Annotated in this window: 41 protein-coding genes and 2 pseudogenes (2 of these 43 only partly in view); 19 read left to right on the top strand and 24 right to left on the bottom strand. The window is 59.2% G+C overall.

Annotation, left to right across the window (positions count from 1 at the left end; genetic code table 11):
* The 3 genes in view from AD669_RS02035 to AD669_RS02025 are tightly spaced (each overlapping or abutting the next) and all read right to left on the bottom strand, a layout consistent with a single transcriptional unit that may run on beyond the window.
* Positions 1–799, bottom strand: partial view of an antimicrobial resistance protein Mig-14 gene (locus tag AD669_RS02035; RefSeq protein WP_053116723.1) — the 5' portion only. 98 nt of this gene lie to the left of the window's left edge; 799 of the gene's 897 nt are visible here — the first part of the coding sequence; the start codon lies at positions 797–799; the stop codon falls past the left edge of the window.
* Positions 799–1,929 (bottom strand): glycosyltransferase, encoded by a 1,131-nt coding sequence (locus AD669_RS02030; protein WP_053116722.1) that lies wholly within the window; start codon positions 1,927–1,929, stop codon positions 799–801. The genes AD669_RS02035 and AD669_RS02030 overlap by 1 nt, the downstream gene beginning before the upstream one ends.
* Entirely contained in the window at positions 1,913–3,670 is a 1,758-nt protein-coding gene (locus AD669_RS02025) for a carbamoyltransferase (RefSeq protein ID WP_008079282.1), read from the bottom strand. The genes AD669_RS02030 and AD669_RS02025 overlap by 17 nt, the downstream gene beginning before the upstream one ends.
* 448 nt (positions 3,671–4,118) lie before the next feature.
* Here AD669_RS02025 and AD669_RS02020 point away from each other — a divergent pair, with 448 nt between their 5' ends.
* On the top strand, positions 4,119–5,114 hold the full coding sequence (locus tag AD669_RS02020; RefSeq protein ID WP_053116721.1) for an IS110 family transposase: 996 nt from the start codon (positions 4,119–4,121) through the stop codon (positions 5,112–5,114).
* A 73-nt stretch (positions 5,115–5,187) separates the two neighbouring features.
* Here AD669_RS02020 and AD669_RS02015 read toward each other — a convergent pair whose 3' ends face one another.
* The 8 genes from AD669_RS02015 to glnE form a co-directional block, all read right to left on the bottom strand.
* On the bottom strand, positions 5,188–6,636 hold the full coding sequence (locus AD669_RS02015; protein ID WP_053116720.1) for a lipopolysaccharide kinase InaA family protein: 1,449 nt from the start codon (positions 6,634–6,636) through the stop codon (positions 5,188–5,190).
* Positions 6,636–7,388 carry a lipopolysaccharide kinase InaA family protein gene (locus tag AD669_RS02010; RefSeq protein ID WP_053116719.1) on the bottom strand — a complete coding sequence of 251 codons (753 nt, stop codon included), beginning with the start codon at positions 7,386–7,388 and terminating at the stop codon, positions 6,636–6,638. Before AD669_RS02010 ends, AD669_RS02015 begins: the two co-directional genes overlap by 1 nt.
* Positions 7,385–8,119 carry a lipopolysaccharide kinase InaA family protein gene (locus AD669_RS02005; RefSeq protein WP_053116718.1) on the bottom strand — a complete coding sequence of 245 codons (735 nt, stop codon included), beginning with the start codon at positions 8,117–8,119 and terminating at the stop codon, positions 7,385–7,387. The genes AD669_RS02010 and AD669_RS02005 overlap by 4 nt, the downstream gene beginning before the upstream one ends.
* Positions 8,119–8,925, bottom strand: a complete 807-nt coding sequence (gene rfaP, locus AD669_RS02000; RefSeq protein WP_053116717.1) for a lipopolysaccharide core heptose(I) kinase RfaP — start codon at positions 8,923–8,925, stop codon at positions 8,119–8,121. The genes AD669_RS02005 and rfaP overlap by 1 nt, the downstream gene beginning before the upstream one ends.
* On the bottom strand, positions 8,925–10,046 hold the full coding sequence (locus tag AD669_RS01995) for a glycosyltransferase family 4 protein (protein WP_053116716.1): 1,122 nt from the start codon (positions 10,044–10,046) through the stop codon (positions 8,925–8,927). Before AD669_RS01995 ends, rfaP begins: the two co-directional genes overlap by 1 nt.
* Positions 10,046–11,107, bottom strand: a complete 1,062-nt coding sequence (gene waaC / locus AD669_RS01990) for a lipopolysaccharide heptosyltransferase I (RefSeq protein WP_053116715.1) — start codon at positions 11,105–11,107, stop codon at positions 10,046–10,048. Before waaC ends, AD669_RS01995 begins: the two co-directional genes overlap by 1 nt.
* Before the next feature lies 1 nt (position 11,108).
* Positions 11,109–12,143, bottom strand: coding sequence for a lipopolysaccharide heptosyltransferase II (gene waaF / locus AD669_RS01985; protein ID WP_053116714.1), 1,035 nt, complete (start codon positions 12,141–12,143; stop codon positions 11,109–11,111).
* A gap of 600 nt (positions 12,144–12,743) precedes the next feature.
* Positions 12,744–15,683 (bottom strand): bifunctional [glutamate--ammonia ligase]-adenylyl-L-tyrosine phosphorylase/[glutamate--ammonia-ligase] adenylyltransferase, encoded by a 2,940-nt coding sequence (glnE, locus tag AD669_RS01980; RefSeq protein WP_053116713.1) that lies wholly within the window; start codon positions 15,681–15,683, stop codon positions 12,744–12,746.
* A gap of 384 nt (positions 15,684–16,067) precedes the next feature.
* Here glnE and aceE point away from each other — a divergent pair, with 384 nt between their 5' ends.
* The 5 genes from aceE (at position 16,068) to msrA (ending at position 26,153) form a co-directional block, all read left to right on the top strand.
* Entirely contained in the window at positions 16,068–18,713 is a 2,646-nt protein-coding gene (gene aceE / locus AD669_RS01975; RefSeq protein WP_008081364.1) for a pyruvate dehydrogenase (acetyl-transferring), homodimeric type, read from the top strand.
* Positions 18,714–18,724: 11 nt separating this feature from the next.
* Positions 18,725–20,689 carry a dihydrolipoyllysine-residue acetyltransferase gene (gene aceF / locus AD669_RS01970; protein ID WP_053116712.1) on the top strand — a complete coding sequence of 655 codons (1,965 nt, stop codon included), beginning with the start codon at positions 18,725–18,727 and terminating at the stop codon, positions 20,687–20,689.
* Between the two features lie 266 nt (positions 20,690–20,955).
* Entirely contained in the window at positions 20,956–22,353 is a 1,398-nt protein-coding gene (locus tag AD669_RS01965; RefSeq protein WP_053116711.1) for an alkaline phosphatase D family protein, read from the top strand.
* Between the two features lie 253 nt (positions 22,354–22,606).
* The gene (locus AD669_RS01960) at positions 22,607–25,303 is read left to right on the top strand and encodes a bifunctional diguanylate cyclase/phosphodiesterase (protein ID WP_053116710.1); all 2,697 of its coding nucleotides are present in this window, start codon (positions 22,607–22,609) and stop codon (positions 25,301–25,303) included.
* A gap of 184 nt (positions 25,304–25,487) precedes the next feature.
* Positions 25,488–26,153, top strand: coding sequence for a peptide-methionine (S)-S-oxide reductase MsrA (gene msrA, locus AD669_RS01955; RefSeq protein ID WP_053116709.1), 666 nt, complete (start codon positions 25,488–25,490; stop codon positions 26,151–26,153).
* 129 nt (positions 26,154–26,282) lie between these two features.
* Here the strand turns inward: msrA and AD669_RS01950 are convergent, their stop codons facing one another.
* The 7 genes and pseudogenes from AD669_RS01950 to putP form a co-directional block, all read right to left on the bottom strand.
* Positions 26,283–27,122 carry a 23S rRNA (adenine(2030)-N(6))-methyltransferase RlmJ gene (locus AD669_RS01950; protein ID WP_053116708.1) on the bottom strand — a complete coding sequence of 280 codons (840 nt, stop codon included), beginning with the start codon at positions 27,120–27,122 and terminating at the stop codon, positions 26,283–26,285.
* Between the two features lie 167 nt (positions 27,123–27,289).
* Complete coding sequence (locus AD669_RS01945) at positions 27,290–27,610, bottom strand: hypothetical protein (RefSeq protein ID WP_053116707.1); 321 nt, start codon at positions 27,608–27,610, stop codon at positions 27,290–27,292.
* A gap of 319 nt (positions 27,611–27,929) precedes the next feature.
* On the bottom strand, positions 27,930–28,652 hold the full coding sequence (locus tag AD669_RS01940; protein WP_053116706.1) for a DUF4123 domain-containing protein: 723 nt from the start codon (positions 28,650–28,652) through the stop codon (positions 27,930–27,932).
* A 126-nt stretch (positions 28,653–28,778) separates the two neighbouring features.
* Positions 28,779–29,168 (bottom strand): hypothetical protein, encoded by a 390-nt coding sequence (locus AD669_RS01935; RefSeq protein WP_053116705.1) that lies wholly within the window; start codon positions 29,166–29,168, stop codon positions 28,779–28,781.
* Between the two features lie 105 nt (positions 29,169–29,273).
* On the bottom strand, positions 29,274–29,657 hold the full coding sequence (locus AD669_RS01930; protein ID WP_053116704.1) for a hypothetical protein: 384 nt from the start codon (positions 29,655–29,657) through the stop codon (positions 29,274–29,276).
* 1,036 nt (positions 29,658–30,693) lie between these two features.
* Positions 30,694–32,700 (bottom strand): annotated as a pseudogene (locus AD669_RS01925) (type VI secretion system tip protein VgrG); the annotation flags it as partial.
* Positions 32,701–33,054: 354 nt separating this feature from the next.
* Positions 33,055–34,539, bottom strand: a complete 1,485-nt coding sequence (gene putP, locus AD669_RS01920; RefSeq protein WP_053116703.1) for a sodium/proline symporter PutP — start codon at positions 34,537–34,539, stop codon at positions 33,055–33,057.
* A 460-nt stretch (positions 34,540–34,999) separates the two neighbouring features.
* Between putP and putA the strand changes: the two genes are divergently transcribed.
* Both putA and AD669_RS01910 read left to right on the top strand, forming a co-directional pair.
* Positions 35,000–38,953: a trifunctional transcriptional regulator/proline dehydrogenase/L-glutamate gamma-semialdehyde dehydrogenase gene (putA, locus tag AD669_RS01915; RefSeq protein ID WP_053116702.1), complete on the top strand. Its 3,954-nt coding sequence runs from the start codon at positions 35,000–35,002 to the stop codon at positions 38,951–38,953.
* Positions 38,954–39,211: 258 nt separating this feature from the next.
* The gene (locus tag AD669_RS01910; RefSeq protein ID WP_053116701.1) at positions 39,212–41,014 is read left to right on the top strand and encodes an acyl-CoA dehydrogenase; all 1,803 of its coding nucleotides are present in this window, start codon (positions 39,212–39,214) and stop codon (positions 41,012–41,014) included.
* Positions 41,015–41,214: 200 nt separating this feature from the next.
* On the opposite strand, the gene AD669_RS01905 is transcribed toward AD669_RS01910, so the two are convergent.
* The 3 genes from AD669_RS01905 to AD669_RS01895 form a co-directional block, all read right to left on the bottom strand.
* Entirely contained in the window at positions 41,215–43,152 is a 1,938-nt protein-coding gene (locus tag AD669_RS01905) for a methyl-accepting chemotaxis protein (protein WP_053116700.1), read from the bottom strand.
* Positions 43,153–43,251: 99 nt separating this feature from the next.
* Positions 43,252–43,554 (bottom strand): cell division protein ZapA, encoded by a 303-nt coding sequence (locus AD669_RS01900; protein ID WP_053116699.1) that lies wholly within the window; start codon positions 43,552–43,554, stop codon positions 43,252–43,254.
* A complete protein-coding gene (locus AD669_RS01895) occupies positions 43,551–43,781 on the bottom strand; it encodes a hypothetical protein (RefSeq protein WP_053116698.1) in 231 nt (76 codons plus the stop codon). The genes AD669_RS01900 and AD669_RS01895 overlap by 4 nt, the downstream gene beginning before the upstream one ends.
* 251 nt (positions 43,782–44,032) lie before the next feature.
* Between AD669_RS01895 and AD669_RS28955 the strand changes: the two are divergent.
* From AD669_RS28955 to selO, 5 genes and pseudogenes are all read left to right on the top strand, one after another.
* Positions 44,033–44,779, top strand: a pseudogene (locus AD669_RS28955) (MCP four helix bundle domain-containing protein); the annotation flags it as partial.
* 30 nt (positions 44,780–44,809) lie between these two features.
* Positions 44,810–45,682, top strand: coding sequence for a methyl-accepting chemotaxis protein (locus AD669_RS28950; RefSeq protein ID WP_371262353.1), 873 nt, complete (start codon positions 44,810–44,812; stop codon positions 45,680–45,682).
* A 290-nt stretch (positions 45,683–45,972) separates the two neighbouring features.
* Positions 45,973–47,715, top strand: a complete 1,743-nt coding sequence (locus AD669_RS01885; protein ID WP_053116696.1) for a potassium/proton antiporter — start codon at positions 45,973–45,975, stop codon at positions 47,713–47,715.
* Positions 47,716–47,749: 34 nt separating this feature from the next.
* Positions 47,750–51,103, top strand: coding sequence for a mechanosensitive channel MscK (mscK, locus tag AD669_RS01880; RefSeq protein ID WP_053116695.1), 3,354 nt, complete (start codon positions 47,750–47,752; stop codon positions 51,101–51,103).
* A 48-nt stretch (positions 51,104–51,151) separates the two neighbouring features.
* Complete coding sequence (selO, locus tag AD669_RS01875) at positions 51,152–52,615, top strand: protein adenylyltransferase SelO (protein WP_053116694.1); 1,464 nt, start codon at positions 51,152–51,154, stop codon at positions 52,613–52,615.
* A 6-nt stretch (positions 52,616–52,621) separates the two neighbouring features.
* On the opposite strand, the gene AD669_RS01870 is transcribed toward selO, so the two are convergent.
* Positions 52,622–53,023, bottom strand: coding sequence for a type II toxin-antitoxin system HigA family antitoxin (locus AD669_RS01870; protein WP_053116693.1), 402 nt, complete (start codon positions 53,021–53,023; stop codon positions 52,622–52,624).
* Positions 53,020–53,316 carry a type II toxin-antitoxin system HigB family toxin gene (locus AD669_RS01865; RefSeq protein ID WP_053116692.1) on the bottom strand — a complete coding sequence of 99 codons (297 nt, stop codon included), beginning with the start codon at positions 53,314–53,316 and terminating at the stop codon, positions 53,020–53,022. The genes AD669_RS01870 and AD669_RS01865 overlap by 4 nt, the downstream gene beginning before the upstream one ends.
* 194 nt (positions 53,317–53,510) lie before the next feature.
* Between AD669_RS01865 and trxC the strand changes: the two genes are divergently transcribed.
* Entirely contained in the window at positions 53,511–53,945 is a 435-nt protein-coding gene (gene trxC / locus AD669_RS01860) for a thioredoxin TrxC (RefSeq protein ID WP_053116691.1), read from the top strand.
* 129 nt (positions 53,946–54,074) lie between these two features.
* Here trxC and AD669_RS01855 read toward each other — a convergent pair whose 3' ends face one another.
* Positions 54,075–54,845 carry a ParA family protein gene (locus AD669_RS01855; protein ID WP_053116690.1) on the bottom strand — a complete coding sequence of 257 codons (771 nt, stop codon included), beginning with the start codon at positions 54,843–54,845 and terminating at the stop codon, positions 54,075–54,077.
* A gap of 356 nt (positions 54,846–55,201) precedes the next feature.
* Here AD669_RS01855 and AD669_RS01850 point away from each other — a divergent pair, with 356 nt between their 5' ends.
* The 5 genes in view from AD669_RS01850 to AD669_RS01830 are tightly spaced (at most 9 nt apart) and all read left to right on the top strand, a layout consistent with a single transcriptional unit that may run on beyond the window.
* On the top strand, positions 55,202–55,927 hold the full coding sequence (locus AD669_RS01850) for a beta-ketoacyl synthase chain length factor (protein ID WP_053116689.1): 726 nt from the start codon (positions 55,202–55,204) through the stop codon (positions 55,925–55,927).
* Positions 55,903–56,715 carry a 1-acyl-sn-glycerol-3-phosphate acyltransferase gene (locus tag AD669_RS01845; protein WP_053116688.1) on the top strand — a complete coding sequence of 271 codons (813 nt, stop codon included), beginning with the start codon at positions 55,903–55,905 and terminating at the stop codon, positions 56,713–56,715. Before AD669_RS01850 ends, AD669_RS01845 begins: the two co-directional genes overlap by 25 nt.
* Positions 56,693–56,968, top strand: a complete 276-nt coding sequence (locus tag AD669_RS01840) for a phosphopantetheine-binding protein (protein WP_053116687.1) — start codon at positions 56,693–56,695, stop codon at positions 56,966–56,968. Before AD669_RS01845 ends, AD669_RS01840 begins: the two co-directional genes overlap by 23 nt.
* Before the next feature lie 9 nt (positions 56,969–56,977).
* Complete coding sequence (locus AD669_RS01835; RefSeq protein WP_053116686.1) at positions 56,978–57,232, top strand: acyl carrier protein; 255 nt, start codon at positions 56,978–56,980, stop codon at positions 57,230–57,232.
* Positions 57,229–57,671, top strand: the 5' portion of a protein-coding gene (locus tag AD669_RS01830; protein WP_053116685.1) for a hypothetical protein. The gene runs 103 nt beyond the window's last position; the window shows 443 of its 546 coding nt (coding positions 1–443); it begins with the start codon at positions 57,229–57,231; the stop codon falls past the right edge of the window. The genes AD669_RS01835 and AD669_RS01830 overlap by 4 nt, the downstream gene beginning before the upstream one ends.

The raw sequence follows: 57,671 nt of genomic DNA, 5'->3' as shown, positions 1-57,671 counted from the left end.
CATGTTCCCAGGCACTTTGCGTATTGAGGAAACTCAACACGCTGCCGGGACTGAATTCACGGGTTTCGGGGTCGACGCCGCCGTTGATGTATTCAACGCTAATCCACTCCGGCGCTTCGACGCGGTACACCAATTGAATGGCAATCGGCGCCTCGTTGAGGAAGATCACCGAACCGATCAGCAACTCACGCAACAGCTCGATCACATCGGCCATGCGCGCCGCGCCGGTAGCGGGGAAACCCCAGCGGCGCTGAAACAGATCGCAGTAGATCGCCGCCAGCTCAACGCTGGAAAAGTCGCTGACCGGACGCACCACGCCGCCCGCCTCTTCCAGCAGACGCAATTCGCGGCGCTGGTTGTAGCGAAACTTCTTCGACAGTTCTTCCGGGGTGCGGGCCATGGCCAGTTGCTCGGTCTGCAACTTCATGCCGCTGAAGCGACTTTCGTTGAGCGCCGACAGGTAGCGCGCGCGATGGCGCAGGGGGGCTTGGACATCGACGGCGGCCGGCAGGATCAACTCGGCGTTACCGAGGTCGAACAGGCCTTTTTTGCCGTTGCGCTTGAGCACGTCCTTGGACAGCGCGAGATCACGGCCCCAGGTCGGGATCGCCGCTTTGATTTCGCCTTGCTGCTCCCAGGCCAGATAGCGCACCGGGATGCCAGCCAGATCGGCCAGACGCTCAACCACCAGCGGATGCGTGGCGACACTGCCGCCGAAACGCTGCCAAGTGGTTGCATAGGTCGAGGCGTCAACGGGCGACCAGCCACGTTCGCGCCAGCCTTGGAATCGGTTGAGCATCAGCCCCTCGGTGCCAGATCGATAACTTGCGGCAGACGCCAGAAGGTGTCGCGCACCGCACGGTCGGAGAATTGCTCACGCAGACGTTCGAGCATCATCTCGGCGCACTGATGGCGCTGTTGATCATCCATACCAGCCAAATGTTGCAAGCCTTGGGCAAGGCGCTCGGCATCACCCAGCGGGAACAGAATACCCACGCCTTCGACCACTTCCTTCGCCCCGCCACATGCGGTGGCCAGCAACGGTACGCCGGCGGCCATGGCCTCCAGCAGCACCATGCCGAACGGTTCGTGATCGGAGCTCAGCGCGAAAACATTGAAGGCGCGGAAGTAATTGCGTGCGTCCGGCACCTGACCGAGGAACAGCACGCGATCGCCGATACCCAGCTCTAGCGCCAGCTCTTTGAGATCCTGTTCCAGACGGCCCTTGCCGAGAATCACCAGTTGGCTGTTCTCGGGCAACCCCGGCAACGCGGCGGCGAAACCTCGCAGCAATGTCGCCTGATCCTTGTCCGGGTGCAGTCGACCAACGTTGCCGACAATCCACGCATCCGCCGCCAGCCCCAGGGTCTCGCGGGCTTCGCGGGCGGACACCTGGGCAAATTGCAGCGCAGGCAGATCGATACGGTTGTACAGCGTCTGAATCCGCGTTTGCGGCCACTTCGGCAGGCAACGACGCATGTCGTCACGTACCGCGTCGGACACACCGAGCAGGCTCAGACGTTTACGGAAAATGTGCGCGAACAGTTTGCGCGTACGACGTTGGTAATCACCAAACGCGTGGTGCACGCCAATCACCGGCAGCGACGTGCCGAGCAAGGCGATGTAGATCGGCTTGAAACGATGGGCGATGCAGAAACTGAAATTGCGTGAAGCGGCGATCTTGCGCAGATCGCCGATGGCGCCCAGCTTCAGGCCACGAATGGCCTTGGAGCTGTATTCCATGAACAACACTTCATCGGAGGCACACGCTGCGGCCACCTCGCTATCGGCGGCCCCGGTCAGAAAGACCGTGGTCACCCGATAACCGGTGCCCGCGAACAGGCTGGCGTACTGCCGTGCGCAGTCGAGGAACGGCCCGTCATAGCCGTGACAGAACTGCAACACATGGCGTTCAGCCGAGCGAGTCATAAGCGTTTGCGCCCTCTTTGACCACCAGAATGTCTTCCATGATCAGGTACTGCAGATCGGAGCCGAAGAACATGTTCAGCGCGTCGGTCGGCGAGCAGATCATCGGTTCGCCACGACGGTTGAGCGAGGTGTTCAGCGACACACCGTTGCCGGTGAGGACTTCGAGCGCTTTCATCATGTCGTAGTAGCGCGGGTTGTATTCGCGCTTGAGCACCTGGGCACGGGACGTACCGTCTTCATGGACGACTTCCGGCACACGGGTTTTCCACTCATCCGCGACTTCGAAAGTGAAGGTCATGAACGGCGCCGGGTGATCGATCTTGATCATCTGTGGCGCGACGGTGTCGAGCATCGACGGGCAGAAAGGCCTCCAGCGCTCGCGGAACTTGATCTGGTGGTTGATGCGGTCTGCCACGCCGGGAATGCTCGGGCAACCGATGATCGAACGACCACCGAGTGCGCGCGGACCGAACTCCATGCGGCCCTGGAACCAGGCCACCGGGTTGCCATCGACCATGATCTTGGCGATCTGCTCAGGCATGTTGTCGAGCTTGCGCCAGGTCGGCTTGTTCTCGTGACGGGCGCACGCGGCGATCACGTCTTCGTTGCTGTACGACGGCCCGAGGTAGACGTGTTCCATCTTCTCGACCGGTACGCCACGGGCGTGCGACACGTAAGCGGCGGCGCCAACAGCGGTGCCGGCATCGCCGGACGCAGGTTGTACGAACAACTCTTTAACGTCATCGCGGGCGATGATTTTCTGGTTGAGCTTGACGTTCAACGCACAGCCACCGGCGAACGCGAGTTTGCCGGTTTCCTTGAGGATGTCGCCCAGGTAGTGGTCGATCATCTGCAGCGAGATCTTTTCGAACAGCGCTTGCATGCTCGCGGCGTAGTGAATGTACGGCTCGTCAGCGATGTCGCCTTCGCGTTTCGGGCCCAGCCATTCGATCAGCTTCGGCGAGAAGTAGAAGCCTTTGCCCTTCTCTTTGTAGCGACGCAGGCCGATCACGTTGGCGTAGTCGGTGTTGATCACCAGCTCGCCGTTCTCGAACGAGGCCAGACGCGAGAAATCATATTTGCTGGCGTCGCCGTACGGCGCCATGCCCATGACCTTGAACTCACCGTCGAGCATCTCGAAACCGAGGAACTCGGTGATCGCGCCGTACAGGCCGCCGAGGGAGTCCGGATCGAAGAATTCCTTGATCTTGTGGATCTTGCCGTTTTCGCCGTAACCGAAGAAGGTCGTGGCGTACTCACCCTTGCCGTCGATGCCGAGGATCGCGGTTTTCTCTTGGAAACCCGAGCAGTGGTAGGCGCTGGAGGCGTGAGCCAGGTGGTGCTCGACCGGCTCGATCTTGATCTTTTTCGGATCAAAACCCAGTTGCTCCAGGCACCAGACGATCTTGTTGCGATAGCGCTTGTAGCGGCGGTTGCCCATCAGAATCGCGTCAAGAGCGCGATCCGGTGCGTACCAGTAGCGCTTGGCGTAGTGCCAGCGCGCCTCGCCGAACAGGCTGATCGGTGCGAACGGAATCGCTACCACGTCAACGTCGGACGGCTTGATGCCAGCCTGCTCAAGGCAGAACTTCGCCGATTCGTAGGGCATGCGGTTCTTTGCATGCTTATCGCGTACGAAGCGCTCTTCCTCAGCCGCCGCCACCAACTTGCCGTCGATGTACAAGGCTGCTGAAGGATCATGGCTAAGGGCGCCGGACAGGCCAAGAATCGTCAATGCCACAGGGGTCTAGCCTCTTTAGTCTGCATGCAGGCGCAAGGCGCCTTGAAAATTGAAGTGCCCTCGCACCGGGCGAGTGACAGCTAAAGGGCGGGATTATAGCGTAAACGTGGCGGGAATGACCCAGAGCTATTTGCCGAACAGCGGTGAGGATCAAAAGATCGCAGCCTTCGGCAGCTCCTTGTATGTTGCCCTCACACCAGTCAATTGAGATCTAGGCTCACTGGTGCGGACATACGAAGATGTTTTTCTGGGGGAGACCGATCGCTCCTAAAGGCAGGACTTGCTCCTGACCTTGTCTGTAGAGAGGTCCCCCCGCCTCATTGCCCACCACGAAGAGTATCGAGAAGCCGACGAGTCGGACTTCGCATTACAAGGTTGCAGTGGCATGAAGTTCGAGGTCAGGGGAACCAGGAAGCATTTTTAACCCAGTTCACTCGGAGTTGAAAGCATGAGCATGCATGTCGGTTTGGATGTGGGGTCTCGCACGACCGCCATGGGTTGGCGTAACGACGGTCGTTTTGCAGGCGCCTGCAACATCGACCAAACACCCGCAGGGCGTAAGGCGGCGGTCAACAAGTTGCTCGAACTCAAGCCTTTATCCGTGGTGATGGAAGCCACCGGCATCTATTACCTGGATTTGGCCATGGAGCTCGCTGCGGCGGGTTTGCCCGTTTCGGTTATCAATCCGAAGAGCTTTCATAACTTCGCCAAGCTGATGCTGAAAAACAGCAAAACCGATGCAATCGATGCCCAATTGCTAGCTGAATACGGCGAGCGCATGAGCCCAAGATTGTGGACTCCACCTACAGCCATACAGCTGGAGTTGCGGGCTATCGGAAGGCATATCAATCGTCTGACATGTCATCGCACCCGAGCCAAGAACGAGCTGCATGCGCTGAAGGCTACTCAAACAACCCTGACGATGTTGATTGAAGACGAAGAAGAAGCCATTGAGGCCTTCGACAAGCGAATCGAGCGTTTCAGGCTCGCAGGCCGGGCACTGATCGACAATTGCCCGACGTTAAGCGCCCAGTTCGGGCACATGATCGCAGCGCCGGGGATGGGCGAAATTTCAGTATTTGCGGCACTGGCTGAATTGACGACTTTGCCGGTGACGCTTAAATCCGCGCAGGTCAGCCGACATGCAGGACTCGATGTGCGGCTTACGCAATCAGGTACCAGCATCGATAAACCTGGACGGATAAGTAAGGGCGGAAACGCCTACCTACGCTCAGCGATGTACATGCCAGCGCTGACCGCCATTCGTTGCGACAGCAACGTGAAAGCCTATTACGAAGCGCTGATCGGGCGAGGAAAGAGAAAGATGCAGGCCATCGTCGCCGTGATGCGCAAATACCTGACCGGCCTGTGGGCTTGCATGCAAGCCGGAGAAGATTTCGATACGGCCAAGCTTTTTAGCGCAAAAGACCTCGCAAAAGCTTGACCGTAAACAGAGTATCTACAGGAAATCGCATTCCAAATGTAGGAGCTGCCGAAGGCTGCGATCTTTTAAGTCTTCAGACTCGATCAATACTTTTCGGCAAGCGCTGATCAATCACTTGATACAGCGCGCTGCTCTCGGGCCAGTTGCGCATGAAGCGTGCGCGGTCGCGGGCGTAGGCCGGGGCGAAGCTGCCGAGGGAGCGGTGTTGGCACATTGAGTCGAGATCGATCAGCGCCCAGCGATCGTCCTGCCAGAACAGGTTGTGGCCCTTGAAGTCGCCATGGCTGATGCGTTCGGCGATCAGGCGCGCGAACAACTGATCCAGCGCCTGCAGCTCGGATTCCGGCGCGTTGCCGTTTTCAACATACGGCGCAAAGCGCTCGATGATGTCCGGGCCCGGCAGGTATTCGGTGATCAGATACGCGCGGCTGCGCAGCCACAGGAAACGTTTTTCCAGCACGGCCAGCGGCTTCGGCGTGGCGATGCCGAGGAACGCCAGACGATTGCCTTCACGCCATGAATGCCAGGCGCGGCTCGGACGCCAAAAGCGTTTGAGCCAATGAGCAAAATTCTTGATGTTGTAGCGTTTGATCACCAGTGTGCGCCCGGCCACGTCGACCTTGCCGACACTCGCGGCGCCACCGGTTTTGTACAAATGGCCCTGATCGAGCAACGCATCGGCCTGTTCCAGCACCGGCGCCATCGCCGCTTCTTCCTCACGACGAATAGCACGTAGCGCGAATGCTCCGCGCTGCACGGCAAACAGCGTGCACTCGCGACCGACCTTGATCAGGTAATCGCGCAAACGCCAGGCGCGCACTTTGTCGATCTGCTTCTGCAACGCTTCCAGCGGCAACGCGTGTTCGCCGTTACTTAGCAGGTAATACACCAGCAATTCTTCAGTGAACGGCTCCAGCGCCTTGGGCAACTGGGCGAAAAACACCCCGAGATTTTCCAGCACTTTCTGCCGCGACAACGGCTGACCTGCGGTTTCCGCGCAGATGCCAGCACCGTCGATCAAGTACAACTGGCCGCCATGGCGCAGCAGATTGTCGAGGTGCAGGTCTTCCTGCCACAGGCCTTTGCTGTGCAACTGCGCAATCGCGCCGAGTGCGTCGCCCAGCACCGCCGATTGTTCATCCGCCAGCACCGGCAACGACTCAACCTGTTGCCAGGCATCACCAAGGCTTTCCGCATCTTCAAGGAATTCGAACAGCAGCCAGCCGCCCTCGCCTTCCTTCAAGCCATCGGCCAACAGCAGCGGCGTGGTCAAGCCTTGCGCCGCCAGCAGCTTCACGCCATTGAGTTCACGCTGAAAATGCCGCGCCGCTTTGCTGCCGACCAGCAATTTCGCCAGCACTGGCCGACCGCGCCACACACCGGCACCGACATAACGCTGCCCCGGCAGCACCCGCAGCAGACTTAGCAGCTGCAAATCGGCAGGCCCGGCGGCATCAGCCAGGGAAATCGTCAACGGCAGACTTGGCGTGCGCCCGGCGTTTTTCAGGTCGGACAACTGCATCAGCGAGTCTCCTTGCGACTGCGCCGCGCGGTCAGACGCGTCACCCAGGCGTCGACCAACGAACTGTCGGTCGCCTGATCGACATAAGCCGCAAGCAGCTCGCGCAGTTGCGCCTCGTTCCATTGCGGCGCGCGGCGCACCAGCGGTTCCAGATCCTTGACCCGATCGCGCATGCCCCACAGCAGTGGCCGGGTTTTCTCCAGGTCGATCAACTGCGCGCGATACTCAGCGCCGTCGGCCTGCAAAAAAATATGTTTCGGGTAAAAACAGCCGTGCACCTGACGCAGACCGTGCAGCAGCCGCGCCAGTTGCCCGCAGGCCTTGAGGATCGCCGATTGCTGCGTGGCGGTCAGTTCCGGCCAGCGCTGCAACAACGAATCAAGATCATCCCAGCCATCGAGGGCGCGGGTCAGCAGGATCGCGCGGACTTCGCCATCGACCTTGCGCTGGCCGAAAAAAGCCGCTTGCAGCGCCGGAATCCCCAGCGTGTTGTAACGGCTGATATTGCGAAACTCACGGGCAAAACTCGGCTCGCCGAATGGCGCGTGCAAGGTGCGCGTCAGGTAGTTGCTCTGGCGCTTGAGGTAGTAGGCGTGCCCTTCCAGCTCCAGACGAAACACGCTGCTCCAGCCGCCACCGTCGGTGTTCGGCTCGTCCACCGCTTCGAGCTGTTTGGCCCAGAGCGCGTCGAAGGTGCCGAGGCCATGGCGCTCAAGCAGCGCACGGTCTTCAGCGGCCAGAAAATCAGTCATTCGCGTCCCTCGAAAAATCTCACCACGTGGCGAATGCGCTTCTTGTCAGCGGCATTCAGGCGATCACGCCCACGGTATTGCAGATAAAAGCGCAGGCGCTGGGTGTTCGACAGGTGATATTTGGCGACCTTGTCGAGGCAGGCCAGATCCTTGGTGATGCGGTACTTGAGCCAGAAACCGCGCCAGAAATCGCCGTTCGGGCAGTCGATCAGGAACAGTCGATCCTGATCGTCGATCAGCAGGTTGCGCCACTTCAGATCGTTATGGGTGAAGCGGTGATCGTGCATCGTCCGCGTGTAAGCGGCCAACTGCCGGCTGACGCCATCGACCCAGGCGCGATCCTTGAGCTTGGGATCGTTGCGCTCGGCCAGCGCCGAGAGATCCTCGGTGCGCGGCAATTCGCGAGTGATCATCGCGCCACGGTCGTACGCCGCGCCGCGTCGCTCCAGACCCCAGGCCACCACTTCGGCGGTGGGAATGCCCCACTTGGCGAAGCGCTTGAGGTTCTGCCACTCCATCTTCACCCGCGGCTTGCCGAGGTAACGGCGCAAGCCTTTACCGGCGCCGACATAGCGTTTGACGTAATAGTTGACGCCGTTGCGCTCGACCCGGACGACTTCCGACAGCGGATCGCGAGTCAGCCGTTCGCCTTGCAGGGCGAACACCGCTTCGAGGCTGCCAAAATCTTCGGCGAGTTCACTGTATTGCGGCTCCAGAATCCAACCCGCCATCAGAGCGCATCCCCGTAGCGCTGTTTACGCGCATAGAGCTTGTTGGCCTTGCCTTCGAGCCAGCTCAGCAACGGCGCTTCTTCGGCGAGAATCTGCCGCAGCGGTTGCTGGAAATAACCCTTGAGGAAACGCAGCTTGTCGCGTCGGGTCAGGCCGATATCCAGCGCGGAAAAGTACAGCGCGGCCAGATCCTTGTTGCGCCAGCGCTGGGTAATTTTCGCGCGGGTCTGGGCACGGTGCAGATCAATCACCGAGAGCTTGAAATCGTCTGCAGTCACCGGTTTATCGGTGTGCAGCAGGAAGTGACAGATGTAGCAGTCGCGATGATTGACGCCGGCGCGGTGCATCATGCCGGTCATGCGCGCGACTTCGGCGATCAGCGCGCGCTTGAGTTTCGGCTCGGGCGGCTGCTTGATCCAGTCGATGCTGAAGTCTTCGAGGCTGACGGTCGGCGCCAGCTCTTCGGTGACGATGAACGAATGCTGATCCGCCGGGTTGCTGCCCTTCTCGCCGTACGCAACGGCGGTCATGGTCGGCACGCCGACTTCCTGCAAACGCTGGATAGCCTTCCACTCCTGACCCGCGCCGAGTACCGGCAGCTTGGCGGTCAGCAGGTTCTTGAAGATTTCGCCCCAGCCGATGCCACGGTGGATCTTCACAAAAAATCCGTTGCCGTCGACTTCCGTGCGCAGTGTCCGGCGTGCTTCCAGCTCGCGGTATACCTCGCCCTGCAAGCCTTCGACTTCGGCGAACGGGTCGCGTCCGGCCCAAAGGCTTTTGAACGGTTCAGCCAGCATCAACTTCATTAAGCGTGCTCCGCCAGAATCACATCGGCCGCGTGCTGCGGCATGCTGTAGAGGTCGGCCGTCTCGGCGAAGGCCAGACCATTGCGGCTCCAGGCCGCGCGTGCAGCGTCGTCTTTCAACATGTCAGTCAGGTATTGCGTCAACTGCGCCTGATCGAACGGCTCGTCCAGCACTCGCCCGGCGTCGGCCTCGGCGATGTAATGGGCGTAACCGCAGACCGCGCTGACCAGCACCGGCAAGCCGGCGACCAGCGCTTCAAGCAACACTGTACCGGTGTTTTCGTTGTACGCCGGGTGGATCAACAGGTCGGCGCCGAGCAGGAAACGCGGGATATCGCTGCGCCCTTTGAGGAACGTCACGTTATCGCCCAGACCCAACGTCGCGCTCTGCATCTGGAATAATTTGGGGTCATCCTGGCCGATTACAAACAGCCGCGTGCGCTTCTTCAGTTCGGCGGGCAATGCGGCCAGTGCTTTCAGGCTGCGATCAACGCCCTTGGTCTTGAAGCCGGAACCGATTTGCACCAGCAGCAGTTCGTCATCCTTCAGATTGAATTCGGCGCGGAAACCGGCACGGATTTCGTCAGCGTCTGCCGGACGGCGACGATCCTGAGCGATGCCCGGCGGCAGCAAATGGAAGCGCTCAAGCGGCGTGTCGTAATGCTTGATGAACAACGGCTGCTGCACTTCGGAAATCATCAGCACTTCAGTCTTCGCATCTTTGGCGAACACCGCGCGCTCGTATTCGGCGAAGTGGCGATAGCGGCCCCAGCGGCGGTACAGCGAGTTGCGCAGATTCTGCGCCTTGTCTTCGAAGCAACCGTCGGCGGCGTAATAGACGTCCAGCCCCGGCATCTTGTTGAAGCCGATCAGGCGATCAACCGGGCGCTTGGCCAGATCCGCTTCCATCCATGCGCTGAGTTTTTCGTTGCGACGATGATTGAAGAACGCTTTCACCGGTGCCACCAGCACCTCGAAACCGGGCGGCACGTCGCCTTCCCAGATCAGCGTGTAGACGCGGATCTGATGCCCGCGTTTCTGGCATTCGAGGGCGATGCGCATGAAGTCGCGCTGCAAGCCACCGAACGGGAAATATTTGTACAGGACGAATGCCAATTGCATCAGCGCAGCTCCTCAGCCATTAACAACGTGCTCAGTCGGCTGGCGACACGCTCGGGGTTCAGACGCGTGAAGCACAGCGGCTGTTCACGCTTCAGGTCAAACTGACGGGCATCCTGCGCGGTCGGTTGATAGGTACATTTCTTTTGCAGGCACGGCGCGCACGGGAAGTCGCTGGCCAGGTGAATCTGCAGTTTGCCGTAAGCGCCGGTCAGGCCCGGGTTGGTCGGGCCGAACAGCGAGATGGTCGGCACGTCCAGTGCCGCCGCCAAATGGCCGAGGCCGGTGTCCACCGCCACGCAGGCTTGCGCCCCGGCGAGGACTTTGCCGACGCCGGCCAGATTGAGTTTCGGCAGCACTTCGGCGTGTTTGAAACCGGCGGCGATGCGTTCGGCGCGAGCTTTTTCCTGCGGATTGCCCCACGGCAGCTTGACGCCGACGCCGAGGTAACCGACGCGTTCGGTCAGTTCACGCCAGTAGGCTTCCGGCCAGTGTTTGGTGTCCCACGTGGTGCCGTGCAGGAACACCACAAAGGCGTTTTTCCGTGGCAGTTCGACCAGACGCTCGACGTTGAGGCCGTAGTCGCCCAATCCTTTTGGCAGGTCGTAACCGAGGGCGATGGCGAACAGTTGGCGCACGCGTTCGACGGCGTGTTGCCCACGGGCCACGGCCAGTTTGCGATCGTAAAAACGCGCGGCCATCGGCTCACGCGCCGAACCTTTATCGAGTCCGGCCACCGGCGCTTTGACGTAACGGGTCAGCCAGGCACTTTTCAGCAGGCCTTGGGCGTCGATCACCAAGTCGTATTTGTTGGCGCGCACGCTTTGTTTGAAGCGTTTCCACTCGCCGCTGGTGATGGTTTTCCAGATATTTTTGCGCCAGCGGCGGATCGCCACCGGAATCACTTTGTCGACGGCCGGGTGCCAGGTCGGGATCTCGGCGAAGCCTTCTTCCACGACCCAGTCGAATTTGATCCCGGGGATCGCCCTGGCGGCGTCGGTCAGCGCCGGCAACGCATGAATCACGTCGCCCAGCGATGAAGTCTTGATCAACAGTACCCGCAACTTAATGAACCTCGACCACGGAGCCCTGCAATTTCTGCAAGGCATCGTTGACCGCGTCCGGCATCAACTGGCGCAGGCAGTTGTAATGGCCGAAGCGGCAGGTACGGTCGAAGCATGGGCTGCAATCGAGCCCCAGACGCACCACTTCGACGTGCTCGGCCAACGGCGGGGTGAAGCCCGGCGAGGTCGAGCCGTAGACCGCGACCAGTGGACGATTCAGGGCGGCGGCGACGTGCATCAGGCCGGAGTCATTGGAGACCACCGAGTCGGCGCAGGACATCAGGTCGATGGCCTCGGCCAGCGAGGTGCCGCCGCTGAGGTTGACCGATTCTTCGCGCAAGCCCGGGATCAATCGGGCGCGAATGTCTTCGCCGACCGCGTGATCGTTTTTCGAGCCGAACAGCCACACCTGCCAGCCTTCGCGGATTCGCGCTTCGGCGACTTTCGCGTAGTGCTCGGACGGCCAGCGCTTGGATTCGCCGAATTCGGCGCCGGGGCACAGGGCCAATACCGGGCGATCGAGGCTCAGGCCGAACTTGGCCAGCGCGGCTTCGCGGGTGACCGGGTCGATTTGCAGGCTTGGGCGTGGATAGGGTTTCGGCAGCTCGGCGTTCGGCTCATAGGCCAACGCCATGAAGCGCTCGATCATCAGCGGATAGCGTTCTTTATCGAGGGTGCGCACGTCGTTGAGCAAGCCGTAACGGAATTCGCCACGCCAGCCGGTGCGTTTCGGGATGCCGGCGAAGAACGGCACCAGCGCCGATTTCAGCGAGTTGGGCAGCAGGATCGCCTGATCGTACTGACCGCGCAGGGATTTGCCGATGCGCCGACGCGTCGCCAATTCCAGCGCGCCATGGCCGAGCGGGAAGCTCAAGGCTTGGCGCACTTCGGGCATGCGCTCAAGGATCGGCCGGCTCCACTCGGGGGCCAGCACGTCGATTTCGCATTGCGGGTGGCGCTGTTTGAGACACTGAAACAGTGTCTGCGCCATCACCATGTCACCGACCCAACTGGGCCCAACGATCAGAATATTCATGTGGTTTCCAAAAACGAACCGGGGAGGCAATTACGCCTCCCCGCCTCGAGAATTCTACAAACACTGTAGATCTACTGTGGGAGCGAGCCTGCTCGCAATGGGGTCTTCACATTCAACATTATTGTCGTCTGATACTCCGCTATCGCTGGCAAGCCAGCTCCCACAGGGTTTTGCATCCGTTCCAACATCTGCATTTCAGCGCAGATCTATTGTAGGAGTGAGCCTGCTCGCGAAGGGGCCAGCACATCCAACATCGATGTTGCCTGATACTCCGCTTTCGCGAGCAGGCTCACTCCTACAGGGTTTTGCATCCGTTCCAACATCTGCGATTCACCGCAGATCTATTGTAGGAGTGAGCCTGCTCGCGAAGAGGCCGGCACATCCAACATCGATGCTGCCTGACACTCCGCCTTCGCGAGCAGGCTCGCTCCCACAGGGTTTTGCATTCGTTCCAACATCTGCGATTCACCGCAGATCTATTGTGGGAGTGAGCCTGCTCGCGAAGGGGCCGGCACATTCAACATCGATGTTGCCTGACACTCCGCTTTCGCGAGCAGGCTCGCTCCCACCTTTTGAATTTCGTTGCCTTCATTGGCGTGTTCAGCTTAGCCCCATCTCTTTCCAGATCCGCAACACCTGTCGCCGTTCTTCAACAAACTGGTCGCCTGCAATCACCCCCGGGTCCTTCTGCAAGGCCTGCCGGTGGGCGGCGGAGCGGTAGGCTTTGTAGGCCTCGCGCAACAGGCTGGCGTCTTCGGCAGGCATCAGCCCTTCGTGTTCCAGCTCTTCCGTGATGCGGATGTTATCGGTCCAGCGCAGCAATGGCGGGTGGTTGTGCGACCACGCCAGGGCCGCGTATTGCACCATAAATTCAATATCGACGATACCTCCGGCGTCCTGCTTGAGGTCAAAGGGCGCCGTGGCGTCGAAGGCATTTGCCGCCGTACCGGCCGAGGTGCTCTTGGTGCCGAGGTTGTCGCGCATCTTCGCGCGCATCTCGCTTACTTCCTGTTGCAACTTCGCCAGATCACGGGATTTGCCCAACACCTGCGCGCGAACTTTCTCGAACGCCTGACCGACATCCTGACTGCCGACCAGCACCCGCGCCCGCACCAACGCCTGATGCTCCCACGTCCACGCTTCATTTTCTTGATAACGAGCAAACGCGCCGAGCGAACTCACCAACAGCCCGGACGCACCGGACGGCCGCAGACGCATATCCACTTCATAGAGCTGCCCCGAGTTGGTCTGCGCCGTCAGCAAGTGAATGATCCGCTGCCCCAGCCGGGTAAAGAACTGCGCGCCATCAATCGGTTTCGCCCCGTCGGTTTCCGCCTGCGGATCACCGTCATGGATAAACACCAGATCCAGATCGGAACCATGCCCCAGTTCCAGCCCGCCGACTTTCCCGTAACCGACAATGATGAAGCCGGGATCGCACAAGGTGCCGTCGGTGCGCAGCGGCGTGCCGTGTTTGGCCACGGTCTGGCGCCAGGCCAGGGCCAGCACTTGCTCAAGAATCGCCTCAGCGAGCCAGGTCAGGTAATCGCTGACTTTCATCAACGGCAGGCTGCCGGCGATTTCCGAAGCGGCGACGCGCAAACGGTGCGCCAATTTGAAATGACGCAGCGCTTCCATTTGTTGTTCGAGGTCGTCTTCGGGGATTCGCGTCAGCCGCTCGCGCAATTCGGCGGCCAATTCCGGCGCCAGGGGCGGCTTGAACAAACGCCCTTCGTTGAGCAATTCATCCATCAGCAGCGGGAAGCGAGTGATCTGCTCAGCAATCCACGGGCTCGCCGCGCACAACGTCAGCAAGCGGCGCAGCGCACCGGGGTTTTCCGTGAGCAAGACTAAATAAGCCGAACGCCGAGCGACCGCTTCCACCAGCGGCAACACCCGCTCAAGCACCAGATCCGGATTGGCATGCTCAACCGCTTGCGCCAACAGGCGCGGAATAAACGCATCAAGACGCTCGCGCCCTAGCCGCTGCATCGCGCGCAATTGCGGGCTTCCACGCAAACCGGCCAGTGCCTTCAGGGCTTTGCTGGCATCAGCGAAACCGCCCTCTTCCAACTGTCGGCAAGCCGCCTCTTCGTCCTGCTCTTCTTCCCACAATGGCAACCATTCACCGCCGACCACCACTTCGCTTTCGGTGCCTTCTTCCTCGTCGGGATCGGCAATCACCTGCGCAAAGTGCCAAGCGACGCGGCCGCGCCAGAACATCAGCTTCTCGTGGAAAGCGTCCCAATCGGCAAACCCGAGCATGAAAGCAATGCGCGCCTGATCCTGCGCGCCGTCCGGCAGCATCTGCGTCTGACGGTCGGCAATCGCCTGAATCGCATGCTCGGTGTAACGCAGAAATTCGTAACCCTCGCGCAACTCGCTGATCACTGCCGGCGGCAGATAACCCTGCCCTTCCAGCGTGCTCAACACCTTTAATAGAGGACGCTGTTGCAGGCTCAGGTCGCGGCCACCGTGGATCAACTGAAAGGCCTGAGCAATAAACTCGACCTCACGAATTCCGCCCGAGCCGAGCTTGATGTTGTCGGCCATGCCTTTGCGCCGCACTTCCTGCTGGATGAGCTGCTTCATGGTGCGCAGCGCTTCGATCGCCGAAAAATCCAGATAACGCCGATAAACAAATGGCCGCAGCATGTCGAGCAACTGCGCGCCCGCGACCTGATCGCCGGCCACCACCCGCGCCTTGATCATCGCGTAGCGTTCCCAGTCGCGGCCCTGGTCCTGGTAATACTGTTCCAGCGCATTGAAGCTCAGCACCAGCGCGCCGGACGAACCGTACGGGCGCAGGCGCATGTCGACGCGGAACACAAAGCCGTCGACGGTCATCGGATCCAGCGCCTTGATCAGGCGCTGGCCGAGACGAATGAAAAATTCCTGATTATCCAGCGAGCGCTTCACGCCCACCGTTTCGCCGCCCTCGGGGTAGGCGAAAATCAAATCGATGTCGGAAGACAAATTCAGCTCGACCGCGCCGAGCTTGCCCATGCCAAGGATGACCATGGGCTGCGGCTCACCGCTGCGGCGACCGGTCGGCGTGCCGAATTGTTCGCAATGGCGGCTGTACAACCATTGATAAGCCTGGTCGATGGTGGCGTCGGCCATGTCCGAGAGGTCGCGGCAGGTCTGCACCAGATCGGCCTGTCGGGTGAGGTCACGCCAGATGATCCGTACTTGATGGCGCGCCCGTTGGCGACGCAGGGCGCGACCGAGTTCGTCTTCGGTCTGTGCCGCGTTCACCGCAGCGGAAATCTGCGCACACAATTCACCCGGTGCGAACGGCCGGTCGAGTTCGCCGGACTGCACCAGCGCGAGCAACATCAAAGGGTCACGAACGCTCTGTTCAATGACGAACTCGCTGGCAGCGGTGACGCGGGCGAACTGCGCCCAGCGTTCTGGCGTCCAGGTCGAGAAGCCGTGATCGTCTTCCAGTTCGGCGACGGCCGTACGGAACGACTGTTCGGATCGAGTGACCAACGGCAGGAGGATGGCAGGCAGTTCGGCAAGCACGGGCAGGGTCATGGTCTATCCTTGATCGGCGTGTAATCAGCCGCTTGTAGTGAATGGTGAAAACCCGCTACCTGAAGGACTGTCGAACAAAAGTTAGAAATAGCTGAAATTTCTTCTTCTTTAGCATCCAGCATCAAAGTTTCACCTTTTACGGATGGTAATCGACCAACCTTAACGATTATTCTCACAACGCAGTCAGAGGCCACAAGCCTTTCATCTGTAGTTTTACTACTCGTCTATACATCCGAAAGGCTGAAATGCTCAAAGATTTGTAGTAAAACTACACGCCGCCGGAACAACCTGTCGGCAATCCAAGAATTTTAAATCGTCTGCCCACAAGGCCAGTCGCAAACTCAGGCAACCGATTCTGGAAGCCTTTCCGCCCTGGAGCAAGCCATGCAAGACCTCGATCCCGTCGAAACCCAGGAATGGCTGGACGCCCTGGAATCGGTTCTCGACAAAGAAGGCGAAGACCGTGCTCACTATCTGATGACCCGTATGGGTGAACTGGCAACCCGCAGCGGTTCGCAGCTCCCTTACGCCATCACCACGCCTTACCGCAACACCATCCCGGTAACCCACGAAGCACGCATGCCTGGCGACCTGTTCATGGAACGCCGCATTCGCTCGTTGGTACGCTGGAACGCGATGGCCATGGTAATGCGTACGAACCTGAAAGATTCCGACCTCGGTGGTCACATCTCCAGCTTCGCTTCCAGTGCGACCCTGTATGACATCGGCTTCAACTACTTCTTCCAGGCCCCGACCGACGAACACGGCGGCGACCTGATCTACTTCCAGGGCCACACCTCGCCAGGCGTTTACGCCCGTGCGTTCATGGAAGGCCGCATCACCGAAGACCAGATGAACAACTTCCGCCAGGAAGTCGACGGTCAGGGCCTGTCGTCCTACCCGCACCCTTGGCTGATGCCTGACTTCTGGCAGTTCCCGACCGTATCGATGGGTCTGGGTCCAATCCAGGCGATCTACCAGGCACGTTTCATGAAGTACCTGGAACACCGCGGTTTCATCCAGCCGGGCAAACAGAAAGTCTGGTGCTTCCTGGGCGACGGCGAGTGCGACGAGCCGGAATCTCTGGGCGCCATCTCCCTGGCCGGCCGCGAGAAGCTGGACAACCTGATCTTCGTCATCAACTGCAACCTGCAGCGCCTCGACGGCCCGGTTCGCGGCAACGGCAAGATCATCCAGGAACTCGAAGGCGTGTTCCGCGGTGCTCAGTGGAACGTGACCAAAGTCATCTGGGGCCGTTTCTGGGACCCGCTGCTGGCCAAAGACGTCGACGGCATCCTGCAACGTCGCATGGACGAAGTCATCGACGGCGAGTACCAGAACTACAAAGCCAAAGACGGCGCGTTCGTTCGCGAGCACTTCTTCAACACGCCAGAACTCAAGGCGATGGTTGCTGATCTGTCCGACGACGAGATCTGGAAACTCAACCGTGGCGGCCACGACCCGTACAAGGTCTATGCGGCGTACCACGAAGCGGTCAACCACAAAGAACAACCAACCGTCATCCTCGCCAAGACCATCAAAGGTTATGGCACTGGTGCCGGCGAAGCGAAAAACACTGCGCACAACACCAAGAAAGTCGACGTCGACAGCCTGAAGTTGTTCCGCGATCGTTTCGACATCCCGGTCAAGGACGAAGAGCTGGAGAACCTGCCGTTCTTCAAGCCAGAGCCAAACAGCGCCGAAGCCCGCTACCTCAGCGAGCGTCGCACTGCACTGGGCGGTTTCGTGCCACAGCGCCGCGCACAAAGCTTCAGCGTGCCGACGCCGGATCTGGACACCCTCAAGGCCATCCTTGACGGTTCCGGCGACCGTGAAATTTCCACCACCATGGCCTTCGTGCGGATCCTCGCGCAACTGGTCAAGGACAAGGAAATCGGCCCGCGCATCGTTCCGATCATCCCGGACGAAGCCCGTACTTTCGGTATGGAAGGCATGTTCCGTCAGCTCGGCATCTACTCGTCCGTCGGCCAGCTTTACGAGCCAGTCGATAAAGACCAGGTGATGTTCTACAAGGAAGACCAGAAAGGTCAGATCCTTGAAGAAGGCATCAACGAAGCAGGCGCCATGAGCTCGTTCATCGCCGCCGGTACTTCGTACTCCAGCCACAACCAGCCGATGCTGCCGTTCTACATCTTCTACTCGATGTTCGGCTTCCAGCGTATCGGTGACCTGGCCTGGGCCGCTGGCGACAGCCGTACCCGTGGCTTCCTGATCGGCGGCACCGCCGGCCGTACCACCCTGAACGGTGAAGGTCTGCAACACGAAGACGGTCACAGCCACCTGCTGGCTGCAACCATCCCGAACTGCCGCACCTACGATCCAACCTACGGCTACGAGCTGGCGGTGATCATTCAGGACGGCATGAAGAAGATGACCGAAGAGCAACAGGACATCTTCTATTACATCACCGTGATGAACGAGTCGTACCAGCAGCCAGCCATGCCGGCCGGTGCCGAAGAAGGCATCAAGAAAGGCATGTACCTGCTCGAAGAAGACACCCGCGATGCGGCGCACCACGTACAGCTGATGGGCTCCGGCACCATCCTGCGTGAAGTCCGTGAAGCGGCGAAGATCCTGCGTGAAGAGTTCAACGTTGGCGCTGACGTGTGGAGCGTTACCAGCTTCAACGAACTGCGTCGCGACGGCCTCGCTGTCGAGCGCAGCAACCGTCTGAAGCCGGGCCAGAAGCCTAAGCTGAGCTACGTCGAAGAGTGCCTGAACGGCCGTAAAGGTCCGGTCATCGCCTCTACCGACTACATGAAGCTGTTCGCCGAGCAGATCCGTCAGTGGGTACCGTCGAAGGAATTCAAAGTCCTCGGCACCGATGGTTTCGGCCGCAGCGACAGCCGCAAGAAACTGCGTCATTTCTTCGAAGTTGACCGTCATTTCGTGGTGTTGGCAGCCCTGGAAGCACTGGCTGACCGTGGTGATATCGAACCTAAGGTTGTGGCTGAAGCCATCACCAAGTTCGGCATCGACCCGGAAAAACGCAACCCACTGGACTGCTGAGGAGACATTTTGTGAGCGAACTCATTCGCGTACCTGACATCGGCAGCGGTGAAGGTGAAGTAATTGAACTGTTTGTGAAGGTCGGCGACCGTATCGAAGCCGACCAGAGCATCCTGACCCTGGAATCGGACAAGGCCAGCATGGAAGTGCCGGCCCCGAAAGCCGGCGTCATCAAAAGCCTGAAAGTGAAGCTGGGCGACCGTCTGAAAGAAGGCGACGAACTGCTTGAGCTGGAAGTCGAGGGCGCCGCTGAAGCGGCCCCTGCTCCGGCTGCTGCACCGGCTAAAAAGGCTGAAGAAAAACCGGCCGCCGCTCCTGCTGCTGCCGCGCCAGCCGCTGCCCCTGCTGCCGCTTCGGTTCAGCAAGTGCACGTGCCGGACATCGGTTCTTCGGGCAAGGCGCAGATCATCGAGATCCAGGTCAAGGTCGGCGACACCGTCGAAGCTGATCAATCGCTGATCACGCTGGAATCCGACAAGGCGAGCATGGAAATCCCGTCGCCTGCCGCTGGCGTGGTCAAGGCCATCAGCGTCAAGCTCAACGACGAAGTCGGCACTGGCGACCTGATTCTGGATCTGGAAGTGGCGGGTGCTGCGGCCCCTGCTGCGGCCGCTCCGGCTCAGGCTGCTGCTCCGGCCGCTGCCGCAGCGCCTGCTCCGGCAGCCGCGCCAGCCGCTCCGGTTGCTGACAGCGTTCAGGACATCCACGTTCCGGACATCGGCTCGGCTGGCAAAGCCAAGATCATCGAAGTGTTGGTCAAGGCTGGCGACAGCGTTGAAGCCGACCAGTCGCTGATCACCCTGGAATCCGACAAGGCGAGCATGGAAATTCCATCGCCTGCCGCCGGCGTGGTGGAAAGCGTTTCCATCAAGCTGGATGACGAAGTCGGTACCGGCGACCTGATTCTGAAGCTGAAAGTCAAAGGCGCGGCCCCTGCTGCTGCCCCGGCGCCAGCTGCCGCCGCTGCTGCTCCGAGCGCTCCGGCACCTGCCACTGCTGCTCCGGCTGCCGCTGCACCTGCTGCCGCTCCAGCCGCCGCACCGGCCAAGCCGGGCGCGAAAGTTCACGCCGGCCCAGCCGTGCGTCAACTGGCTCGTGAGTTCGGCGTCGAGCTGAACGCTGTCGGCGCCAGCGGCCCGCACGGTCGTATCCTGAAAGAAGACGTGCAGGTTTACGTCAAAGCGATGATGCAGAAGGCCAAGGAAGCACCGGCCGCTGCTGCTGGCGCAACCGGTGGCGCGGGCATCCCGCCGATTCCGGTCGTCGACTTCAGCCGTTTCGGCGAAATCGAAGAAGTGCCGATGACTCGCCTGATGCAAATCGGCGCGTCGAGCCTGCACCGCAGCTGGCTGAACATCCCGCACGTGACTCAGTTCGATTCGGCTGATATCACCGAGCTGGAAGCGTTCCGCGTGGCACAGAAAGCCGTTGCAGAGAAGGCCGGCGTCAAGCTGACCATCCTGCCGTTGCTGCTCAAGTCGTGCGCGCACATGCTCAAGGAGCTGCCGGACTTCAACAGTTCGCTGGCGCCAAGCGGCAAAGCGATCATCCGCAAGAAGTACATCAACATCGGCTTCGCCGTCGACACTCCGGATGGCCTGCTGGTACCGGTCATCAAGAACGTCGACCAGAAGAGCCTGTTGCAACTGGCAGCCGAAGCCGCTGCGCTGGCCGCCAAGGCCCGCGACAAGAAGCTGACTGCTGACGACATGCAAGGCGCCTGCTTCACCATTTCCAGCCTCGGCCACATTGGCGGCACCGGCTTCACGCCGATCGTCAACGCGCCGGAAGTGGCGATCCTCGGTGTTTCCAAGGCAACCATCCAGCCAGTCTGGGACGGCAAAGCCTTCCAGCCGAAACTGATGCTGCCGCTGTCGTTGTCCTACGATCACCGTGTGATCAACGGCGCCGCTGCCGCACGCTTCACCCAGCGTCTGGGCAGCCTGCTGGCGGACATCCGTACCATCCTGCTGTAATCCCAGGCGGCCCTTCAGCAATGGAGGGCCGCTTGTGTTTCACGTTTTCGAGCGCCACACGCTCGTACCTCAACCCCGTCAGTTTGACGGGGCTTTTTTTTGCCTGAAATTCGCTTCTTATACTTTTCCCACACATTGCGCTGACATCGGCTACAGCCCGAGTCAGCTTAGTGCCGATCTTTTTATCCAAACGCCAACTAGTCTTGGCACAGCACAGTCAAAATACCTTTTAGTTTTATCTGACACTCATTCGAATGGATTCGAACATGTTAAAACCGACTATCGGCCCGATTATTGGCCACGTTACAACTAACCAGGCGCGGATATTTATTCGCGGCGAGTTTCAAAAAGATCTTCAGGTGTTCGCCGGCATTCGTTATCGGGCCAGCGACACGCAACAATGGACTAAAGGCATTTTTGCCAAACTCGACGAATCTCGCGACATGTCCAATGTGATCGCACTTCACAACTTACTTGAAAACACCGAGTACGAATATCAAACCGGCTGGTTCAGCCCGATGAGTCCGGTACACACCGTCGACAGTGTCGCCGAACTGCCGCTGCAGTGGCCACGCGAGACTCACCGTTTTCGCACCCGCTCCGGCGAACCATTGCAGCCGCGCGCCTACATCGTTGGTTCGTGCCGTTACCTGCGCATGACGGCAGGGGTTGCGGTATTACCGCAGTTCGGTGACCGGATCTTTGCTTCAATCCGTCAATTGATTGAGGGGATACAACCACCCATCAGTGCAATGTTGATGACCGGCGATCAGATCTATGTCGACGATCTCAACTTGATTGCGCCTGATCACGAATACAAAGATATTCTCGCAAAGTACCGCGCAGCGTTTTCGCAACCCAACATAAAGCGCTTAATGTCGGAAACTTCGACGTATATGATTCTCGATGACCATGAAATCGAGGACAACTGGCCGGCGAATGCCGAAGCAGGTGACGACGCGTTATATAACAACGCCACCAAAGCCTATGAACTGTATCAAGCCAGCCATAGCCCGGCCTGTTCTTTGGCAACTAACGGCCAAGTTGATCATTCATCTGTCCAGCATTACTGGTATCAATTCAGCGACGGCGATCTCGAATGGTTTGTCACCGATAGCCGCACCCGCCGCAACTTGTCGGCCGATGATCGACGCATCCTCGACGACGAACAGGAGCAAGCGCTGCTGGACTGGCTGATCAACAGCACGGCGCGGGTCAAATTCGTGGTCACCAGCGTGATGTTCTACCCGGACGGCAAAGGCCTTGGCGAAGATGCGTGGAAAGCTTTTCCGGAGCAGCGTCTGCGCTTGCTGGAAACCATTCGTACCCGGCGGATCAGCAATGTGATCTTCATTTCCGGCGACGTGCATGGCTCGATGACTGCGCGTCTGACGCACAGTGAAGATCCTGATTTCGAAGTGCACACCGTGGTGTCATCGCCGCTGTGCAACAGCAAACTGCTGCCGTATGCCAAGGCGTCCACGTTCATCCTCGATCAGCCGTTGGTGCGCACGGTGGCGGGGGATTATGTGCATGAGTTGACCAGCGAGGTGATTAGTCAGGATAACTTCGCGCACATGGTGGTCGAGGCTGAGCGGATTGTGGTGAATTACCATGATCGCGATGGGAAGCCGTTGCAGTCGATTGCGATAGATCTGCGCTAAACCTTAAAAGATCGCAGCCTTCGGCAGCTCCTACAGGGATCGCATTTCTCTTCAAACGTGGGCGCTGGCTGCGATCTTTTGCTGTTTTCAAATAGACGCTGGAGAAATGTTCACTCCAGCCGACATATTCTTATAGCACTTGGCCTTCATCACTCTTGTCAGTCAGTGCTGCAATGATGCAACCTTGCCGCAGGCAACGTTTAAGAGGGCGAGAGCCCGGCGCGTTCAGCATATTTCCAAGCGAGTTCCCTTCATGAAGAGCCAACCCGATGCCGCCAGCCGTATGGTGGCCGAGGTAGTGACGCAGTTGCCTGTGCCCTCGCGGCTCGGCATGCTGCGTTTCGAGCGCTTGAATGAAGCCAGTTGGGCGATGCTCTTTCTCGATCCGAATTGCGAACGCCAGTTCGGCCAGCCCGCTGTCGAGCTGTGCGCTCTGGTCGGCTCGCCTTACGCCAGCCTGATGGAGCCGGAAGCGCGCTATCAACTGCACGACGCGATCCAGCAACAACTCGGCGCCAGCCCGCATTATCTGGTGCGTTACACCCTGCACACCCCGGCCGGCGCGCTGAATATTCTTGAACTGGGCGAAGCCTACAAACAACACAATCGTCACCTGCTGCGCGGCTATTTGCTGGCGGTCGATGACGTCTTCGACGATGCGCCGCTGCAACCCTCGGTCGATCTCGAAACCCAAAATTCGCGCCTGCAAATCGCCCTCGAACTGAATCAGCGTGCGCAGCAGGAACAACTGCTGCATCTGGAGCGTGTCCGCGCCCAGCAGGATTTGATTTTATTGCTCGCCCGTCAGCGCTACAGCACGCACAACTCGTTGCAGGAAGCCGCCGAACTGATCACCCGCTGCGCCTGCGATATCTATGAAATCGACTGCGCCAGCCTGTGGAACCTCGAAGGCCAGCAACTGGTGCCGATCTCGGCGTACCACCGTACGACGCAGGAATACATCCTGCCGGACGTGATCGACGTCAGCACCTTCCCCGATTACATGGAAGCGTTGCAAAGCAGCCGCGCCATCGACGCGCACAACGCGATGCGTGACCCGCGTACCCGCGAAATGGCCGAAGCCCTGCGCCCGCGCGACGTCAATGCGATGCTCGATGCCAGCATTCGTGTCGATGGTCAGGTCGTCGGCGTGTTGTGCCTGGAGCAGACCGGCGTGACCCGCGCCTGGCAGTCCGACGAAATCGCCTTTGCCGGTGAGCTGGCCGACCAGTTCGCGCAAGTCATCAACAACCACAACCGCCGCACCGCCACCAGCGCCCTGCACCTGTTCCAGCGTGCGGTCGAGCAAAGCGCCAACGCGTTTTTGCTGGTCAATTGCGACGGCGTGGTCGAGTACGTCAACCCGAGCTTCACCGCGATCACCCAGTACACCACCGAGGAAGTCCACGGCCAGCGACTGTCCGAGTTGCCGGCGCTGGAAAACCTTAGCGAGCTGCTGTTCGACGCGCCTTCGGCGCTAGCCAAGAGCAACAGTTGGCAGGGCGAATTCAAAAGCCGCCGGAAAAACCTCGAACCGTACTGGGGCCAGTTGTCAATCTCCAAGGTCTACGGCGACAACCGTGAGCTGACGCATTACATCGGCATTTACGAAGACATCACCCAGACCAAACTCGCGCAGCAACGCATTGAGCGTCTGGCCTACACCGACAACCTGACCAACCTCGGTAACCGCCCGGCGTTTATCCGCAATCTGGACGAACGCTTCGCCCGGGATAGCGATACCCCGATCAGCCTGTTGCTGGTCGACATCGACAACTTCAAGCGCATCAACGACAGCCTCGGCCACCAGACCGGCGACAAACTGCTGATCAGCCTGGCCCGACGTCTGCGCAACAGCCTCAGCCCAAGTGGCAGCCTCGCGCGATTCGCCAGTAACGAATTTGCCGTACTGCTCGACGACACCGATCTGGCGACCGGTCAGCAGATCGCCAACCAATTGTTGGCGACGCTGGATAAACCGATGTTCGTCGACAACCAGTTGATCAGCGTCACCGGCTCGGTCGGTCTGGCTTGCGCGCCGTTGCACGGCCGCGACCCGCAAACCCTGATGCGTAACGCCGGTCTTGCTCTGCATAAGGCCAAGGCCAATGGCAAACACCAAGTGCAAGTCTTCACCGAAGCGCTGAACGCCGAGGCCAGTTACAAACTGTTCGTCGAGAACAACCTGCGCCGCGCCCTCACCCAGAATGAGCTGGACGTGTTCTACCAGCCCAAGCTGTGCCTGCGCAGCGGTCGCTTGCTGGGCATGGAAGCGCTGTTGCGCTGGAACCACCCGGAACGCGGGATGATTCGCCCGGATCAGTTCATCAGCGTTGCCGAAGAAACCGGGTTGATCATTCCGATCGGCAAGTGGATTGCGCGCCAGGCCTGCCGCATGAGCAAAGCGCTGACCGCTGCTGGCATGGGCAATCTGCAAGTGGCGATCAACCTCTCGCCGAAACAGTTTTCCGACCCGGATCTGGTCGCCTCCATCGCCAACATCCTCAAGGAAGAAGCGCTGCCGGCCCATCTGCTCGAACTGGAACTGACCGAAGGTTTGCTGCTGGAAGCCACTGAGGACACGCACTTGCAGCTTGATCAGCTCAAGCGTCTGGGCCTGACCTTGGCCATGGACGACTTCGGTACCGGTTATTCGTCGCTGAGTTATTTGAAGAAATTCCCGATCGACATCATCAAGATCGATCGCAGCTTTATCCACGAAATCCCCGACAACCAGGACGACATGGAAATCACCTCAGCGGTGATTGCCATGGCGCACAACCTGAAACTCAAGGTTGTGGCGGAAGGCATCGAGACCGCCGAACAACTGGCATTCCTCCGTCGCCATCGCTGCGACGTCGGCCAGGGTTACCTGTTCGACCGCCCGATCCCCGGCGGCGAACTGATCCAGGCGCTCAAGCGCTACCCGCGCGGCCCGCTCGCCCTCTAACCCCCCGCCGCCCTCTCATGTAGGAGCTGCCGAAGGCTGCGATCTTTTGATCCTGTTTTTTTAAAGACAAGATCAAAAGATCGCAGCCTTCGGCAGCTCCTACATTGGCTAGTGCGAAGTCGGGCATCATTGGGCACACTGGCGGTCTGACTTTTTACATCCAACCTGACTGAGAGGACTGATCATGGTTCTGCGCTCGGAAATTCTGGTGAACAAAAACGTGCTTCCAACCAAAGAACAAGCTCTGCCCGGCCGCGAAACCGCGATGACCCTGCCTGAAAAACACTTCGTGTTTGAAGACACCCCGCTGCTCGGCCCGTTTTTCCAGGACGTCGATTTTGCGATCTTTGGTCTCGGTTGCTTCTGGGGCGCCGAGCGCCGCTTCTGGCAGCGCGAAGGCGTGGTCAGCACGGTCGTCGGTTACGCTGGCGGCTTCACCCCGAACCCAACCTACGAAGAAGTCTGCTCGGGCCTGACCGGCCACTCCGAAGTAGTGCTGGTGGTGTTCGACAAGGATAAAGTCAGCTACGAAGAGCTGCTGGCGATGTTCTGGGAACTGCACAACCCGACGCAAGGCATGCGTCAGGGCAATGACATCGGCACGCAGTACCGCTCGGTAATCTACGCGACTTCGCCTGAGCATCTGGACGCGGCGCTGAAGAGCAAAGCGGTGTATCAGGCTGAATTGTCGAAGGCTGGCCTGGGTGAAATTAGCACCGAGATCGAACAGGCGCCGACCGTGTACTTCGCCGAGACGTATCACCAGCAGTATCTGGCGAAGAATCCTGAGGGTTACTGCGGGATTGGCGGCACCGGCGTGTGCATGCCACCAAGTTTGGCGGGTAACTAAAGCCTGAAAGCAAAAGATCGCAGCCTTCGGCAGCTCCTACAGGAGATCAGTGATCGTCCACACATTTGTGGATGACCCCGCCCCCTGTAGGAGCTGCCGCAGGCTGCGATCTTTTGATCTTGCCGTTAATCAGCTCTCAGCAATCAACCAATCCATCTGCCAGCCACCCTGAGTCTGCCCCAGTTTCTTCGACAACCACGGCAGCAGCTCACGCAATTCTTCCTCCAGCCCCCACGGCGGATTGGCAATCGCCATCCCCGAACCGTTCAGACTGTTCGGCGTATCCAGCGGATGCACCAGCAACTCCACGCGCAGCAACTTAGGCGCGCCGCTCCCGGCCAGATCCTGATAGAAACGACGCAGCGCACGCTGGTCTTTCACCGGATACCAGATCGCCGCCACCGTTTGGCGCATGCGGCCAATGGCCTCTTTCAACGACGCCGCGCAGCGCTGCATCTCATCAAGCTGTTCGAACGGCGGATCGATCAGCATCACCGCGCGCTTCTCCTGCACCGGCAACATCGCCCGCGCCACATGCCAGCCCTCGCCGAGGTGTACTTTCACCCGACGATCACCGGCCATGTTGTCCTTGAGCAGCACGCCGTCTTCCGGGTGCTTCTCGTTGAGCATCACCCGATCCTGCGGCCGCGTCAGACGCCGCGCCAGCTCCGGCGAACCCGGGTAGTAGCGCAACTGGCCATCCGGATTCATCTCGTGCAGCACTTTCATGTAATCGGCGGTCAGCGCCGGCAGATCCGGCTGATCCCACAAGCGCGCGATGCCTTCCAGGTACTCGCCGGTGCGATTCGCCTGATCGCCCTGCAAGTCATACAGACCAATGCCGGCGTGGCTGTCGAGATAGGCAAACGGCTGCTCCTTGCGCGACATCAAGGCGATGAGGCGGGTCAAGGTCAGGTGTTTGAACACATCGGCGTGATTGCCGGCATGGAAGGCGTGACGATAATTCATGGCTGCTCCTGCGAAGGGCGCAAAGTTTACCTTTTACCGCGCGGCAAGTCAGGGGTTGGCGGCTGAGCGGGCCTCAACATCAAAAGATCGCAGCCTTCGCTAGCTCTACAGGGTGACCCCAAGTTCCCGTGTAGGAGCTGCCGAAGGCTGCGATCTTTTGATCTTTTTCAGGCGGGCATGCTGCTCAACCGCTTACCGATGACATCCAGCACATCACAGCCATCACGTAGCGGAATCGCACACAGCATGGCGAAATCGCTGAGGATGACGGAGTCGCACTCGATCGAGCCGCGCATGCACATGTTTTCCAGCACTTGAGCGACGGCGCGGAGGCGGTAGTTGGCGGCGTCCATGAGGATGTCGAGCGGCGCATGAGTGTCGACGAACAGCGTGGGCATGTCGCTGCAGTTGCTGGTCAGGGCCATGAAGCGGTTGTCGGGATGGGGAGTGATTTTTTTGTAGGGTGGATCGGGTTTTAAATTTTTCAATGGACTGACTCCTAACGTATGAACTGGAGCCGCCACTTTTACTTCCACGCAATAGGTGGCGGCTGTACGCAGGTGTGGAAGACCGGGACGTTAGGCACCCGGCGCACTCGAAAGCGCCCCGCGCACAGCCACCATAAAAACAGAGAGCAAAGAATGCCTGCCTGGTGGTGCTTCATGCGCCTAACGATAAAAGGGCTTCCACGCCCTGCCACCGAATTTGCGGTGACAGCCAAAAGACTATCCCTGCAACCCACCGCCCACCAGTTCATGGAAACCGCCGCAACTCGAAGGAAACGTCCGACGCCTTCGCCCGGAAATTTTACTTATCTTCGTCCCGCAAATAGGCCAACAACGCTAATTGCGACGAATCTTCCGACACCGAAACCTGAAAAAACTGCCTGACCTTGCAACGTAAAACCGGCTCGGGAAACGCTTCGAAAATTGGTGGATGTTCCTCGCTCAGCCACTGCAGAGTATTGCTGACCCTAACTTCGTCACCCGTCGAAACCAACACCGAATCCGGCACCTTCCACCAAGGAAAAACCCGTCCAGAAACCTGCGCCACGCCACCGATATCAATTGCCTGACCATTGATCAAACCGCGTGAGATAACCGGCAACAGTTGTGCCGAATCCACTGCATCAGACTGCAGAATCGGCAACAGAAAACGTCCATCCCAGAATCGAAAAAACACTGTCTTCCCGTCCGGCATCAGCACCTGCGTCAGACTGCGAAAATGCTCAACCACCACTTCAGGACTCGCCGAAGAAACCGCCAGCCAGCCCCAATTAAGAGACTCAGTAGTCGCCACCCAATCCAGAAACTCACTGTCCACAGCGACAATTCCCACGAAGGGCATCACCGTATCCCACTCAGCGTAAATAGTGTCCGCCCAAATCGGACTTGGCGCTTGTGCGGTAGTTGACCCGCTCCAGACCTTGAACGGCTCGCCATCGCTGGTGCTGCTGAGAACTGCAAACAGTTGTTCATCGGCCATTAGCGGCTGACGTTGTAACCAATGCTGGGGAATCAGTTTATTCATTCAAGGGCCTATGCAGCTCTCGACAATATCAAGAATGCTGTTATCTACAAAAACAAATGGCTGAGTTACAAACCAGCGTAAAGAAACAACCTGAATGGCAAAAACAGATTGATCATCGAAAAATGGTTAACTCAGCCAACCATTAACCTTTCCCAACACCGCACCGATTATTGCAATGGTGCTTAACACCAACATCATCCAATTGGAAAATAAAATTATCCGCCGCAAGCCTACCGGCAAGGCTTCGTAATCCTTGGCGTCCAGCTCACCATTTCGTATGGATTTACGCGAGAAGATCATGAGCGTGCCCACACTATTAATAAATAGAAATCGGCCAATCGGCTCCCATCCCAAGGTGCGCCTTCTAGAAATAACAGCCGGCGAATTGCTCAAATACTCAAAGATATCCCGCGCAAAAAAATAAGCGACAAACAGCAAAATCAAGGACGACAGAAAAATAAGTGCAATCAATACCAAACCACTCAACAGGAAGAGTATTTCAATATCAGATCTCATTTCTGGATTTCATAGACAACATCTGCCCCTTGCTCGCCCCACTCCCCGAATGGATAGCACCCGAATATGGCACCAACCTCTCCACCCACCAGTTATGGGGAAGATTTACTTTAACCACCCACTGAATTTTCCAACTATGAAAAGAATAATCATCAGCACACCCATTACAAACCCAAAAAGGTGCATGCCCTGAGAATAGACTCTTAGCGCTGATGGAACATTCTCGTAATCTTGCGGATCCAGTTCCCCATTCCTGATAGACACTTTGTGTCTAAAAAGCATCCAGCTAAGGTTCATCGTTAAAAACATCCTGCCACCGAAACCCATCTTCATAAAAGGATGACGAATCTTTACACCATAAGAATTACTCAACAACCCAACAAGCATGTCCAGCTTAAAGTGCGAAAAATACAATTGAGCAAACAGTAAGGCCAACCCAAGCAATAGATCAAAAATCACAAATACAAAATAAACATCCTTTGCGCTCATCTTCCCTCAACCCATTCATACACAACTTCTCCAGCGCCCTCTCCCAAGGCCTCCCCCAGCAATCCGCCACCCAATGTTCCTACGCCTGAAAGTACAAGAGCGCAGGCAATGGCTCCGTACCCTGTCACACTGATTGCAGCGCAAATTGGAGTAGCTATCGCCGGACCGTAAGTACCACCCACCACAACCCCGATAAACTTTCCACTTTCAGTCATCCTAACTTTCTTACACGCCTCTTCACGTCCAGTTCGACATACTTCACTTACTTTCAGCGTCGAAGCTGCGCCCCTAGACCGACCCCAATCCAACCACCCAATTTCATCACTTTGGCAGCCTTGCTAACCCCCTCAATATGCGTCGCATACCCCGGAATTCCGGCTGAACTGCCCACCTTGCTCCAGTGATGGACAAGGCTGCGACTGGAAATGCCCAGCGCTTTCCTAAGGTTGGGGTGATCGGGAAAACCAGCCATTTTTCGCATCAAGGGACTGAGGCTGTTATCCAGTTGCGTCATCAACTGTGTTCGCTTGGCAAAGAAATCAGCACCTTTAAGCTTGCCGTGTTTATCGAAGGTTTCCTTATGCAGTGACTCCAACTCACTCAACGTGCTGGCGAGACTTTTCAGGTGATTACTGAACATCGCTGCCCCAATCCCCACGCTTGTCGAACCCTGCGATAAAAACGACTCAATCTCCCCATGATGCCGAGCCATAAACTCGGCCTCCGAGTCACTCATTGGCGCCAACGCTGCATCAACTTTCTGCGCCACCTCCATCAATAACGCCTCTTCCCGAGTGCATTGCGTATTACGCGGATCGCTCAGGACGATCAGTTGCCCAGGTTTGGCGTATTGACTGAGCTGCGGATTCAGGCTGCGAAATTTCTCCAGCACGGCCGGATCCGGCTGCGGGAACAGTGTCGATTCCAGTGCAGACCGAGACATTCCCTGTTCAACAATATGAAAGCCCGGCTCAACGCTGGAAGGCGCCGGCCGGGCTGAGGACTTTGGGGATTGGGTCAACCCACTTGGTGTCGGGCAGATGCCATCCTTGCACCGCTCACACTCTTCGCAGAATGGCGCATCACCTTTCAGGCTCATGATTTGCGCCGCCGTGAGCATCGCCGCCGACGCTGCGGCCAGTTTCTCCGGCAGTCCCGGCACGACCGGTGCTGCACTCATCGCCGCCATCGGCGCGCCACCCACGACAATCGGCACGCTGCTGAAAATCCCGCCGGGGCCGATGTTGATCCACTGCCCGCCCGCCTGAATCGTTGCACTCGCGCCGCCATCAATGACCACTTGCTGGCCAGCGCTGATATGGATTTGCGCACTGGCGTTAAGCGCCTGACTGCTCACGCGAACATGCTGATCACCGATCACGGTCAGGTGATCATCCTGCTTCACCTCGATCTGGCGCTGTCCGTGGGTGATGCGCTGCTCATCGGCTTTCAACTCATGGCGAGCAAGGCCGGTGACGACGATGTTGCGCTGGTTATCCACTTGCACTTGTTGATCGTGCAGCACGTGCTGCGTCCAGTTGCGCTGGGCGCGCAGGTAGATTTCCTCGGCGCCTTTGCGATCCTCGATGCGCAGTTCGTTGTAGCCGCCACCGCCGGGACTGCTCTGGCTGCGGAAGATGCTGCGGGTTTTGTCGGCGGGCAGATCCAGCGGCACGGGCGTCGCGGCATTTGGCAGGCAGCCCATGACCAGCGGTTTGTCGGCATCGGCGTCGATGAAACCGACCAGCACTTCCATGCCGACTCGCGGAATCAGCACGCTGCCATAAGCGTCGTGGGCCCAGCCGCTGGCGACACGCAGCCAGCAACTGGAATGCTCGTTCAACTCACCATCACGATCCCAGGCCAGTTGCACCTTGACCCGGCCGTACTCGTCGCAATGGATTTCCATGTCTTTAGGGCCCGTGACGACGGCCGGTTGATAACCGGGCATGCGCGGTTTTTCCGGGCCCAGCGCCGGACGAAAGAACACGTCCCACGGCGTGGCGAGAAAGGTATTACGGTAACCCTGGAAACCTTCCCCATCGCTGGTCGCCGTTTCTTCCAGCACTTGCGGCTGTCGGCCATGGTGCTCGACGGCAGTCAGCAACCACAGGTCATTCCAGTCTTGGCGCGGATGGTCGGCCAGTTGCAGGAAATGTCCGCAAACCAAGGAGGATTCGTCGCTAAGGCCCTCAGCCTGACGGTAATCGGCGACATGCCGTTCAAGTGCGCGCTGGGCGAGGTGCTTGCCGGTTTCACGATCTTTGAATTGGCCGGGAAAGTGATAGTCCTCCAGCACCGGGCGCTGCTCACTGTCGATACGGCTTTCCAGTTGCAGACGCGGTTTTACGAAGTTGTAGTCGCGCCGGGTGACCACGCTGGTACGGGTTTCCACTCGAACGTTGAAGCGCTTGATCGCCGGCGCCGCACCGAGCATGCCGCTGCCGGGCAGATACAAGGTCGGCTCGACAAGTTTCGGAAACACGGTCTGATCGTCACCGAACACCAGCAAGTGCTCTTCAATACTGTGCTGAAAGTGGTAATGGATGCCGACTTCCGCGCACAGACGCTGGATGAACGCCAGATCACTCTCACCGTACTGCACGCAATACTCACGCACCGGGTAATCGCTGCCGAGGCGGAATTCGAAGGCATCGCGCAGGATCGAGTGATCCTTGAGGATTTGCTCAACGATTTGCGGAACGCTGAGATGCTGAAAAATACGCTGATTGATGCGGTGCCCGAGGTAGGTCAGTCGCGGGACAAGGCTGAGGTGATAGCGCGTCAGACGTTTCCCGGAATCGCCCTGCCCGACCTGATAAATCTGACCGTGAACGCCGGAACCGTCAGCGTCAAAGCTGAGAAACGCCTGACAGTGCAACAGGCTTTCGAGATCCAGATCGGGTCGTTCACTGACCAGTTCCAGCTCGAAACGAAAGGGTTGGCTGATGGCTTCCTTGCCCGTGAACTCAAGGACTTTGAGGTCAATTTGGGCGCCTTCGAGGGTCAACGTGAAACGCGGTTGATTGGCAGGCGCGAACATCCGATGTGTCTCTGCAGAGTGAGGGCGGGCGATTCTGCATGAGGGGCAAGGGGTGTTGAGTGGGGGACGGAAAAATCAGATTTGCCCTACTTCTGTTGTCGAAAAACCCACAGAAAATTGGCGCAAACGACTACAGACAAATCCCTCAAACCCATCGACGAACCAAATGTGGGAGCGGGCTTGCTCGCGAAAGCGGTATGTCAGCTTGAATCATTGCTGAATGAGAAACCGCCTTCGCGAGCAAGCCCGCTCCCACAATGGATCTCCACAATGTCCGAGAAATCACAGGCAATAAAAAACGGCCCGTCTCCTGTAGGAAACGGGCCGTTTTCATGTGAGCCGTAGCTCAGCGTTTTACTTGTTCAGAATGAAATCTTTTTCCGCTGCCTCGAAACGCTCAACCATGCCGCGAGTCGGTTCGCCCGCCTTGCTGACAAAGTAGATCGCCAGGCTGGCGAAGATGAAGCCCGGGATGATTTCGTACAGACCCAGCAGTTCGAAATGCTTCCAGACCACCACGGTGACAGCGCCAACCACGATGCCGGCCAGTGCGCCGTTGCGGGTCATGTCTTTCCAGATCACCGAGATCAGCACAACCGGGCCGAATGCAGCACCGAAACCCGCCCAAGCGTAGGACACCAGGCCCAGTACGCGGTTATCCGGGTTGGCCGCCAGTGCGATGGCGATCAACGCAACCAGCAAAACCATGGCGCGACCGACCCAGACCAGCTCTAGTTGCGAGGCCGATTTACGCAGGAAGGTTTTGTAGAAGTCTTCGGTCAGGGCGCTCGAGCACACCAGCAACTGGCAGCTCAGGGTGCTCATCACCGCAGCCAGAATGGCCGACAGCAGTACACCGGCAATCCATGGGTTGAAGAGGATTTTCGCCAGTTCGATGAACACACGCTCGTGGTTCTCGGTGACAGGGCCGGCCAGTTCCGGGTGCGCCGAGAAGTACGCGATACCGAAGAAGCCGACGGCCACGGTGCCGCCCAGGCACAGGATCATCCAGGTCATGGAAATGCGACGCGCCTTGGCGATCGATTTCACCGAGTCCGCCGCCATGAAACGCGCGAGGATGTGCGGCTGACCGAAGTAACCCAGACCCCAGCCCATCAGCGAGATGATGCCGATGAAAGTGGTTCCTTTGAGCATGTCGAAGTTGCTTGGATCTTGCGCTTCGATGGCCAGGAACGTGGTGTCGACGCCGCCAGTGGCCAGCAGCACGATGATCGGCGTGAGGATCAGCGCGAAAATCATCAGGGTCGCCTGAACCGTGTCAGTCCAGCTTACCGCGAGGAAACCGCCGATAAAGGTGTAGGCAATTGTCGCCGCAGCACCGGCCCACAGCGCCGTCTCGTAGGACATGCCGAAGGTGCTTTCGAACAGACGGGCGCCGGCAACGATGCCGGAAGCGCAATAGATGGTGAAGAACACCAGAATCACGATCGCCGAGATAATCCGCAGCAGGCCGCTTTTGTCTTCGAAACGGCTGGCGAAGTAGTCCGGCAGGGTCAGGGCGTCGCCGTTGTGCTCGGTCTGCACACGCAGACGGCCGGCAACGAACAGCCAGTTCAGGTAAGCACCGACGATCAGGCCGATGGCGATCCAGCTTTCGGACAAACCGGACATGTAGATGGCGCCTGGCAGGCCCATCAACAACCAGCCACTCATGTCGGACGCACCGGCGGATAGCGCGGTGACGACGCTGCCCAGGCTGCGGCCGCCCAGAATATAGTCAGAAAGGTTGTTGGTGGAGCGATAGGCCATCAAGCCGATCAGCACCATTGCTGCGATGTAGATCACGAACGTGATCAAGGTTGGATTGCTAACGCTCATTAAGTTACGCCCTGGCTTTGTTTTTATGTAGCGGCGGCGATGAACCGCGCGCAAACGACGACGTTTGGCAGACGATTCGGGATCCCGCGCATTTAGGACTGATGTTTCCCCAGGAAAGCCATCAGCCGATACACCAGGTTATTTCCCCGGTTGCACCTTGGGCGCGAATCCTATGCAACAAAGCAAAAGAGGTGCAACCAGTTTCGTGAGAATAAGTTGCACCTAGTCGGTTTTATCGACAATCACCGCGTTTTTGCTCCCTTTTGTGGCAGTCATGGCTATTTGCTAGAAGCAAAAGCACCAAGCAGGAGCAGTACTTTCGTACCAGAAAATAATTCCTGACGAGCTGCTTATTATTCCGGCAAAAAAAGGGTTGCACCCGGTTGCACCTCTTTCGGCGCACGGCTAATCTTGCGGCCAGCTGATGCCACGCAACTGTGGCAACCATGAGGATAAAAATATGGCTACCACCACCCTTGGGGTCAAACTCGATGACCCGACCCGCGAGCGCCTGAAGGCTGCCGCGACCTCGATTGATCGCACACCGCACTGGCTGATCAAGCAGGCAATTTTCAATTACCTGGAGAAACTCGAGGGTGGTGCAACCCTGACCGAGCTGAACGGTTTGACCGCCAAGGACGCCGATGAGGCGGGCGAAGTCCATAACGATCACGCTCACCAGTGCTTCCTTGAATTCGCTGAAAGCATCCTGCCGCAATCGGTTCTGCGCGCCTCGATCACTGCCGCTTACCGTCGCCCTGAGCCGGAAGTCGTGCCGATGCTGATCGAACAGGCTCGCCTGCCGGTCGCCATGGCTGAAGCCACCAACAAACTCGCCGCCTCTATCGCGGAAAAACTGCGAAACCAGAAAAGTGCCGGCGGTCGTGCAGGCATTGTTCAGGGTCTGCTGCAAGAATTTTCCCTGTCGTCCCAGGAAGGCGTGGCGCTGATGTGCCTGGCCGAAGCGCTGCTGCGTATCCCGGACAAGGGCACTCGTGATGCGCTGATTCGCGACAAGATCAGCACCGGCAACTGGCACCCGCATTTGGGCAACAGCCCGTCGCTGTTCGTTAACGCCGCGACTTGGGGCCTGCTGCTGACCGGTAAACTGGTCTCGACGCACAACGAAGCCGGCCTGACCTCGTCGCTGAGCCGCATCATCGGCAAGAGCGGCGAGCCGATGATCCGCAAGGGCGTCGACATGGCCATGCGCCTGATGGGCGAGCAGTTCGTCACCGGCGAAACCATCGCCGAAGCGCTGGCCAATGCGAGCAAGTTCGAAGCCAAGGGCTTCCGTTATTCCTACGACATGCTCGGTGAAGCGGCGCTGACCGAACACGACGCGCAGAAGTACCTGGCGTCGTACGAACAAGCCATTCACTCGATCGGCAAAGCGTCCCACGGTCGTGGGATTTATGAAGGCCCGGGCATCTCCATCAAGCTGTCGGCACTGCACCCGCGTTACAGCCGTGCGCAGTACGAGCGTGTGATGGACGAGTTGTACCCGCGCCTGCTGTCGCTGACCCTGCTGGCCAAGCAATACGACATCGGCCTGAACATCGACGCCGAAGAAGCCGACCGCCTCGAACTGTCGCTGGATCTGCTTGAGCGCCTGTGCTTTGAGCCGCAACTGACTGGCTGGAACGGCATTGGTTTCGTCATTCAGGCTTATCAGAAGCGTTGCCCGTATGTGATCGACTACGTGATCGATCTGGCCCGCCGCAGCCGTCATCGCCTGATGATCCGCCTGGTGAAAGGCGCGTACTGGGACAGCGAAATCAAACGTGCTCAGGTCGAAGGCCTGGAAGGCTATCCGGTCTACACCCGCAAGGTGTACACCGACGTTTCTTACATCGCTTGCGCACGCAAACTGCTGTCGGTGCCGGAAGTCATCTACCCGCAGTTCGCCACGCACAACGCCCACACCCTGTCGGCGATTTACCACATTGCCGGTCAGAACTATTACCCCGGCCAGTACGAATTCCAGTGCCTGCACGGCATGGGCGAACCGCTCTACGAGCAAGTTGTAGGTAAAGTTTCCGACGGCAAGCTGAACCGTCCGTGCCGCGTGTACGCACCGGTCGGTACTCACGAAACATTGCTGGCGTACCTCGTACGTCGCTTGCTGGAAAACGGCGCGAACACTTCGTTCGTCAACCGCATCGCCGATCAGTCGATTTCGATTCAGGAGCTTGTGGCCGATCCAGTGGCGCAGATCGAGCAGATGGCGACCGTGGAAGGTGGTTTCGGCCTGCCGCACCCGCGCATTCCACTGCCGCGCGATCTGTACGGTGCCGAGCGCGCCAACTCCAGCGGCATCGACATGGCCAACGAACATCGTCTGGCTTCGCTGTCCTGCGCCCTGCTCGCCACTGCCCACACCGACTGGAAAGCTGCGCCGATGCTCGGTTGCGCTTCCAGCACTGAAACCCCGGCAGCCGTGCTGAACCCGGCGGATCACCGCGATGTGGTCGGTCACGTTCAGGAAGCCACCGTCGAAGACGTCGACAACGCCATTCAATGCGCGCTGAATGCCGCACCAATCTGGCAGGCCACTCCGCCGGCCGAACGTGCGGCGATTCTGGAGCGCGCCGCTGACTTGATGGAAGGCGAGATCCAGCCGCTGATGGGCCTGTTGGCGCGTGAAGCCGGCAAGACTTTCGCCAACGCCATCGCCGAAGTCCGCGAAGCCGTCGACTTCCTGCGTTATTACGCAGTGCAGGCGCGCAACGATTTCAGCAACGACGCCCACCGCCCATTGGGTCCAGTGGTGTGCATCAGCCCGTGGAACTTCCCGCTGGCGATCTTCAGCGGTCAAGTCGCTGCGGCATTGGCTGCCGGTAACCCGGTATTGGCCAAACCTGCCGAGCAAACTCCGCTGGTGGCGGCTCAAGCCGTGCGCTTGCTGCTCGAAGCTGGCATCCCGGAAGGCGTGCTGCAATTGCTGCCGGGTCGCGGTGAAACCGTCGGCGCCGGTCTGGTTGGCGATGAGCGCGTCAAAGGCGTGATGTTCACCGGTTCCACCGAAGTCGCACGTCTGCTGCAACGCAACATCGCTGGCCGTCTCGACAGCCAGGGCCGCCCGATTCCGCTGATCGCCGAAACCGGTGGCCAGAACGCGATGATCGTCGACTCCTCGGCACTGACCGAACAGGTCGTGATCGACGTGGTGTCCTCGGCGTTCGACAGCGCTGGCCAGCGTTGCTCGGCGCTGCGGGTACTGTGCTTGCAGGAAGATTCCGCTGATCGCGTCATCGAAATGCTCAAAGGTGCCATGGCCGAAAGCCGCCTCGGCAACCCGGAGCGCCTGTCCGTGGACATCGGCCCGGTGATCGACGCCGAAGCCAAGGCTGGCATCGACAAGCACATCCAGGGCATGCGCGACAAAGGTCGCAATGTTTACCAGGTGGCGATCGCCGACACCGAAGAGGTCAAACGCGGCACCTTCGTCATGCCGACCCTGATCGAACTGGAAAGCTTCGACGAGCTGCAACGCGAGATCTTCGGCCCGGTGCTGCACGTGGTGCGCTACAAGCGTAAAGAGATCGATCAACTGATCGGCCAGATCAACGCTTCCGGTTATGGCCTGACGCTGGGCGTGCACACGCGGATCGACGAGACCATCGCCAAGGTGATCGACAACGTCAACGCCGGTAACGTCTACGTCAACCGCAACATCGTTGGCGCTGTGGTCGGCGTACAGCCATTCGGCGGCGAAGGCCTGTCGGGTACTGGCCCGAAAGCCGGCGGCCCGTTGTACCTGTACCGCTTGCTGGCGACACGTCCTACCGATGCCATCGAACAATCCTTCGCTCGTGGTGATGCGGTTATCGCCCCGGACGTTCGTTTGCGCGACGCCATGAGCAAACCGCTGAACGCCCTGAAAGCCTGGGCTGAAAGCAACAAGTACGCCGACCTGAGCACCCTGTGCGTGCAGTATGCGGCGCAATCACAGAGCGGCATCACCCGCGTGCTGGCCGGCCCGACCGGCGAGAAAAACAGCTACGCCATTCTGCCGCGCGAACACGTGCTGTGCCTGGCCGAGGTTGAAGGTGATCTGCTGACGCAACTGGCGGCGGTGCTGGCGGTAGGTGGTTCGGCGGTATGGCCGGAGTCCGACATCAGCAAGGCATTGTTCGCACGTTTGCCGAAGGAGATTCAGGCGCGTATCAAGCTGGTAGCTGACTGGAATAAAGACGAAGTGGTGTTTGATGCGGTTCTGCATCACGGCCATTCCGACCAGTTGCGCGGCGTTTGCCAGCAGATTGCCAAGCGTGCCGGCGCGATTGTTGGGGTTCAGGGCTTGTCCCAGGGCGAGACCAACATTGCCCTGGAGCGTCTGGTGATCGAGCGCGCGTTGAGCGTTAACACTGCGGCGGCGGGTGGTAATGCCAGCTTGATGACGATCGGCTAACACCGGAAACCGGGCACCTGCATTGGTGCCCGGCATAGCAACAATCCCTGTGGGAGCGAGCTTGCTCGCGAAAGCGGTTTGCCAGTCAACTCATCTGTTGAATGTGCCGCCCTCTTCGCGAGCAAGCTCGCTCCCACAGTGTTTTGGGGTGTTTGTTAAGCCGGTGCTCGGCTCTAACATCACCGCGATCAATCTTCCTATCCAGCCTCTATTCCCCCGCCTTAGACTCGGCCCAACCCCAATTTCAGGTAGGCCGCCATGTCCGAGACGCTGCTCAGTTCCCGCAATCTGGCTTTCGAGCTGTATGAAGTCCTCGATGCCGAGGGCCTGACCCGGCGTGAGCGCTTTGCCGAACACAACCGCGAGACCTTCGACGCTGCCATCGGCACCGCGCGCAATATCGCCGAGAAGTACTTCGCCCCGCACAACCGCAAAGGCGACGAAAACGAGCCGCGCTACGAGGACGGCAAGGCGATTTTGATTCCCGAGGTAAAACCGGCGGTGGATGCCTTCCTTGAAGCCGGATTCCTCAACGCCGCGAGAAGTTTCGACGCCGGCGGCATGCAACTTCCTACATTGCTGTCGCAAGCCTGCTTCGCGCATTTCCAGTCGGCCAACGCTGCTTCGACCTCTTACCCGTTCCTGACCATGGGCGCGGCGAACCTGATCGAAAGCTTCGGCACCGAAGAGCAAAAGCAGCGCTTCCTGCAACCGATGATCGACGGCCGCTTCTTCGGCACCATGGCTTTGACCGAACCGCATGCCGGCTCATCCCTGTCGGATATTCGTACACGCGCCGAGCCAGCGTCTGACGGCACCTATCGCCTCAAGGGCAACAAGATCTTTATATCCGGCGGCGATCACCCGCTCTCGGAAAACATCGTACACATGGTGCTGGCCAAACTGCCGGACGCGCCGCCGGGGGTGAAAGGCATTTCTCTGTTCATCGTGCCAAAGTTTCTGGTCAACGATGACGGCAGCCTCGGCCCACGCAACGACGTGCTGCTGGCCGGGTTGTTCCACAAGATGGGCTGGCGCGGCACCACCTCCACCGCACTGAACTTCGGCGATAACGGCCAGTGTGTCGGCTATCTGGTCGGCGAACCACATCGCGGTTTGAGCTACATGTTCCAGATGATGAACGAGGCGCGGATCGGCGTCGGCATGGGCGCAGTGATGCTCGGCTACGCCGGTTATCTGTACTCGCTGGAGTACGCCCGCGAACGTCCGCAAGGTCGAGTGCCGGACAGCAAGGATCCGACTACCGCGCCGGTGGCGATCATTCAGCACGCCGACGTAAGACGCATGCTGCTGACGCAAAAATCCTACGTCGAAGGGGCATTTGACCTCGGCTTGTACGCCGCTCGCCTGTTCGATGACACCACGACGCTTGAAAGCGAAACAGAGCGTAAACAAGCGCAGGAATTGCTGGATCTACTAACGCCAATCGTCAAATCCTGGCCATCGGAGTTCTGCCTGAAAGCCAACGAACTGGCGATCCAGATTCTTGGTGGCCACGGTTACACCCGTGAATACCCGGTTGAGCAGTATTACCGAGACAACCGCTTGAACCCGATTCACGAAGGCACCCACGGCATTCAGTCGCTGGACTTGCTTGGGCGTAAGTTGGCGCAGAACGGCGGCGCGGGGCTGAAGCAGCTGATTCGCCTGATTGCCAATACGGCCGAACGCTCGACTGCGCACGATTCGCTGACAGCACTGCGTGAGCCACTGGAAAAACTGGTGGCACGCCTGCAAACCGTGACCATTGGTTTGCTGACGGATCTGGCGCAGGGCAAGGTCAACAGCAGTCTGGCGAACTCGGCGTTGTACCTGAAAGTGTTCGGACATGCGGTGATTGGCTGGCGCTGGCTGGAACAGGCGATTCGTGCGGAGGAAGGCTTGGCCAAGGGCAATGCGGCCGATGCTGACTTCTATAAAGGCAAGTTGCAGGCGGCGCGGTATTTTCTAACGTGGGAAGTGCCGGGTTGCCACCATGAATTGGCGTTGCTGGAGGCGCGGGATGATACGTGCCTGGCGATGCAGGATGCGTGGTTCTGAAAAGCTACCCTCACCCCAGCCCTCTCCCGGAGGGAGAGGGGGCCGACCGGGGGATGGTTGATACTCCATCGACCTGAAAGAGGCTCACCGAATCCATAATCGACTGGCGTTTTCAGGTCGATGTATAGCAAAAGACACCTCGGTCAGTCCCCTCTCCCTCCGGGAGAGGGCTAGGGTGAGGGGCTTTTCTGGCTCAACACTCAACTCAACCTGAACCCACCCATCTGCCGCACCAGATCATCCGCCAGTTTCTGCAACATCTGACAATCCTCACGACAAGCGCGAACCTCCCCCGCCGTCGCCCGCGCCAGATCGGAAATCCCCTGCACGTTGCGGTTGATCTCCTCCGTCACCGCCGACTGCTCCTCGGTCGCCGTCGCCACCTGATGATTCATGTCGCTGATGCGCTCGACCTGCCCGGTAATCGCGGTCAAAGAAGCGCCCGTACGCTGACTCGACTCAACCCCGGTCCCCGTCGCCGCTTGCCCGGTACGCATTGACGACACCGCGTTCTCCGCGCCCTGCTTGAGGCTGCCGATCATTTGCTGAATCTCGTCAGTGGAGGCCTGAGTCCGCCGCGCCAACGTGCGCACTTCATCAGCAACAACGGCAAACCCACGCCCCATATCCCCGGCACGCGCCGCTTCAATCGCCGCATTGAGCGCCAGCAAATTCGTCTGCTCAGACACCCCGCGAATCACCGCCAACACCGAGTCAATCGACGCCACTTGATGCGCCAGTTCACCCACTGCGCCCGCCGCCAGGCCAATTTCGTCCGACATGCTTTCGATATGCCGGATCGACCCGCCAACATCTTCCCGCGCCTGCATCGCTTCATCCCGCGCAGTCTGCGATGCGAGCGCCGCGTTGCCGGCGTTTTGCGCAATCTCCTGAACCGTCAGGCCCATTTCGTGAACCGCGGTGGCAACCATGTCAGTCATTTCCTGCTGCCGGCCGGAGCGCTCGGCAGTGTTTTCGACCACTTTCGCCACTTGCCCCACTGCCGTACGCAGACGCTCGCTGGTGGTCAGCACTTCCGCGATCATGCCGCGCTGACTGTCGAGGAAGCGGTTGAAGCCGCGCGCCAGGTCACCTAGCTCATCGGCGCGACTGGAATCTAACCGATGGGTCAAATCTCCCCCGCCGCTACCGATTGCTACCAGCGCCGCTGTTACCTGACGAATCGGTCGCACCAGCCCGCGCGCCAGCCACACCACCAAGGCCAGGCACACCAGCGCTACAGCCAGACCGATGCCGCCACTCATCCACATCGCTTTGCGCGCTTCGGCGTAGATTTGCGATTGCGGCACTTCGGCCACCAGCGTCCAGCCCAGATCGCGCAACGGCAGGCTGAAGGCCAGATAGTCTTCGCCATCACGCTGGAAGCTACTGTTCGTGGCAATTTTTTGACCCATGACCGCTTGCGCTGCCGCAGCACCAATCTGCTCCGTAAGCGTGCGTTTGCCACTGAACTGCGCTTCAGGATGCACCTGAATCAAACCGTCGGAACGCACGAGATAGACCTTGCCGCGCTCGCCGAAGCTGAAGTTGTGAATAAGCTCCGACAGCTCTTTCATGCTCAGCCCGAGACCGGCGACACCGACCACTTTGCCGGCCTGCTCCACCTTCAAATCGATAAACAGCGCCAATTCTCCGGTGGCGCCATCGTTGTCGATATTCAGCGTGCGCGACTGGTTGCTGTCGAGGAAGGAATAAAACCAGGCATCGGCCGGTTTGGTTCGACTGAGGGTGCGATCCAGGCCTTTTTCGGTGATGTAATGATTGGATTCGGTGCCGATGATCAAAGCCGTAAAAGCCTTGTGTTCGGCGCGGATGCCTTCCAGATACTGCGCGAAGCCCGCCGTTTTGCTGCTGTCTTCGCCAGACGCCAACCAGTCACGCACCATGGTGTTGCTGGCGATGTCTTTGGCAGCGGTGAGGGGCTGGACGAGGATGCGTTCGATGTCGTTGCGCGTCGCTTCGATGCTCGACGGCAAGGCTTGTTCGACCAGATAGCTCTGGGCGAGACGGTTGACCACCAGGGTATAAATGCCAACCACGATCAGGATACTGACCAGCAGAGCGGTGCCCATGCTGAGGATCAGTTGCCATTGGATACTGCGTCGCCACAACTGCATGGAGCACCCCCAAAGAATAAGTGGCGGAAGCAATGCAACAGCCGTGCCGATTGTATACAACCCGATCGACAATCTATTCTTTGGTTGTGCGCAACGCCGTCAACCCTGATTGATGGTCTTGGCGATGGTGTCGACCGTGGCGCTGACTTGCTCTTGGTAACGGTCGAGTTCTTCCTGATGCTGCTTCTTCATGTCGATCTGCTGCGAGCACAGATTCATCGCGGCCAGCACCAGCAAGCGGTCACCGATCAGCGTCGGGTATTTGCGTTTGGTGTCGGCCAAAGCGGCTTTTAGCATCAATGCTGCGTCCAGCAGGGTCTGTTCTTCCCCGGCCGGTGCCTTGATCGAATAGTCCTCCCCGAGAATGGAGATGACTTTTACCCCTGCTGTGCCGTGGTTCATGCGCTGACGGGACCGGCGTTGACGCGATCAACCAGCGCCTGAATGCGGGCGGCGGTGTTGCCGTGCTTTTCTTCCTGTTCCATCAGGCTCAGTTGCAGGCTTTCGTTTTCATCCTTGACCTGAGCCAGTTCGGTGGACAGGTTCTGATTGGTTTGCGCGAGGGTCTGGTTCTGCTGCACCAGGTCGCTGACGAGCTGTTCCAATTGGCTGAGGGATGCTTCCAACATTTTGATCTTCCAGGCATTTTCAAAGGGCGCGTACGATAAAGAAAAGTCACCACGGATGCCAGGGTTAAACCGGCGCAAGGCCTTGATTTTCCTGGCGGGCGAGCGTTCCCGCGAGCTTTAAAGACTGTGATTTGCCAATCTTGTTCCTGCACTTCGTCGCCGAGCGCCCTCTGCGACAAATACGCGCAGCCCCTCAAGACTTTAGTCGCATGACCGATAAGTCATCCATTCAGCAGTTTTAGCCCGCATGGATGCGGCCCTTCTCGGTACCCTCCATGTCCCTTCGCAATATGAACATCGCCCCACGGGCGTTCACCGGTTTCGCCCTGATTGGCGCATTGATGTTGATCCTCGGCGTATTCGCGCTCAATCAGATGAGCAAAATTCGCGGCGCCACCGAAGACATCACCAACAGCAGCGTGCCGAGCATCAAGAGCCTCGACGAATTCACCCAACTGACCCTGCGCCTGCGGGTGCTGTCGTACCGTTTGCTGGTCAACCGCGAACCGGACGTGCAGCAGAAAACCATGGACTTGCTGGACATGCGCAACCAGCAGATCCGCAAGGCCCAGAGCGATTACGAGCCGTTTATCAGCAGCCCCGACGAACGTGCGGCGTACGATCAATACGTGCAGTTGCTGAGCCAGTACCGCCAGATCGAAGACCGGATGAGAACCCTGTCGCGCAACAATCAGGTGGATGAACTGCGCAACCTGCTCAACACCGACTTGCTGACCAACTCCGAAGCGGTCAACACCGTGCTCAACCGTTTGTTGGAGATCAACACCCGGCAAACCGTCGACACCAATCAGCAAGCGGCGGATCAATATTCTTCGGCGTTCGACCTGGTTGTCACCCTGCTGGTGATTGCCACTGCACTGACTTTGTTATTCGCATGGTTGCTGACCGCCAGCATTACCAAGCCAATCGCCAAGGCACTGGAAGCCGCAGAAACCATCGCTGAAGGCAACCTGACGCAGCCGATTCAGGTCGATGGCAGCGACGAAGCCGGGCGCTTGCTCGCGGCGATGGCGAAGATGCAATCGAAGCTGCGCGACACTTTGCAGCGGATTTCCGGGTCAGCCACGCAACTGGCGTCGGCAGCGGAAGAACTCAACAGCGTCACCGACGAAAGCGCACGCGGCCTGGTGCAGCAGAACAACGAAATCGAACAAGCGGCCACCGCGGTCAACGAAATGACCAGCGCCGTTGAAGAAGTTGCGCGCAACGCGGTGAGCACCTCGGAAGCCTCGAAGAACGCCACGACCTCGGCCGGTGATGGCCGTGATCTGGTGCAGGAAACCGTCAGCGCCATCGAACGCATGAGCGCCGATGTGCAGAGCACAGCATCGTTGATCGGTGATCTGGCCAATGAATCCCGAGACATCGGCAAGGTGCTGGACGTGATTCGTGGTTTGGCCGATCAGACCAACCTGCTGGCGCTGAACGCGGCGATTGAAGCGGCGCGCGCCGGTGAAGCCGGTCGTGGTTTTGCGGTGGTGGCGGATGAAGTGCGCGCCTTGGCGCATCGCACGCAGCAGTCGACGAGCGAAATCGAGCGGATGATCGGCAGCATTCAGAGCGGCACCGAACACGCGGTGGATTCGATGCGCAACAGCACCGAACGCGCGGAGTCGACGCTGAACATTGCTCGCGGCGCGGGGATGTCGCTGGATACGATCAACACTGCCATTGTTGAAATTAACGAGCGCAACCTGGTGATCGCCAGCGCGGCGGAAGAGCAGGCGCAGGTGGCGCGGGAAGTGGATCGTAACCTGGTGAATATTCGGGATTTGTCGGTGCAATCAGCGACCGGGGCCAATCAGACGAGCGCGGCGAGTAATGAGCTGTCGCGGCTGGCGCTGGATCTGAACAACATGGTTGGGCGGTTTAGCCTCTAATTGCTGAAGAAACTCCCTTGTGGCGAGGGGATTTATCCCCGATCGGCTGCGCAGCAGTCGTAAATCCCTCGCGCGAGGTGTATCTGATACACCTTGCACTCAGCGTTTGGGGCGGCTTCGCCACCCATCGGGGATAAATCCCCTCGCCACAGTCATCACTCGGCAAACGTTCAATGTGATGCCAACGCAAAAAGCTTTTTGACAGCATCACATTTCAACAGGTTAGAATCGCTGGCACGCAGACTGCATGGTCAGTTTGTGCCCGTCTTTACGCTTCTGGAGTACTGCCTTTGAATGCGACGACCATCAACAGCCTGTTCTTGATCGGCGCGTTGCTGGTAGGTGCAAGCATTCTCGTCAGCTCACTCTCCTCCCGTCTCGGCATCCCGATTCTGGTCATTATCCTCGCAGTCGGCATGGCCGCCGGGGTTGATGGCGGCGGGATTATTTTCGATAACTACCCAACGGCCTATCTGGTCGGCAACCTCGCACTGGCGGTGATCCTCCTCGACGGCGGCTTGCGCACACGGGTCTCGAGTTTCCGCGTGGCGTTGTGGCCGGCGTTATCGCTGGCGACGGTCGGGGTGTTGATCACCACCGGGCTGACCGGCATGGCCGCCGCATGGCTGTTCGACCTGAACCTGATCCAAGGCCTGCTCATCGGCGCCATCGTCGGCTCGACGGACGCCGCAGCGGTGTTCTCCTTGCTCGGCGGCAAAGGCCTGAACGAACGGGTTACGGCCAGCCTGGAAATCGAATCCGGCAGCAACGATCCGATGGCGGTGTTTCTCACCGTGACCCTGATCGACATGCTCGCCAGCGGCCAGACCGGCCTGCACTGGAGCCTGCTGACCCACCTGATCCGCGAGTTCGGCATCGGTGGCGTGATCGGTCTCGGTGGTGGCTGGCTGATGCTGCAACTGGTCAACCGCATCAACCTGGCTGCCGGTCTCTATCCGATTCTGGTGATCGCCGGTGGTCTGGTGGTGTTCGCCCTGACCAACGCCTTGCACGGCAGCGGCTTCCTTGCGGTATATCTGTGCGGTCTGGTGATCGGCAACCGCCCGGTGCGCAGCCGTCACGGTATTTTGCACATGCTCGACGGCATGGCGTGGCTGGCGCAGATCGGCATGTTCCTTGTGCTGGGGCTGCTGGTGACGCCGCATGATTTGCTGCCGATCGCCCTGCCCGCCCTCGGTCTGGCGCTATGGATGATTCTGTTCGCGCGGCCGCTGTCGGTGATGGTCGGTCTGCTGCCGTTCAAGGCCTTCCATGGCCGTGAAAAAGCCTTTATTTCCTGGGTCGGCCTGCGCGGCGCGGTACCGATCATTCTCGCGGTGTTCCCGCTGATGGCCGGGCTGCCGAATGCGCAGCTGTACTTCAACCTCGCCTTCTTTATCGTGCTGGTGTCGCTGTTGGTGCAGGGCACAAGCCTGCCGTGGGTCGCCAAATTGCTGAAGGTGACGGTACCGCCGGAGCCTGCGCCGATTTCCCGGGCGGCGCTGGAAGTCCATGTCACCAGCGAGTGGGAGCTGTTCGTTTATAAGCTCGGCGCGGAGAAATGGTGCATCGGTTCACCCCTGCGCGAGCTGAAAATGCCCGAAGGCACCCGCATCGCTGCCCTGTTTCGTGGCCAGCAACTGCTCCATCCGTCGGGTAGTACGGTGCTGGAAGTCGATGATTTGCTGTGTGTTATCGGCCATGAACACAACTTGCCGGCCCTCGGAAAACTGTTCAGCCAGGCGCCACAACGCGGCCTCGATCTGCGTTTCTTCGGCGACTTCGTGCTCGAAGGAGACGCCCAGCTTAAAGCGGTTGCAGCGCTGTATGGCCTGCCGGCCGAGGGCATCGATCCGGACATGACCCTGGGCGCCTTCATCGCGCAGAAAGTCGGCGGCGCACCGATCGTTGGCGACCAGGTCGAGTGGAACAACACCCACTGGACGGTTGCGGTCATGGACGGGAACAAGATCGGCAAAGTGGGCGTCAGATTCCCCGAAGGAAGTCGCCCGGGCCCCGGACTCTTCCTCTAAACTGCGTCCACTATCACTTGCTTGACCGGTCTCTATGCCTACCCTGCGCTCCTTTTTCGCCGCGGCCCTGCTGGGCCTGAGTCTTACTGTCGGCCCGCTGTATGCCGCCGAACCACCGTCCAGCGATGCCGTCCAGGCCAGCCTGGACAAACTTGCCGACAGCAAACTGCCGGATGCCGACAAAAAGACCCTGCAAACCGTCCTGCAGAACACGCTCAATCAGTTGAACAATCAGCGTGATTACGAGCAGAAACTGATCGACCTCAAGCAGCAACTGGCGACCGCGCCCAAGCAGACCATCGAAAACGCCCGCGAACTGACACGCCTTAAAGCCACAACCGTGGTGCCGGTGGCGCAGCGCTTCCCCCGCGAATCGATCACGCAACTGGAGCAGATCCTCACCGACCGCTCCACCCAGCAAAGTGATCTGCAAAAAGCCCTGGCCGACGCCAACAGCCTGATCATCACCGCGCAGACGCGCCCGGAGCGCGCTCAGGCGGAAATCTCCGCCAGCCAGACGCGCATTCAGCAGATCAACAACATCCTCAAGTCCGGCAAGGACGCGGGCAAATCCGTCAGCGCCGAGCAGCGTGATCAACTCAACGCTGAACTGGCGGCGCTGAACGCGCTGATCCCGTTGCGCCGTCAGGAGCTGGCCGGCAACAGCCAGTTGCAGGATCTCGGCAACGCCCAGCATGACTTGCTCTCGGAAAAATCCGAGCGCCTCGACCGCGAGATTCAGGAGCTGCAGACCCTGATAAACCAGAAGCGTCTGGCGCAGTCGCAGGAAACCGTCACCCAGCAATCGATCGAAGCGCAGAAGGCCGGCGGCAGCAGCCTGCTCGCCAGCGAAAGCACGGCCAACCTCAAGCTCTCCGACTACCTGCTGAAAAGCACCGACCGCCTCAACGAAGTCACCCAGCAGAACCTGCAGACCAAACAACAACTCGACAGCCTGACCCAAAGCGATTCTGCCCTCGACGAGCAGATCAACGTGCTCAAGGGCAGCCTGCTGCTGTCGAAGATTCTCTATAAACAAAAGCAAGCCCTGCCGCGCCTGAAGGTCGACCGCGACCTGGCCGATCAGATCGCTGACATTCGTCTGTATCAGTTTGAAGTCAGCCAGCAGCGCGAACTGCTCAGCAGTCCGACCACCTACGTCGACAACCTGCTCGCCACGCAGCCGCCGGAACAAGTCACCCCGCAACTGCGCAAAAGCCTGCTGGATCTGGCCAACACCCGCGCCGACCTGCTGGAGCGGCTGAACCGCGAACTGAGCGCGGTGCTCAACGAATCGATCACCCTGCAGCTCAATCAGAAACAACTGCTGAGCACCGCGCAAAGCCTGCGCGCGACCCTTGATGAGCAGATGTTCTGGATTCCGAGCAACAAGCCGCTGGATCTGGAGTGGATGCGCAGCGTGCCGGAGCGCCTCAAGCGTCAGGTCGACACGCTGCCGTGGGCTTCAAGCCTCAGCGAATTGACTGATGGTCTGACCCAGCGACCACTGCTGTTCCTGCCGTTGGCGCTGCTGATCGGTGCCTTGTTGTGGCGCCGCAAAAGTCTCTACGGGCGCCTGAACAAGGTTCATCAGGACATCGGTCACTTCAAGCGCGACAGTCAATGGCACACGCCGCAAGCGATCCTGATCAACATTCTGTTGGCGATGCCGGTCGCACTGGCGCTGGCCCTGTGCGGTCTGGCCTTGCAGATCGACGCACGCGGACAGAACGCCAACATGGGCGCGGCGCTGCTGCAGATGGCACAGGCGTGGCTGGTGTTTTACACCGCGTACCGGATTCTCGCGCCGGCCGGCGTGGCTGAACTGCATTTCCGTTGGGAGAAACCGCAGGTTGAATTCCTGCGCGGCTGGATCCGCCGGCTCGGTCTGGTGGTCATGGCATTGGTAACGATTGTCGCTGTTGCCGAATTGCAACCCGCGGCACTCGCCGATGACGTGCTCGGCATGCCGGTGGTACTGACCTGCTACGCCTTGATGGCCTGGCTGCTCAGCCGCCTGCTGATCAGCAGCCCGGCCCACGAAAATACTTCGCTGTTCCGCAAAGCCGTCGGCGTGATGTTCACGGTGCTGCCGATCGCCCTGTTCGTCGCGGTGTGCTTCGGCTACTACTACACCGCGCTGAAACTTAGCGACCGCTTGATCAACACCCTGTATTTGCTGATGTTCTGGCTGGTGATCGAAGCCACTTTCGTTCGCGGCCTGAGCGTTGCCGCACGGCGCCTGGCCTACCAGCGTGCGCTGGCCAAACGGCAGGCAGCGAAAGAGGCTGGCGACGGCGAAGCGGTGATCGAAGAGCCAACCCTAGACATCGAAAAGGTCAACGAACAGTCGCTGCGCCTGATCCGTCTGGCCCTGCTCGGCGGCTTTATCGCGGCGCTGTACTGGGTCTGGTCGGATCTGATTTCGGTGTTCTCGTACCTCGACAACATCACCCTCTACGAATACACCAGCGGCACCGGCGCCAACATGAGCATGGTGCCGATCAGCATCGGCGACATGCTCGGCGCGTTGATCATCATCGGCATTACCTTCGCCCTCGCGCGCAACTTGCCGGGCTTGCTCGAAGTGTTCGTGTTGTCCAAGCTCAATCTGGCGCAGGGCAGTGCTTACGCGACCACGACGCTGCTGTCGTACGTGATCGCCGGTGTCGGTTTTGTTTCGACTCTGTCGACCCTCGGCGTCAGTTGGGACAAGTTGCAATGGCTGGTGGCGGCGCTGTCGGTCGGCCTCGGTTTCGGTATGCAGGAGATCTTCGCCAACTTCATCTCCGGCATCATGATCCTCTTCGAACGCCCGGTGCGGATCGGTGACACCATCACCATCGGCAACCTGTCGGGCACGGTGAGCAAGATCCGCATCCGCGCCACGACCATCACCGACTTCGACCGCAAGGACATCATTGTCCCGAACAAGACGTTCATCACCGGGCAATTGATCAACTGGTCACTGACCGACACCATCACCCGCGTCACGCTGAAACTCGGCGTCGATTACGGCTCGGATCTGGATCTGGTCAAGGAATTGCTGCTCAAGGCTGCCCGCGAGAATCCGCGCGTGCTCAAGGAACCCGAGCCGCACGTGTACTTTCTCAACTTCGGCGAAAGCACCCTCGACCATGAGTTGCGTATGCATGTGCGCGACCTCGGCGACCGCAACCCGGTGCTCGATGAGGTCAACCGCTTCATCAACCGCGAGTTCAAGAAGCAGCACATCAACATCTCGTTCCGCCAGATGGAGGTGTACCTGAAGAATCTGCACGGTCAGGAATACAAGATGGTGCCGATCGAGCCGGAGACGAAAACCATCGTGCCGGTCGCCGACGATCAGAAACCGCTGCAAGAGCCGCCGCCGGCCAAACTCGACTAACCGGTCTATTCCCAGCAGAATGCTCGGACATTCTGCTGGAGCAGGCCCTTGAAAGCCCTCGACGAACTGACCTTCGACAATCGCTTCGCCCGCCTCGGTGACGCGTTTTCCGCCCACGTGCTGCCCGAGCCGATCGACAATCCGCGTCTGGTCGTTGCCAGCCCGGCGGCGCTGGCGTTGCTGGATCTCGATCCAGCCACCGCCGAAACCGAGGAATTTGCCGAACTGTTTGGCGGCCACAAGCTGTGGGCCGATGCCGAGCCGCGCGCGATGGTCTATTCCGGGCATCAGTTCGGCGGCTATACGCCGCAACTGGGTGATGGTCGCGGACTGCTGCTGGGCGAGGTCTACAATGCAGCGGGCGAGCATTGGGACTTGCACCTCAAGGGCGCTGGTCAGACGCCGTTTTCGCGTATGGGCGATGGTCGCGCAGTGCTGCGCTCGTCGATCCGCGAGTTCCTCGCCTCTGAAGCGCTGTTCGGGCTGAACATTCCTTCCTCGCGCGCAGCCTGCGTGATCGGCTCCGACACCCCGGTCTGGCGCGAAAAACAGGAACGCGCGGCGATGGTGCTGCGTCTGGCGCCGAGCCATATCCGCTTCGGCCACTTCGAATATTTCTATTACACCAAACGCCCCGAACAGCAGAAAGCACTCGGCGAGCACGTGCTGGCCATGCATTTCCCGGAATGCCTTGAGCAGCCGGAACCGTATCTGGCGATGTTCCGCGAGATCGTCGAGCGCAACGCCGAACTGATCGCCAAATGGCAGGCCTACGGCTTCTGCCACGGCGTAATGAACACCGACAACATGTCGATCCTCGGCATCACCTTCGACTTCGGCCCATTCGCCTTCCTCGACGACTTCGACGCCAACTTCATCTGCAACCACTCGGATGATCAGGGCCGCTACTCGTTCAGCAATCAAGTGCCGGTCGGCCAGTGGAACCTCAGCGCACTGGCCCAGGCATTGACGCCGTTCATCAGCGTCGAAGCCCTGCGCGAAACCCTCGGCTTGTACCTGCCACTGTTCCAGGCCCACTACCTCGACCTGATGCGCCGCCGCTTCGGCTTCACCAGCGCCGAAGACGACGACCAGAAACTGCTCGAAGATCTGCTGCAATTGATGCAAAACAGCGGCGTCGACTACACGCTGTTCTTCCGCCGACTCGGCGAAGACTCACCTCAGCAGGCTGTCGCTCAGTTGCGCGACGACTTCGTCGACATCAAAGGCTTCGACGCCTGGGGCGAACGCTACATCGCCCGGGTTGCTCGCGACGGCGCTGCCAATCAAGAACAGCGCCGCGCGCGGATGCATGCGATTAACCCGCTGTACATCCTGCGTAATTATTTGGCGCAAAAAGCTATCGACGCGGCGGAGCAAGGGGATTACTCAGAGGTACGCCGGCTGCACGCAGTGCTGAGCAAACCGTTTGAAGAGCAGCCGGGGATGGAAGGTTATGCCGAGCGGCCTCCGGAGTGGGGGAAGCATTTGGAGATTAGTTGTTCTTCGTGAGGCAAGCTAGATAAAGACGTCTACAGGCACCTTGAAGTGGTCCGCCAACCAGCGGACCTGCCGCAGGTTCAACTTGCGCTTACCGTTCAGAATTTCGGAAACGACAGATTGGGTACCGACACCCGGCAGGTCGCTCTGGGTCAGTCCATGTTCGCGCATCATGTAGCCGAGGACCTCTTCGCCACTTGCCTCGGCCATGGGGTGATGCGTGCGATCCCATTCCGCAATCCAGTCAGTGATGATATCCACCAGACTCGTGAGTGGATGCGACTCGTCATCGCCGGTTATTTCGAGGATCTCGTCGACTGCCAGCACCAACGCATCGTAATCCTCTTCGTTCTTCGGTTTGCGAAGCAATGGAGAGACAAACTCCCAGTGCTCAGCAACCGTCTTGATCAAACTACTCATGGTTTTCCCTCTTTCCATTTGCCCCGATCGTATTCTCGATGGTCCAACACATGCTTGATGTAGAGCCTCTGAGATCGATAACTGACAAAGGCGATAAGCCTCAGTTTGTTGCCTCCAATGTCGAACACATGGAGATCACCGACCTTGTCGGTCGCAGGAAATATCGACTTCATTGCCGCGAAGTCCTTTGGATAACTTCTGCTTGCCAAACGAAACCACTGCGCTAGCGCGCTTGCCGCCTGAGGCCATTTTTCCCTGGCCACTCGAATGGGTTTTTCACTAAACACATGCATGCAACATCCTTATCGCATTCTGCTATGGGGAGTTAATCACAAACCAAAAATATCGCAAGTTGCGATACAGCTGAGCAGACCAGCGGGCTCGCCTGGTCGCTTTCAGCCTAGGCACAACGCGAGAGTCTGCACGATTGAAAATATGAGCAAACGTCTCCAACTAGGTGTTATCAGCTCACTTGCGGAATTCACTCATGACCAGCCCACTCCTCATCCCCTGCCCCGCCTGCAACGGCCTCAACCGCATCCCTGCCGAGCGCCTCAACGACCACCCGAAGTGCGGGCGCTGCAAATCCGAGGTGCTGCTGAACAAGCCGTTCGAACTCAAGCAAGGCGATTACGCCAGTCAGATCAAGGGTGATCTGCCGCTACTGGTAGATGTCTGGGCGGAGTGGTGCGGGCCGTGCAAGTCGTTTGCGCCGGTGTTCGAGCAGGCGGCGGTGCAGTTGGCGGGCAAGTGTCGGTTGGCCAAGCTGGATAGCGAGGCGAATCAGCAGTTGTCGGCGCAGTTGGGGATTCGCTCGATTCCGAGTTTGATTCTGTTCAAGAACGGCAAAGAGCTGGCACGGCAGAGTGGCGCGTTGCCGCTGCCGCAGTTGCTGGCGTGGCTGCGTAGCCAGGGTATCTGACCCACCACAAATCCAACTGTAGGAGTGAGCCTGCTCGCGATAGCGTTCGTCCAGCCAATATCTATGTGACTGACACACCGCTATCGCGAGCAGGCTCACTCCCACAGGGGATTTGTGTGGTTCTGGGGATCAGTGCCCTTCGATCAGGTTGTGCAGTTCGACAAATTGCTGGGTCAGTTTGTGTCGCGGATCGAGGTGGATCAGCGGCGTGCTGGCCTGATGGGATTCGCGCATGCGCACCGAGCTGGTCAGGTACACCGGCAGCACCGGCAATCCCTCGGCAATCAACTCATCGAGAATCTGCTGCGGCAGGCTGGCCCGGGCCTGGAACTGGTTGACCACGATGCCTTCAACTTCCAGACCTTCGTTGTGATCCTCTTTCAACTCTTCGATTTCCGCGATCAGTCCATACAAGGCCTGACGCGAGAAGCTGTCGCAATCGAAGGGAATCAGCACACGATCAGCGGCAATCAGTGCTGATACCGCGTAAAAATTCAGCGCCGGCGGCGTATCGAGATAAATCCGGTCGTAATCCTCGGACAGTTCATCAAGCAACTTACGCAGCTTGTTGATCTTGTGCTTGGCTTCAAGTTTTGGCTGCAAATCGGCCAGTTCGGCGGTGGCGGTGATGATGTGCAGGTTGTCGAACGGGGTTTCGTAGATATCCGCCTGGTTTTTCTTCGAGAACGGCCCGGAAGACAGCGTCTGCTTGAAGAAATCGGCAATGCCCATCGGGATGTCGTCGCCGGTAAGCCCGGTCAGATACTGAGTGGAGTTGGCCTGGGCATCGAGATCCACCAACAACGTGCGATAACCCTCGCTGGCACTGACCGCCGCCAGATTGCAGGCAATGCTGGATTTGCCTACACCACCTTTCTGATTGAACACCACGCGCCGCATGACAAAACCTCCGTGTATCAAAGAATGACCGAGTGTAGATGCGCGCGGCCTCGCTTCGCTACCTCATCGGACATGGACTACACAGTCAGGTGCAAACTTCCGTCTGCAGTCTCAGTAAAAACTGCCGACGATTGACGAGATCCCCGACAGACAGGCCCGCGCCAATCTGGATAATGGCCAAATGACAGTTTTACCGCGAACCAGCCAGTACATTTCATTGCGCAAAATGTAACCAGCATTTGCTACACGCCCGTCGCACCGGGATAATGCGCGCCACCCGGCGCCAAGCGCCACGCCAAGTCCGCTGCGGCTTTGGTGGCTAAATGCGTCAACAAAAGCCCGCAGGGGCGGGATGAATGTCCGTGATCAACTTCAACATCGCCCAATGGCGCGCGTGGGCTCCCGGGCTCGACAGCGTGGACGCCTGGCAGGCCTGGAGCCGACAACCGGTCGTGCTCCAGAGCAGTGATGCCGCGCCCGATGTGTCGTTTTTACCGGCCATGCAGCGGCGCCGTCTCAGTCGACTGGCGCGGATGGCGTTCAGCGTTGGCTGGCCACTCGCCGACGGGCGGGAAAACCTGCCGTTGGTATTTGTCTCGCGCCACGGCGAAACCCCGCGAACGTACGAAATTCTCAGCGATCTGGCCACCGACCAGCCGCTATCCCCCACCCAGTTCAGCCTGTCAGTGCATAACGCGATCATCGGTCTGTGGTCGATCATGCGCGGCGAAACCAGCGAAATGACCGCCCTCGCCGCAGCGGGCGACGGCCTCGAACACGGCATGCTCGAAGCGGCGGCACTGCTGAATGAAGGCGCCCCGGCCGTGTTGCTGGTGATCACCGAGGAACAACCGCCGCAAGCCTATTCGCAGTGGATTGATGACGTGCCGTTCCCTTACGCGCTGGGTCTGCTGCTCACCCCCGGTACCGACTGGCGGCTGACCCTGAACAGCACCCCGCAAGCACTGTCCAAATCGGACTGGCCCCACGCGCTCAATCTGTTGCGTACCCTGCTCGGCCAGCAAACCCTTTGCCAACATGCCTGGAAAAATCGTGTATGGACCTGGCAACGCAACCCGTGACCGAGAAAAACCGCGACGCCTATTACTGGCGGTTGCTGGCCACCGCCGCAAGCTTCGCCCTGTTCGGGCTCGGCGGGCTGTGCCTGCGCCTGGTGGTATTCCCGATTCTCGGCTGTCTGCCCGGCGACGCGCTGGTTCATCGTCAACGCGCGCGGCAGATGGTCAGTCGGCTGTTCTGGTTTTTTGTGCAGTTCATGGCCCGCACCGGCGTGCTGACCTACGACATTCAAGGCGCAGAACGCCTCGGTCGACCGGGGCAAATGATCATCGCCAACCATCCGTCGCTGATCGACGTGGTGTTTCTGATCGGTCTGGTACGCCAGGCCAATTGCGTGGTGAAGAAAAGCCTGTGGGAAAACCCCTTCACCCGAGGCCCGCTGCGCCGTACCGAATACATCAGTAATGACGGCAGCATGGACATGCTCGACGCCGCCGCAGAATCATTGCAAAGCGGCCAGAGCCTGATCATTTTCCCCGAAGGCACCCGCACTCAGCCGGGACAGCCGCCAGCCTTTCATCGGGGCGCCGCAGCCATTGCCCTGCGCGGTGCGAAAATCCTCACACCCGTGATCATCAAGGTCAACCCGACCACCCTGACCAAAGCCGAGCCGTGGTATCGCATCCCGCGCCGTCGTGTGCACTTCAGTTTTCGGGTCGGGGCCGATATAGATCCACAGACCTTCGCCGCGCAGGGGCCCGCCCCGCAAGCCTCGCGCAAGCTCAACGATTATTTGCATTCTTACTTTATCAAGGAGCTCGCCGAAGATGAGCGAACTGAACACCCCTAGCCTGGTGCGTGACATCAAACTGCTGATCATCGATGCCCTCGGCCTCGAAGACATCAGCGCCGACGACATCGGTGACGAACAAACGCTGTTCGGTGAAGGCCTGGGCCTGGATTCCGTCGACGCGCTGGAATTGGGTCTGGCGATCCAGAAAAAGTACGGCATCAAAATCGACGCCGACGCCAAAGACACCCGCAACCATTTCACCAACGTGGCGAGCCTTGCGGCCTTCGTCACGGCAAAACAGGCAGCTTGAGACCGGACCATGCAAACTCGTGACGACATTTTCAACACCCTGCGCGATGCCTTGGTCGAGCTGTTCGAACTGGATCCGGCCCGCGTAAGCCTGGATTCCAACCTGTATCAGGATCTGGAAATCGACAGCATTGATGCGGTCGATCTGATCGATCACATCAAACGCCAGACCGGCAAGAAAATCGCCGCCGAAGAGTTCAAGACCGTGCGCACCGTCGGTGACGTGGTCGAGGCGGTTTACCGTCTGGTTCAACCGGCCGCATGAGCCGATTGATCGGCCTGGGCCTGCTGCTGGCCGGTCTGCTGTACCCCTTTGCGGTGTATTTCGGCATGGAGCACTTCGCCCCGTGGCAGTTCGGTCTGCTGCTGGGCGGCTTGTGGCTCGCGCGCGCCCTGACCGGCGAGCGCAAACCCGGCGGCCTGTGGATGGCTTACGTGGCGATCGTGTTCTGCCTGTTGCTGGCGCTGTTCGACAGTCCGCTGTTACTGCGTTGGTACCCGGTGCTGATCAGCGGTTTCATGCTGGTACTGTTCAGCCTGAGCCTGAAATACGGGCCGCCGATGGTCGAGCGGCTCGCCCGGTTGCGTGAGCCAGAGCTGCCGGACATCGCGATTCGCTACACACGCAAGGTCACCGTGGCCTGGAGCGTGTTCTTCTTTTGCAACGGTTTGTGCGCCGCCCTCCTGACCCTGTGGGCGCCGCT

The organism is Pseudomonas sp. P1.31, assembly GCF_001269815.1.
Lineage (GTDB): Bacteria > Pseudomonadota > Gammaproteobacteria > Pseudomonadales > Pseudomonadaceae > Aquipseudomonas > Aquipseudomonas rustica.
This window is presented reverse-complemented; position numbering and strand designations above follow the sequence as displayed.

Bases quoted from the DNA above. Each gene is read 5' to 3' on its own strand.
- aceE (WP_008081364.1), top strand. From the start codon at position 16,068: ATGCAAGACCTCGATCCCGTCGAAACCCAGGAATGGCTGGACGCCCTG.
- trxC (WP_053116691.1), top strand. From the start codon at position 53,511: ATGACCAGCCCACTCCTCATCCCCTGCCCCGCCTGCAACGGCCTCAAC.
- AD669_RS02015 (WP_053116720.1), bottom strand. From the start codon at position 6,636: ATGCAGTTGTCCGACCTGAAAAACGCCGGGCGCACGCCAAGTCTGCCG.
- AD669_RS02010 (WP_053116719.1), bottom strand. From the start codon at position 7,388: ATGACTGATTTTCTGGCCGCTGAAGACCGTGCGCTGCTTGAGCGCCAT.
- AD669_RS02030 (WP_053116722.1), bottom strand. From the start codon at position 1,929: ATGACTCGCTCGGCTGAACGCCATGTGTTGCAGTTCTGTCACGGCTAT.
- AD669_RS01845 (WP_053116688.1), top strand. From the start codon at position 55,903: ATGGACCTGGCAACGCAACCCGTGACCGAGAAAAACCGCGACGCCTAT.
- AD669_RS28950 (WP_371262353.1), top strand. From the start codon at position 44,810: ATGGCGAAGATGCAATCGAAGCTGCGCGACACTTTGCAGCGGATTTCC.
- AD669_RS01935 (WP_053116705.1), bottom strand. From the start codon at position 29,168: ATGAGATCTGATATTGAAATACTCTTCCTGTTGAGTGGTTTGGTATTG.
- AD669_RS01840 (WP_053116687.1), top strand. From the start codon at position 56,693: ATGAGCGAACTGAACACCCCTAGCCTGGTGCGTGACATCAAACTGCTG.
- AD669_RS01930 (WP_053116704.1), bottom strand. From the start codon at position 29,657: ATGAGCGCAAAGGATGTTTATTTTGTATTTGTGATTTTTGATCTATTG.
- waaF (WP_053116714.1), bottom strand. From the start codon at position 12,143: ATGAATATTCTGATCGTTGGGCCCAGTTGGGTCGGTGACATGGTGATG.
- AD669_RS01855 (WP_053116690.1), bottom strand. From the start codon at position 54,845: ATGCGGCGCGTGGTGTTCAATCAGAAAGGTGGTGTAGGCAAATCCAGC.
- rfaP (WP_053116717.1), bottom strand. From the start codon at position 8,925: ATGAAGTTGATGCTGGCTGAACCGTTCAAAAGCCTTTGGGCCGGACGC.
- AD669_RS01995 (WP_053116716.1), bottom strand. From the start codon at position 10,046: ATGCAATTGGCATTCGTCCTGTACAAATATTTCCCGTTCGGTGGCTTG.
- putP (WP_053116703.1), bottom strand. From the start codon at position 34,539: ATGAGCGTTAGCAATCCAACCTTGATCACGTTCGTGATCTACATCGCA.
- AD669_RS02005 (WP_053116718.1), bottom strand. From the start codon at position 8,119: ATGGCGGGTTGGATTCTGGAGCCGCAATACAGTGAACTCGCCGAAGAT.
- AD669_RS01965 (WP_053116711.1), top strand. From the start codon at position 20,956: ATGTTAAAACCGACTATCGGCCCGATTATTGGCCACGTTACAACTAAC.
- mscK (WP_053116695.1), top strand. From the start codon at position 47,750: ATGCCTACCCTGCGCTCCTTTTTCGCCGCGGCCCTGCTGGGCCTGAGT.
- AD669_RS01910 (WP_053116701.1), top strand. From the start codon at position 39,212: ATGTCCGAGACGCTGCTCAGTTCCCGCAATCTGGCTTTCGAGCTGTAT.
- msrA (WP_053116709.1), top strand. From the start codon at position 25,488: ATGGTTCTGCGCTCGGAAATTCTGGTGAACAAAAACGTGCTTCCAACC.
- AD669_RS01905 (WP_053116700.1), bottom strand. From the start codon at position 43,152: ATGCAGTTGTGGCGACGCAGTATCCAATGGCAACTGATCCTCAGCATG.
- AD669_RS01960 (WP_053116710.1), top strand. From the start codon at position 22,607: ATGAAGAGCCAACCCGATGCCGCCAGCCGTATGGTGGCCGAGGTAGTG.
- AD669_RS01870 (WP_053116693.1), bottom strand. From the start codon at position 53,023: ATGAGTAGTTTGATCAAGACGGTTGCTGAGCACTGGGAGTTTGTCTCT.
- glnE (WP_053116713.1), bottom strand. From the start codon at position 15,683: ATGACCCTGCCCGTGCTTGCCGAACTGCCTGCCATCCTCCTGCCGTTG.
- putA (WP_053116702.1), top strand. From the start codon at position 35,000: ATGGCTACCACCACCCTTGGGGTCAAACTCGATGACCCGACCCGCGAG.
- AD669_RS01950 (WP_053116708.1), bottom strand. From the start codon at position 27,122: ATGAATTATCGTCACGCCTTCCATGCCGGCAATCACGCCGATGTGTTC.
- AD669_RS01865 (WP_053116692.1), bottom strand. From the start codon at position 53,316: ATGCATGTGTTTAGTGAAAAACCCATTCGAGTGGCCAGGGAAAAATGG.
- AD669_RS01900 (WP_053116699.1), bottom strand. From the start codon at position 43,554: ATGAACCACGGCACAGCAGGGGTAAAAGTCATCTCCATTCTCGGGGAG.
- AD669_RS01940 (WP_053116706.1), bottom strand. From the start codon at position 28,652: ATGAATAAACTGATTCCCCAGCATTGGTTACAACGTCAGCCGCTAATG.
- AD669_RS01850 (WP_053116689.1), top strand. From the start codon at position 55,202: ATGTCCGTGATCAACTTCAACATCGCCCAATGGCGCGCGTGGGCTCCC.
- AD669_RS02020 (WP_053116721.1), top strand. From the start codon at position 4,119: ATGAGCATGCATGTCGGTTTGGATGTGGGGTCTCGCACGACCGCCATG.
- AD669_RS01835 (WP_053116686.1), top strand. From the start codon at position 56,978: ATGCAAACTCGTGACGACATTTTCAACACCCTGCGCGATGCCTTGGTC.
- AD669_RS01895 (WP_053116698.1), bottom strand. From the start codon at position 43,781: ATGTTGGAAGCATCCCTCAGCCAATTGGAACAGCTCGTCAGCGACCTG.